Source organism: Aeromonas sp. 2692-1, assembly GCF_013085505.1.
Lineage (GTDB): Bacteria > Pseudomonadota > Gammaproteobacteria > Enterobacterales > Aeromonadaceae > Aeromonas > Aeromonas hydrophila.
Genome location: NZ_CP038513.1, coordinates 3,583,792 through 3,639,962, shown reverse-complemented (window position 1 = coordinate 3,639,962; position 56,171 = coordinate 3,583,792). Strand labels below are relative to the sequence as shown.

48 protein-coding genes, 5 tRNA genes, 1 other RNA gene and 4 pseudogenes (2 of these 58 only partly in view) are annotated in these 56,171 nt (G+C 63.2%); 27 read left to right on the top strand and 31 right to left on the bottom strand.

What is annotated here, in order from left to right; translation table 11 throughout:
- Positions 1–189, top strand: the 3' portion of a protein-coding gene (locus tag E5E97_RS17135) for a crotonase/enoyl-CoA hydratase family protein (RefSeq protein WP_101150064.1). Its footprint begins 618 nt before the window's first position; only the last 189 of its 807 coding nucleotides appear in the window; the start codon falls outside the window, past its left edge; it ends in the stop codon at positions 187–189.
- Positions 190–252: 63 nt separating this feature from the next.
- Here E5E97_RS17135 and E5E97_RS17130 read toward each other — a convergent pair whose 3' ends face one another.
- A complete protein-coding gene (locus tag E5E97_RS17130; RefSeq protein ID WP_171280620.1) occupies positions 253–1,752 on the bottom strand; it encodes a sodium:alanine symporter family protein in 1,500 nt (499 codons plus the stop codon).
- Between the two features lie 314 nt (positions 1,753–2,066).
- Here E5E97_RS17130 and E5E97_RS17125 point away from each other — a divergent pair, with 314 nt between their 5' ends.
- The gene (locus E5E97_RS17125; RefSeq protein ID WP_171280619.1) at positions 2,067–2,504 is read left to right on the top strand and encodes a GNAT family N-acetyltransferase; all 438 of its coding nucleotides are present in this window, start codon (positions 2,067–2,069) and stop codon (positions 2,502–2,504) included.
- Between the two features lie 18 nt (positions 2,505–2,522).
- On the top strand, positions 2,523–3,332 hold the full coding sequence (locus E5E97_RS17120) for a zinc-dependent peptidase (protein WP_171280618.1): 810 nt from the start codon (positions 2,523–2,525) through the stop codon (positions 3,330–3,332).
- A gap of 82 nt (positions 3,333–3,414) precedes the next feature.
- On the opposite strand, the gene E5E97_RS17115 is transcribed toward E5E97_RS17120, so the two are convergent.
- The 9 genes from E5E97_RS17115 to E5E97_RS17075 form a co-directional block, all read right to left on the bottom strand.
- A complete protein-coding gene (locus tag E5E97_RS17115) occupies positions 3,415–4,011 on the bottom strand; it encodes a GPR1/FUN34/YaaH family transporter (RefSeq protein ID WP_011705937.1) in 597 nt (198 codons plus the stop codon).
- Between the two features lie 592 nt (positions 4,012–4,603).
- Positions 4,604–7,504, bottom strand: a complete 2,901-nt coding sequence (locus E5E97_RS17110; RefSeq protein WP_171280617.1) for a DUF748 domain-containing protein — start codon at positions 7,502–7,504, stop codon at positions 4,604–4,606.
- 48 nt (positions 7,505–7,552) lie between these two features.
- Positions 7,553–8,314, bottom strand: coding sequence for an ABC transporter substrate-binding protein (locus E5E97_RS17105; RefSeq protein ID WP_118881129.1), 762 nt, complete (start codon positions 8,312–8,314; stop codon positions 7,553–7,555).
- Between the two features lie 37 nt (positions 8,315–8,351).
- Positions 8,352–8,774, bottom strand: coding sequence for a MerR family DNA-binding transcriptional regulator (locus E5E97_RS17100; protein ID WP_118881130.1), 423 nt, complete (start codon positions 8,772–8,774; stop codon positions 8,352–8,354).
- Positions 8,775–8,785: 11 nt separating this feature from the next.
- Positions 8,786–9,742 (bottom strand): hydroxymethylglutaryl-CoA lyase, encoded by a 957-nt coding sequence (locus E5E97_RS17095; RefSeq protein WP_060389214.1) that lies wholly within the window; start codon positions 9,740–9,742, stop codon positions 8,786–8,788.
- Entirely contained in the window at positions 9,739–11,703 is a 1,965-nt protein-coding gene (locus E5E97_RS17090) for a biotin carboxylase N-terminal domain-containing protein (protein WP_118881132.1), read from the bottom strand. Before E5E97_RS17090 ends, E5E97_RS17095 begins: the two co-directional genes overlap by 4 nt.
- Positions 11,704–11,812: 109 nt before the next feature.
- Positions 11,813–12,652 (bottom strand): enoyl-CoA hydratase-related protein, encoded by an 840-nt coding sequence (locus E5E97_RS17085; RefSeq protein WP_118881133.1) that lies wholly within the window; start codon positions 12,650–12,652, stop codon positions 11,813–11,815.
- A 9-nt stretch (positions 12,653–12,661) separates the two neighbouring features.
- Positions 12,662–14,263, bottom strand: coding sequence for a carboxyl transferase domain-containing protein (locus E5E97_RS17080; RefSeq protein ID WP_118881134.1), 1,602 nt, complete (start codon positions 14,261–14,263; stop codon positions 12,662–12,664).
- Positions 14,260–15,408 carry an isovaleryl-CoA dehydrogenase gene (locus tag E5E97_RS17075; RefSeq protein WP_118881135.1) on the bottom strand — a complete coding sequence of 383 codons (1,149 nt, stop codon included), beginning with the start codon at positions 15,406–15,408 and terminating at the stop codon, positions 14,260–14,262. The genes E5E97_RS17080 and E5E97_RS17075 overlap by 4 nt, the downstream gene beginning before the upstream one ends.
- Before the next feature lie 245 nt (positions 15,409–15,653).
- Here E5E97_RS17075 and E5E97_RS17070 point away from each other — a divergent pair, with 245 nt between their 5' ends.
- The 11 genes and pseudogenes from E5E97_RS17070 (at position 15,654) to E5E97_RS17020 (ending at position 26,267) form a co-directional block, all read left to right on the top strand.
- The gene (locus E5E97_RS17070) at positions 15,654–17,165 is read left to right on the top strand and encodes a CoA-acylating methylmalonate-semialdehyde dehydrogenase (RefSeq protein ID WP_118881136.1); all 1,512 of its coding nucleotides are present in this window, start codon (positions 15,654–15,656) and stop codon (positions 17,163–17,165) included.
- Positions 17,166–17,230: 65 nt separating this feature from the next.
- Complete coding sequence (locus E5E97_RS17065) at positions 17,231–18,388, top strand: acyl-CoA dehydrogenase family protein (RefSeq protein ID WP_162901918.1); 1,158 nt, start codon at positions 17,231–17,233, stop codon at positions 18,386–18,388.
- A 141-nt stretch (positions 18,389–18,529) separates the two neighbouring features.
- Positions 18,530–19,341, top strand: a pseudogene (locus E5E97_RS17060) (enoyl-CoA hydratase).
- Positions 19,342–19,400: 59 nt separating this feature from the next.
- Positions 19,401–20,504: an enoyl-CoA hydratase/isomerase family protein gene (locus tag E5E97_RS17055; protein ID WP_171280616.1), complete on the top strand. Its 1,104-nt coding sequence runs from the start codon at positions 19,401–19,403 to the stop codon at positions 20,502–20,504.
- 27 nt (positions 20,505–20,531) lie between these two features.
- Positions 20,532–21,452 carry a 3-hydroxyisobutyrate dehydrogenase gene (mmsB, locus tag E5E97_RS17050; RefSeq protein ID WP_118881139.1) on the top strand — a complete coding sequence of 307 codons (921 nt, stop codon included), beginning with the start codon at positions 20,532–20,534 and terminating at the stop codon, positions 21,450–21,452.
- Between the two features lie 71 nt (positions 21,453–21,523).
- Positions 21,524–22,285, top strand: a complete 762-nt coding sequence (locus E5E97_RS17045) for an SDR family oxidoreductase (RefSeq protein WP_102988657.1) — start codon at positions 21,524–21,526, stop codon at positions 22,283–22,285.
- Between the two features lie 389 nt (positions 22,286–22,674).
- Complete coding sequence (gene arcD, locus E5E97_RS17040; RefSeq protein ID WP_118881140.1) at positions 22,675–24,111, top strand: arginine-ornithine antiporter; 1,437 nt, start codon at positions 22,675–22,677, stop codon at positions 24,109–24,111.
- A 90-nt stretch (positions 24,112–24,201) separates the two neighbouring features.
- Entirely contained in the window at positions 24,202–24,990 is a 789-nt protein-coding gene (locus E5E97_RS17035; RefSeq protein ID WP_011705953.1) for a sulfite exporter TauE/SafE family protein, read from the top strand.
- A gap of 102 nt (positions 24,991–25,092) precedes the next feature.
- Positions 25,093–25,189, top strand: an RNA gene (ffs, locus tag E5E97_RS17030) — signal recognition particle sRNA small type.
- 135 nt (positions 25,190–25,324) lie between these two features.
- The gene (locus E5E97_RS17025) at positions 25,325–25,972 is read left to right on the top strand and encodes a TnsA endonuclease N-terminal domain-containing protein (protein WP_064336210.1); all 648 of its coding nucleotides are present in this window, start codon (positions 25,325–25,327) and stop codon (positions 25,970–25,972) included.
- Complete coding sequence (locus tag E5E97_RS17020) at positions 25,965–26,267, top strand: hypothetical protein (RefSeq protein ID WP_171280615.1); 303 nt, start codon at positions 25,965–25,967, stop codon at positions 26,265–26,267. Before E5E97_RS17025 ends, E5E97_RS17020 begins: the two co-directional genes overlap by 8 nt.
- On the opposite strand, the gene E5E97_RS17015 is transcribed toward E5E97_RS17020, so the two are convergent.
- Positions 26,231–27,318 (bottom strand): IS3-like element ISKpn10 family transposase gene (locus tag E5E97_RS17015; protein WP_099368947.1). Its coding sequence is split into 2 segments (ribosomal slippage): positions 26,231–27,066 and positions 27,066–27,318, totalling 1,089 coding nucleotides; the frame shifts between segments, so codons are not numbered across the junction. The two genes, E5E97_RS17020 and E5E97_RS17015, sit on opposite strands and share 37 nt — an antisense overlap.
- An 86-nt stretch (positions 27,319–27,404) precedes the next feature.
- On the opposite strand from E5E97_RS17015, the gene E5E97_RS17010 reads away from it, so the two are divergent.
- Positions 27,405–27,809: an EAL domain-containing protein gene (locus E5E97_RS17010; RefSeq protein WP_301270957.1), complete on the top strand. Its 405-nt coding sequence runs from the start codon at positions 27,405–27,407 to the stop codon at positions 27,807–27,809.
- A 4-nt stretch (positions 27,810–27,813) separates the two neighbouring features.
- On the opposite strand, the gene E5E97_RS17005 is transcribed toward E5E97_RS17010, so the two are convergent.
- Complete coding sequence (locus E5E97_RS17005) at positions 27,814–28,689, bottom strand: LysR family transcriptional regulator (RefSeq protein WP_118881143.1); 876 nt, start codon at positions 28,687–28,689, stop codon at positions 27,814–27,816.
- Positions 28,690–28,846: 157 nt separating this feature from the next.
- Between E5E97_RS17005 and E5E97_RS17000 the strand changes: the two genes are divergently transcribed.
- Complete coding sequence (locus E5E97_RS17000; protein ID WP_118881144.1) at positions 28,847–30,280, top strand: glycoside hydrolase family 1 protein; 1,434 nt, start codon at positions 28,847–28,849, stop codon at positions 30,278–30,280.
- 107 nt (positions 30,281–30,387) lie between these two features.
- Here E5E97_RS17000 and E5E97_RS16995 read toward each other — a convergent pair whose 3' ends face one another.
- Both E5E97_RS16995 and E5E97_RS16990 read right to left on the bottom strand, forming a co-directional pair.
- On the bottom strand, positions 30,388–32,313 hold the full coding sequence (locus tag E5E97_RS16995; protein ID WP_171280613.1) for a bifunctional diguanylate cyclase/phosphodiesterase: 1,926 nt from the start codon (positions 32,311–32,313) through the stop codon (positions 30,388–30,390).
- Positions 32,313–32,798 (bottom strand): molybdopterin-dependent oxidoreductase, encoded by a 486-nt coding sequence (locus E5E97_RS16990; protein ID WP_118881145.1) that lies wholly within the window; start codon positions 32,796–32,798, stop codon positions 32,313–32,315. The genes E5E97_RS16995 and E5E97_RS16990 overlap by 1 nt, the downstream gene beginning before the upstream one ends.
- Positions 32,799–33,100: 302 nt before the next feature.
- Between E5E97_RS16990 and E5E97_RS16985 the strand changes: the two genes are divergently transcribed.
- Positions 33,101–34,390, top strand: coding sequence for an HD-GYP domain-containing protein (locus E5E97_RS16985; protein WP_162901923.1), 1,290 nt, complete (start codon positions 33,101–33,103; stop codon positions 34,388–34,390).
- A 45-nt stretch (positions 34,391–34,435) separates the two neighbouring features.
- On the opposite strand, the pseudogene E5E97_RS16980 reads toward E5E97_RS16985, so the two are convergent.
- A pseudogene (locus E5E97_RS16980) lies at positions 34,436–35,190 on the bottom strand (SDR family NAD(P)-dependent oxidoreductase).
- 126 nt (positions 35,191–35,316) lie between these two features.
- Here E5E97_RS16980 and E5E97_RS16975 point away from each other — a divergent pair.
- The 3 genes from E5E97_RS16975 (at position 35,317) to E5E97_RS16965 (ending at position 38,302) form a co-directional block, all read left to right on the top strand.
- Positions 35,317–36,270, top strand: a complete 954-nt coding sequence (locus E5E97_RS16975; protein WP_118881148.1) for a LysR family transcriptional regulator — start codon at positions 35,317–35,319, stop codon at positions 36,268–36,270.
- A gap of 164 nt (positions 36,271–36,434) precedes the next feature.
- Positions 36,435–37,280: a deoxyribonuclease IV gene (gene nfo, locus E5E97_RS16970; RefSeq protein ID WP_118881149.1), complete on the top strand. Its 846-nt coding sequence runs from the start codon at positions 36,435–36,437 to the stop codon at positions 37,278–37,280.
- Between the two features lie 32 nt (positions 37,281–37,312).
- Entirely contained in the window at positions 37,313–38,302 is a 990-nt protein-coding gene (locus E5E97_RS16965; protein WP_118881150.1) for a Gfo/Idh/MocA family protein, read from the top strand.
- Positions 38,303–38,417: 115 nt separating this feature from the next.
- Here the strand turns inward: E5E97_RS16965 and E5E97_RS16960 are convergent, their stop codons facing one another.
- Positions 38,418–39,326 (bottom strand): LysR substrate-binding domain-containing protein, encoded by a 909-nt coding sequence (locus tag E5E97_RS16960; RefSeq protein WP_101614901.1) that lies wholly within the window; start codon positions 39,324–39,326, stop codon positions 38,418–38,420.
- A 99-nt stretch (positions 39,327–39,425) separates the two neighbouring features.
- Here E5E97_RS16960 and E5E97_RS16955 point away from each other — a divergent pair, with 99 nt between their 5' ends.
- The 4 genes from E5E97_RS16955 (at position 39,426) to E5E97_RS16940 (ending at position 43,836) form a co-directional block, all read left to right on the top strand.
- Positions 39,426–40,409: a TDT family transporter gene (locus E5E97_RS16955; protein ID WP_118881151.1), complete on the top strand. Its 984-nt coding sequence runs from the start codon at positions 39,426–39,428 to the stop codon at positions 40,407–40,409.
- Positions 40,410–40,676: 267 nt separating this feature from the next.
- Positions 40,677–41,666 carry a lauroyl-Kdo(2)-lipid IV(A) myristoyltransferase gene (gene lpxM / locus E5E97_RS16950; RefSeq protein WP_029302922.1) on the top strand — a complete coding sequence of 330 codons (990 nt, stop codon included), beginning with the start codon at positions 40,677–40,679 and terminating at the stop codon, positions 41,664–41,666.
- A 172-nt stretch (positions 41,667–41,838) separates the two neighbouring features.
- Positions 41,839–42,834, top strand: coding sequence for a lipid A biosynthesis acyltransferase (locus E5E97_RS16945; RefSeq protein ID WP_043161760.1), 996 nt, complete (start codon positions 41,839–41,841; stop codon positions 42,832–42,834).
- A gap of 141 nt (positions 42,835–42,975) precedes the next feature.
- Positions 42,976–43,836: a PA4780 family RIO1-like protein kinase gene (locus tag E5E97_RS16940; RefSeq protein WP_043161761.1), complete on the top strand. Its 861-nt coding sequence runs from the start codon at positions 42,976–42,978 to the stop codon at positions 43,834–43,836.
- Positions 43,837–43,888: 52 nt separating this feature from the next.
- On the opposite strand, the gene E5E97_RS16935 is transcribed toward E5E97_RS16940, so the two are convergent.
- The 3 genes from E5E97_RS16935 to E5E97_RS16925 form a co-directional block, all read right to left on the bottom strand.
- A complete protein-coding gene (locus E5E97_RS16935; protein ID WP_162901924.1) occupies positions 43,889–44,422 on the bottom strand; it encodes a GNAT family N-acetyltransferase in 534 nt (177 codons plus the stop codon).
- Positions 44,422–45,660: a GGDEF domain-containing protein gene (locus E5E97_RS16930; RefSeq protein WP_162901925.1), complete on the bottom strand. Its 1,239-nt coding sequence runs from the start codon at positions 45,658–45,660 to the stop codon at positions 44,422–44,424. Before E5E97_RS16930 ends, E5E97_RS16935 begins: the two co-directional genes overlap by 1 nt.
- 208 nt (positions 45,661–45,868) lie before the next feature.
- Positions 45,869–46,363 carry a prolyl-tRNA synthetase associated domain-containing protein gene (locus tag E5E97_RS16925; protein ID WP_171280612.1) on the bottom strand — a complete coding sequence of 165 codons (495 nt, stop codon included), beginning with the start codon at positions 46,361–46,363 and terminating at the stop codon, positions 45,869–45,871.
- A gap of 203 nt (positions 46,364–46,566) precedes the next feature.
- Between E5E97_RS16925 and E5E97_RS16920 the strand changes: the two are divergent.
- Positions 46,567–49,004, top strand: a pseudogene (locus E5E97_RS16920) (DNA polymerase II).
- Positions 49,005–49,136: 132 nt separating this feature from the next.
- Here the strand turns inward: E5E97_RS16920 and E5E97_RS16915 are convergent.
- From E5E97_RS16915 to E5E97_RS16885, 7 genes are all read right to left on the bottom strand, one after another.
- Positions 49,137–49,213, bottom strand: a tRNA-Val gene (locus tag E5E97_RS16915).
- A 37-nt stretch (positions 49,214–49,250) separates the two neighbouring features.
- Positions 49,251–49,327: transfer RNA gene (locus E5E97_RS16910), tRNA-Val, on the bottom strand.
- Between the two features lie 121 nt (positions 49,328–49,448).
- Positions 49,449–49,525 (bottom strand) — tRNA-Val (locus tag E5E97_RS16905).
- Between the two features lie 17 nt (positions 49,526–49,542).
- Positions 49,543–49,619, bottom strand: a tRNA-Val gene (locus E5E97_RS16900).
- Positions 49,620–49,631: 12 nt separating this feature from the next.
- A tRNA-Val gene (locus E5E97_RS16895) sits at positions 49,632–49,708 on the bottom strand.
- Positions 49,709–49,867: 159 nt separating this feature from the next.
- Complete coding sequence (locus E5E97_RS16890) at positions 49,868–51,247, bottom strand: MATE family efflux transporter (RefSeq protein ID WP_171280611.1); 1,380 nt, start codon at positions 51,245–51,247, stop codon at positions 49,868–49,870.
- Between the two features lie 146 nt (positions 51,248–51,393).
- A complete protein-coding gene (locus tag E5E97_RS16885; protein ID WP_005301307.1) occupies positions 51,394–51,600 on the bottom strand; it encodes a YaeP family protein in 207 nt (68 codons plus the stop codon).
- 130 nt (positions 51,601–51,730) lie between these two features.
- Between E5E97_RS16885 and E5E97_RS16880 the strand changes: the two genes are divergently transcribed.
- Positions 51,731–52,348, top strand: coding sequence for a riboflavin synthase subunit alpha (locus tag E5E97_RS16880; protein ID WP_171280610.1), 618 nt, complete (start codon positions 51,731–51,733; stop codon positions 52,346–52,348).
- An 89-nt stretch (positions 52,349–52,437) separates the two neighbouring features.
- On the opposite strand, the gene E5E97_RS16875 is transcribed toward E5E97_RS16880, so the two are convergent.
- From E5E97_RS16875 to E5E97_RS16860, 5 genes and pseudogenes are all read right to left on the bottom strand, one after another.
- Positions 52,438–52,641 carry a CPXCG motif-containing cysteine-rich protein gene (locus tag E5E97_RS16875; protein ID WP_005301298.1) on the bottom strand — a complete coding sequence of 68 codons (204 nt, stop codon included), beginning with the start codon at positions 52,639–52,641 and terminating at the stop codon, positions 52,438–52,440.
- A 138-nt stretch (positions 52,642–52,779) separates the two neighbouring features.
- Positions 52,780–52,902 (bottom strand): annotated as a pseudogene (locus tag E5E97_RS23780) (hexitol phosphatase HxpB); the annotation flags it as partial.
- Between the two features lie 8 nt (positions 52,903–52,910).
- Complete coding sequence (hxpB, locus tag E5E97_RS16870; protein ID WP_171280609.1) at positions 52,911–53,570, bottom strand: hexitol phosphatase HxpB; 660 nt, start codon at positions 53,568–53,570, stop codon at positions 52,911–52,913.
- A 128-nt stretch (positions 53,571–53,698) separates the two neighbouring features.
- Entirely contained in the window at positions 53,699–54,877 is a 1,179-nt protein-coding gene (purT, locus tag E5E97_RS16865; RefSeq protein ID WP_171280608.1) for a formate-dependent phosphoribosylglycinamide formyltransferase, read from the bottom strand.
- Positions 54,878–54,962: 85 nt separating this feature from the next.
- Positions 54,963–55,853 carry a DMT family transporter gene (locus E5E97_RS16860; RefSeq protein WP_171281234.1) on the bottom strand — a complete coding sequence of 297 codons (891 nt, stop codon included), beginning with the start codon at positions 55,851–55,853 and terminating at the stop codon, positions 54,963–54,965.
- A 225-nt stretch (positions 55,854–56,078) separates the two neighbouring features.
- Here E5E97_RS16860 and E5E97_RS16855 point away from each other — a divergent pair, with 225 nt between their 5' ends.
- Positions 56,079–56,171: the 5' portion of an FMN-dependent NADH-azoreductase gene (locus tag E5E97_RS16855; RefSeq protein WP_026080124.1), read on the top strand. 495 nt of this gene lie beyond the right edge of the window; 93 of the gene's 588 nt are visible here — the first part of the coding sequence; it begins with the start codon at positions 56,079–56,081; its stop codon lies beyond the right edge, outside the window.

Sequence of the window (56,171 nt, the reverse complement as noted above, 5' to 3'; positions counted from 1 at the left end):
TCGCCGGACGCACTGGCGGGGATCAAGCAGCTCTACAACCAGGCCTGGGCCCGCAGCGACGAGGCGATGCTGAAAGAAGAGACCCGGCTGCAAAAGCAGATCCTGGGGCGTCCCAACCAGTGGCGCGCCACCCTCAACAGCCTGTTCCGCTGGCGTCTGCCGTTCGGGCCGCGCCGCAACGCGCTCTGACAGGCAGGGATAAACAAGAAATGGCAGCCTAGGCTGCCATCTTTGTTGGGGAGTGGTGCGCGATCAGGAGATCTTGCGATCCTGGTCCGGTTCGAAGGAGTGACCGGATTTTTCCTGCTCCAGGTTGTCTTCGGAGCGGTGACCGGCCCAGTAGTCGGCGTTCTTGATGCCGAGTTTCTCCGGGTGGAACACCGGATCCAGCCCCTTGGCTTGCTGCGCTTCATAGTCGCGCAGGCAGGCAAAGGCGGTCTTTTGCAGCAGCAGGATGGCGATGATGTTGAGCCAGGCCATCAGCCCGACGCCTATGTCACCCATGCCCCAGGCGAGCTCGGCGGTTTTCACTGTGCCATAGACGGTGGAGGCCATCAGGGTCAATTTCAGCACGAAGGTCAGCCAGGGACGGTTCACCTTGCGGTTGATGTAGGCGATGTTGGTCTCGGCGATGTAGTAGTAGGCAACGATGGTGGTGAACGCGAAGAAGAACAGCGCGATGGCCACGAACATGCTGCCAAAGCCAGGCATCATGCTCTCCATGGCGGTCTGCACGTAACCCGGGCCCGCGGCCACGCCGGCGATGCCGGTGTAGAGAGCGGCACCGTCCGGACCCTGCACGTTGTAGAGGCCGGTGATGAGCAGCATAAAGCCGGTGGCGGAGCAGACGAACAGGGTATCGATGTAGACGGAGAACGCCTGCACCAGACCCTGTTTGGCCGGGTGGCTTACCGCGGCGGCAGAGGAGGCGTGCGGCCCGGTCCCCTGACCCGCTTCGTTGGAGTAGACCCCGCGCTTGACCCCCCACATGATGGCCAGACCCAGAATGGCGCCGAAGCCGGCATCAAAGCCGAAGGCACTCTTCCAGATCAGCAGGATCACGCCGGGCAGGGCGTGGATATTGAGGGCGATGATGACGCAGGCGACGATGATATAGCCGAGCGCCATGAAGGGCACCACGGTACTGGCGAAGTTGGCGATGCGCTTGACGCCGCCGAAGATGATGAAGCCGAGCAGCAGCGCCAGACCGGCGGCGGTGACGTTCGGATCGATATCAAACGCGGTCTGCAGGCTGGCACCGATGGAGTTGGCCTGTACCCCCGGCAGCAATACGCCGCAGGCAAAGATGGTGGCGATGGCGAACGTCCAGGCGTACCACTTCATGCCGAGCCCTTTCTCGATGTAGAAGGCGGGGCCGCCGCGGTATTCGCCGTTGATCTTCTCCTTGTAGACCTGACCCAGGGTGGACTCCACGAAGGCGGAGCTGGAGCCGAGGAAGGCCACCATCCACATCCAGAACATGGCACCCGGGCCGCCGAAGGTGATGGCGGTGGCGACCCCGGCGATGTTGCCGGTACCCACCCGGCCGGCCAGGGTCATGGCCAGCGCCTGGAAGGAGGAGACGCCCGCATCCGTGCTCTTGCCATCAAACATCAGCCGGATCATCTCCTTGATGTGACGCAGTTGCAAAAAGCGGCTGCGCAGGGAGAAGTAGAGGCCTACCCCCAGACACAGATAGATGAGCGCCGGGCTCCAAATCACACCATTGATGGCATTGACGATCTCATTCATGTACAACAACTCCTTTGTTGTGCTGTCTTGTTGGCGGGGTCTGTGCCCCGCTCCCTCAAATAGGTGGTGACCCTCGGGTCACTCGTTATGGTGTGGGACGGGTCGGTGGATGTTTCCACTGGCCAGTCCGCGGGTTTTAACATATCGATTTGTGTTGGGGCTTCCCAGCGAAATATGTTGTTATCTTGTTAATTTGTGAATTGACATTAACAAATGGCCGGTGCAACTGGACAGAATGCGGTGCCGGCCCGGTATCATCTCCTCTTTCGTCGGCCCTTTGCGGCGGGAGAGGGAGAGCAAAATCAAGGCCAAGGATGAAGATGGAGCAAGAAATCGCGATGATCCGCCCGGCGTGTGCCGAGGATACGGCCGCCATGGCCGACCTGTTCGGCCAGCTGGGTTATCCGGTCAGCCCGCAGGTGCTTGGGGATCGCTGGCTGGCGCCGGATCCGGCCCGCGAGGTGCTGGTGGCCTGCCTGGAGGACGCGATAGCCGGCGTGCTGGTGTGGCACTGGCTCAGCCCGCTGCATGTTGCACCAGCGTGGGGCCTGATCTCGGCGCTGGTTGTCGATGAGGGTGCAAGGGGATGCGGCGTCGGCGCCGCCCTGCTGGCGGCGGCAGAGGAGCGGGCGCGAGCGCAGGGTTGCAGCCAGCTGGAGCTTTCCAGCAGCCTCAAGCGGGAAGGGGCCCATCGCTTCTATCTGGCGCAAGGGTATGTCGAGCGTCCGAAACGGTTTGTGAAAACAGTCTGATCAGCAAGAGGAGTCTGCGTGTTCTGGTCTCGCTTACGAAGTGTGTTTGGTGGTGCGTCCCGGCAAGATGACAATGGGCCTGGTGCGCTGGAGTGGCAGCAGGCCCTGGCTGCGGTGCCCATTTTGCAGGGTTTTTCCCGGGAGGAGGAGCAGACCCTGATCGGGCTGGCGCAGCAGCTGCTGGCCCGCAAGACCTTGACCCAGATCGGGGTGTCGCTCACTCCCCGTCAGCAGGCGGTGCTGGCGTTGCAGGCGGCGCTGCCCATTTTGCATCTGGGGCTCGACTGGTATCGGGGCTTTCACGAGATCATCCTGATCCCCGAGCCGGTGGTGCGCCGCCAGCAGGTGCAGGACGAGTTCGGGCTGGTGAGCGAGGTTGAAGAGGAGAACGCCGGCGAATCCTGGCCGCAGGGGCCGTTGGTGCTGGCCTGGAGCGAGCTGCAGCAGGATGGGGACTGGGACGGCTTCAATCTGGTGATCCACGAGCTGACCCACAAGCTCGACATGCTGGGAGGGGAGGCTGACGGGGCGCCGCCACTGCCGGCGGGCATGGATCCGCGCCAGTGGACCGATGCGCTGCAGGCGGCATTCGATGACATGCAGGGGCAGCTGGATCGCCACGAGCCTACCGCCATCGATCCTTACGCCGCCTCGCACCCGGCCGAATTTTTTGCGGTGTGCAGCGAGTGCTTTTTCACCGATCCACTGCGCCTGCGCGACACCTATCCGGCGGTGTATCAGCAGTTTACCCGCTTCTTCGGTCAGCAACCGGCCGCGCGTTTTCCGGCCACCCGGCTGCTGGCGGGGGAGCCCGAGTATCACGGCTAGCCGGGCGATCCTGGTAAATCGCGCCCAACAAAAAGGCACCCCGCGGGGTGCCTTTTTCGTGACAGCTGTATCGGCCGGGTGCTTAGGCAGCGGCTTTGAGCTGAACGGCGGCGGCTTTCTTGTGATCGCCGATCGGCATCACGGTGCGGCCGAACTGCTCGTTGATCACGGTGGCCATGGCCAGGTAGATGGCGCTGGCGCCACAGATGATGCCTTCGAAACCGGCGATGGTGCCGATCAGGGTGCTGCCGGTGAAGTCACGGGCGGCCAGCAGGAAGAACAGCACGGTCAGGGAGGCGAACACGAACTGCTTCACGCGCGGGTAGTTGACGGTCCCGATCAGCATGAACAGGGTGAACATGCCCCACATCAGCAGGTACCAGCCCATGTAGGCGTGCGGGGTGGCCTCGGCCAGACCCATGGTCGGCATCACCAGCAGGAACACCAGGCTCCACCAGAAGGTGCCGTAGGAGATGAAGGCAGTCACACCGAAGGTGTTGCCGCGCTTGTACTCCATGATACCGGCGATGATCTGGGCCAGACCGCCATAGCACAGGCCCATGGCCAGGATCATGGCGCTGATGGGGAAGAAACCTGCGTTATGGATGTTCAGCAGAATGGTGGTCATACCAAAACCCATCAGACCCAGAGGGGCAGGGTTGGCCAATTTTTCGCTCACGTGGCGTTCTCCAAAAATAGAGGTGGGGGTTGATAAAAGACGCGCGATTTTAGGCAGGCTCTTGGCGCTGGGCAAGGGGGGAAATGGTCGAAACGGTAAAAAAATAACGGGATTTTTTACCTGACTGACCATTCGTGCGATCCAGGTAGATGACAGGTGAATGAATGGTGCCGACAAGGTTGATAAATTGTATTGAGTAGCACGATTCTGAAAGTTTCATACAAATCTGACCGATGGGCTGAGCAGTGCCGTCAACGGGATGCCCATTGCCAAGCCCGAGTACATCGTAGGCTAAAAATTGCTCTCATATGCCATCAGACAAGAGATGTTCATTGCTTGATTAAGGCAAACGGCCAAGCTGTCTGCTCACAGCATCGACAAGGTCGAGCAGGGGCCTTTGTGCCGGACTGGTTCGCTTAGGACGCTGAGGTGTGAAGTGACCGCAGGCTAGGGGGCTGAGTGAGAAAATCTTGGCCGATAAGTGGCTGTGGCTGTGTCACCGCGCGCAGGCGTGGCCGTGCGGTGGCTGAATTGCCGAGAGAGCCAGTGGCTGGTCGAAGCAAGGGGAAGGTGAGGCTGAGGTCAGAGCGGCTTAATCGTCCAGGGTCAGCACCACCTTGGCCTCCTTGTCGGCCTCCTTGACCTGGCTGTCCAGCACGAACAGCCGCTCCGGTGCGATCCCCTGGCGGTCCACCAGAAACTCCTTGGTGTTCTGGGCGCGGCGCATGGCCAGATTGCGCAGGGACTTGGCGGTGATGAGCTGCTGATCCCGCAGCAGGAGAACCGCCTGGGTGCGCAGGGCCGGGCTCTCTTCATCGAGTTTCAGCCGATCGGCCAGATCGCCGAGATCTTCGTTGAAACGGGCCTCATAAGCTTGTGCCAGCGCCGATTGCATGGCGGGGTCCTGCTCCAGCAGTTCGAGGTCCACCGGGCCGCCGGTGATCTTGGCCAGCACTCGCTCCAGCTTCTGGCGCTGCAGGATGGGGCGCTCCTCGTTGAAGTTGACCTTGCCGCGAATGTTCATGCTGAGCTTGGGCCTGTCCTTGAGGGCCTGCGCCAGTTTGGCCAGCTTCTCCTGCTGGGTGGGGGTGAGATCGGGCTCACCGGGCAGGAAGGGCAGCTCATCGAGATCCTCGCTGCCGCCCGCCAGGGAGGCGAGCAGCGAGAAGGGGGAGGTGACGGCCTTGCGCAGGGTGTTGCCGAGCACATCCCAGAAGATGTTGCCGAGGCTGAAGTCCGGCTGATCCAGGTTGCCCTTCACCTTCAGGTTCATCTGGATGACGCCGTTGGCATCGCTCAGAAGGGCGACAGCCAGTCCCAGCGGCAGATCCTTGGCCTGTTCGCTTTTCACCTTTTCCCCCAGCTGCAGTTTCTTGATGGTGATGTCGTTGTCCCCCTCCAGCCGGTTGCCCTGCAACTGGTAGTTGAGCTTCATGGAGAGCTGCCCCTTGTCGATGGCATAGCCGGCGTAGGTGCTGGAGTAGGGGGTGAAGGTGGTGAGCTCCAGGTTGTTGAAGGTGACGGCCACGTCCAGTACCGGCTGCTCGATCAGCAGATTGGTGCCGCCGCGGATGGTCACCGGGGCGTAGCGATCCACCTTGCCGTTGAAGGCCAGCTCGGAGCGCTGGCCGGGGATGTTGCTGATGTGGCGGCTCTGGCCGCTGAGGGCGGCGATGTCCACCACGAATTCCGGGCTCAGGCTGCGATCGGCAAAGCGCAGATTGCCCTGCTCGGTGCGCACCTGGGCGATGCTGACGCGGGGGGCCGGTCCGCTGCTGGCGGGCTTGGCCGTGGCGGGTTGCGGCAACAGCAGTTGCTGCACGTTGGTAACCCTGTCTTCGTTGATCTCGATGCGGGCGAAGGGTTTGCGCAGCAGGATGTCATCGATCTTCACCTGCTGGCTGATGCCGTCGTAGTGCAGGCCGCTCAGCTGCAACTGCTCAATTTGCAGCAGGCGCTGGTTGTCGGCCCGATCCAGCACGTTGAGCCGCTCGATATCGAGCCCGCCGCTCAACTCCAGCTTGCTCAATGCCCCCTTGGCATCGGTGGCCAGCGCCAGCTTGGTGCGGCTGGCAAGCTGGCCGTCGCGCACGCTGATGCGCAGCAGATCCTGCAGATAGGGTTGGGCCCAGCTGAGCGGCAGGCCCTGTTGCTTGATCTCGCCGTTGAGGCTGAAGGGGGTGAGGGCGAGGTCGCCGTCAAAGTCCAGTTTCGCCTGGTTGTTGAGCGCCCCGCTCAAGGTGAGCGGGCTGCTCTGCCCGCTCTGACTGCCCAGCGGACCCATGGTCAGCGTCAGGGCGGAGAGCTCGCGCAGCAGCGGTTTGCCGCTGCTCGATTCGGTCAGATTGAGCTGGCCCTGTTCGATGCGAGTCTGCTTGAGGCTCCAGCGCCAGGGTTGGCCCGGCGCCGCCGGTTTGGCGGCTTTACTGGTGTTGACCGGCGGCTGGGGGAGCAGCAGGGTCGCCAGATCCAGCTGCTGATTGGCATCGAGCACCGCGCTGACGGCCGGCGCCTTGAGCGCCAGCCGGTCTATCTGCAGCGCCTGCTTGTTGCCGTCGAGTGCGATGCCGATCAGCGCCAGCTGCTTGAAGCGGGCAAATTCGCCGCCCTTGCGACGCTGGAGCTGCCAGTCATTGAGGGTCAACTTGCCCTTGGATAGCTGCCAGCTCAGCCCCTGCTTGCCCTCGGCTATCTGGTAGGCAAGCTCGGCGTTGGCCTCGCCCTTGGCCAGCTTGATGTCGAGATAAGGGGCCCAGAGCGGGGCGAAGGGGGCGAGCGCCAGCTTGCCGAGGCTGATCTTCCCCTTGCCGGCGCCGCTCATGATGTCGAGCTCGCCGCTCGCGTTGAGCGGGCTCTGCTGGTTGAGGGTGGCGGCGAGCACGAAGGGGTTGGCGCGGCCAGGGGCGGTGGAGAAGGTCGGCAGTTGCAGGTCGAGTCCGCTCAGGGTCAGGGTGGGCACCCAGCCGGGGCTGCTCTGCTTGCGGCTGTCCTGATAGGCGATGTGACCCTGCTCTGCCGCCAGTTGGTTGATCTGCACCAGCAAGGGGGCACCGCTGTCGGTGGTCGCGGCGTCACTTGGCGCGAGCAGGCTGGCCAGCGCTTCGGTCAGATTGAAGCGAACGGTTTTGCCTTGATCCGCCAGCCGCACCAGGTTGACGGTTGGCTTGACGAGGCGCGCCTCGTCGAGGATCAGGGCATGCTGGCGCCAGCTTTCCCCAATCAAGGGGGTGAGCTGCAGGCGCTCGAAGGCGACGAGGGGCTGCTGCTGGTCATCGAACAGGGTGGTGGGGCCGATGGCGAGGGAGGGGTGGCGCAGGCCGACGTCGATCTCCCCCAGGCTCAGGTGCAGGCCGTAGTGTTTGGCCAGCCAGCTCGGCAGGTGGCGCTGGGTCAGCGTGGGGGCTTGCCATAGCAGAATAAGCAGGGAGAGCAGCAGGGCGGCGCAGAGGTAGAGGGCGTAGCGCAGCAGACGGGCACGCAGAGGCTTGGGCATGAGGGTCTCCAATTGATGCGCATAGGGTAACAAACTTTCAGGGCATGATCATGGTGCCACTTGATGCTGTACGCCGTACTTTGTCCAAAGGCTTGCCAATTTCCCGCTCTCTTTCAGCTGCGTCAGCCACTGTTCCAGCTGCTGTACCGAGATCCCGGCGTCCGGACTGAGCAGGGCGCGCAGCTCATACTGCTGATCCCACCGGTTGGAGCGCAGCAACTGGTCGGCCTGCTCGGGGTACTCCTTGTCGAACTGGTTGAGGTAGGAGAGGTTGAGGATGGCCACCTCGCCGCGCCCTTTGAACAGCCCCTGCAGGGCGCTGATGTTGTCCTTGACCAGGGTGATATTGAAGCGCTGCTTCAGGGTGCTCGCGGTGGCGTCGAAATCGGCGATGCCGTAGTGATAGCCACTGACCCCGATCAGCTGGCGTTGCGCCAGGTTGTCAAAGAAGGATTGATCCCGCCCCGGCGCCTTGAGGGCGACGTAGCGCTCGCCGCCCAGCAGCAGCGGACGGCTGATGCGCACCTGATCGGCATTCCAGTCCCAGCGGATATCTTCGAACAGCATCAGCGAGAAGCGGCCGAGGGCCAGCGCCTTGTAGCGGTGGGGGGCCGAGGTGGGTACGAACACGAAGTGCACATCCTGCTGGATGTCGTTGAGCAGGGCGATGAGATCCAGGGTCAGCCCGCGATAGTGGCCGCTGTCGTCCTTGACGACGAAGGGAGCATAGGGGTAGCCACCGACCCGGATCAGCGGGTGGCCCCATGCCGTACAGCAGAGCAGCAGCAACAACCAGCACCAGCGTTTCATGGGGTCTCCCAGGAGGCAGAGATGATCCCAGATTCGGTTAATCTGCGCTGGTTTTCAAGCTGTTAAGGGAATTAACACAGCGCTGCTCGGCCGCCTCCAGCTCGGCCATCACCATCTGGATATCCTCCAGCTGCTGGTGCAGGGAGTGACGCTTGGCCTCGATGAGCTGGATCATGGAGTTGAGCTGGGTCTTGCTGGAGCGGTCGGTGTCATACATGTCGAACAGCTCGCGGATCTCCGCCAGGCTAAACCCCAGCCGCTTGCCGCGCAGGGTCAGCTTGAGCCGGATCTTGTCCTTGTGGCTGTAGATGCGGGTCTGCCCCTCCCGAGTCGGGGTGATGAGCCCCTCGTCCTCGTAGTAGCGGATGGTGCGCGGCGTGATGTCGAACTCGTGGGCCAGCTCGGAGATGCTGTAGGTCACCTCCTTGCCGGTGAGCCCGTGGGCGAGGGTATTGGACATGGCGGGGCTCCTTATTGCGGGGATGGCTGGCACAGCCGGGTGCGCAGCCGCTCGGCATTGGCGTGCAGGGCCCGGCCGACCCGTGAGCCGTTGGGGCGGCCGAGCTGCTCGCTCACCCACTGGCCGGTGGCAGCCAGCTGGTCGAGATCGACGCCGGTGCTCATGCCAAGGCCGTGCAGCAGGTAGACCACCTCCTCCGAGGCGACGTTGCCGGAGGCGCCGGGGGCATAGGGGCAGCCGCCGAGCCCGGCCACCGAGCTGTCGATGGTGCGGATGCCGCGCTCCAGCGCCGGCAGCAGGTTGGCCAGGCCCTGGCCATAGGTGTCGTGAAAATGGACCGCGAGCCGGCCGGCCGGGATCTCGTGCAGCACCGCATCCAGCATGGGGGCCACCGTGCCCGGGGTGCCGACGCCGATGGTGTCGCCGAGCGATATCTCGTGGCAACCCAGATCCAGCAGTCGCTCGGCCATGGCGGCGACCCGCTTGGGCCGGGTCGGGCCATCGAACGGGCAGGCGATGACGGTGGAGAGGTAGCCGCGCACCTTGATGCCGAGGCTGCGCGCCTCCTGCACCAGCGGGGCGAAGCGCACCAGCGACTCCTCCACGCTGATGCCGATGTTGGCCTGAGTAAAGCCGTCGGAGCAGGCGGTGAAGAGGCCTATCTCGTCGGCGCGGGCGGCAATGGCGGCCTGCAGACCCTGCAGATTGGGCACCAGGGCGCCATAGCGGGTCGGCCCCCTGCGCGGCAGGGCGTTGAACAGTGCGGCGGAATCCGCCATCTGCGGCACCTTCTTGGGCGACACGAAGGCGCCCACCTCGATGCGCTGCAGCCCGCTCTCGGCCAGGCGGGCGATGAGCTCCAGCCGCTGCACCAGCGAGAGGGTGGCGGCTTCATTTTGCAGGCCGTCCCGCGGCCCCATCTCCACCAGGCTGACCTTGTCGTCCCGGCTCTCCTGTGCTCGGCTCATGAGCGCTCCTCCTGCGCGGTATGCTGTTCGGCAAAGCGCACCAGCAGTGCGCCCTGACTCACCTGTTCGCCCTGGCGGCACTGCAGTGCCTCGATCACCCCATCCCGGTCGGCCTTGAGTACGTGCTCCATCTTCATCGCCTCCAGCACCAGCAGGGGTTGCCCCTTGCTGACCGGCTGGCCGGCCTCGACCTGCAACGCCACGACGATGCCGTGCATGGGGGCCAGGATGCCGGGGGCGTCGCCGGTCTGGGGATCATGGTGCAGCTGATGATGCAGATCATCGACCGAGAAGCGGATGCGCCTGCCCGCCAGGTGCAGCAGATAGTCGCCCTCGCCGAGGGCGTGCAGCGGGTAGCGCTGCCAGCTGCCGGCCTGCTGCAGACGGATCTGATCCGCCCCGAGCTCGAACGGGATCTGCTCACCCTGCCAGAGCAGGCTGCCTGCCCGCTCGGCGAGGGTCAGCACGCGGGCCTCCTCGCCGATGCGCACCGCTGCGCTAAAGCTGCGGGTGGGGCCCAGCCGAAAGCCCGCGGCCTGTTGCCAGGGGGAGGCGCCGTGCTCGCGAGTTGCGAGCCAGAGCGCGGCGAGCGGCCAGGCGAGCGCCGGGATGGGCAGAGCGTCGGTGGGAATGGGCCACTGGGTGTGATGGCCCATGGCCAGCACCTCAGGCTCTTCGCACAGACGCAGCAAGAGCGGGCCGTTGTGCACCAAGGGGCCGAGTTCCAGCGCCGCCAGCGCGTCGGCCAGGCTGGCAAAGGCCTCGTTGCGGCTCGGTGCGTGGGCGATCAGCTTGGCGATCATGGGGTCGTAATAGGGGCTCACCGCATCGCCAGCGCCGACGCCGGTGTCGATGCGCACGCCGGTCGGCCAGTGGAGCCAATTGATGGGGCCGCTGGCGGGCAGAAAACCGGCGGCCACGTCTTCGGCGTAGAGGCGCGCCTCCACCGCGTGGCCGCGCAGCACCACGTCCTCCTGGGTGAGCGGCAGCGGCTTGCCTTCGGCCACCGCCAGCTGCCAGGCCACCAGATCCTGGCCGGTGACGGCCTCGGTGACCGGGTGCTCCACCTGCAGCCGGGTGTTCATCTCCATGAAGAAGAACTCCTCCCCGCACAGCAGAAACTCGATGGTGCCGGCTCCCCGATATGTGATGGCCCGGGCAGCGGCGACGGCGGCTTCGCCCATGGCACGGCGCAGTGCCGGTGCGATGTCGGGGGCGGGTGCCTCTTCGATCACCTTCTGATGGCGGCGCTGCAACGAGCAGTCCCGGTCTCCCAGATAGATGGCGTTGCCAAGGGTATCGGCAAACACCTGCACCTCCACGTGGCGGGCGCGGGCGAGATAGCGCTCCAGCAGCACGTGGTCGTCACCGAAGGCGGCGCTTGCCTCCCGCTTGACCGCCGCCAGGGCGTCGTCAAAGTCGGCCAGCTGATCGACCCGACGCATTCCCTTGCCACCGCCGCCGCTGGCCGCCTTGATAAGGAGCGGAAAGCCCACCTGGCTCGCCTGATCGCGCAAAAAGTCGGGGTGCTGATCCGCGCCGTGATAACCGGGCAGCACCGGCACGCCGGCTGCCTGCATCAGCGCCTTGGCGCCCGACTTGTCGCCCATGGCGAGGATGGCGGCGCCGCTTGGCCCGATGAAGCGTAAGCCTCGCTGCTCGCAGGCGGTGGCAAAGTCGCTGTTTTCGGACAGAAAACCGTAGCCCGGGTGGATGGCGTCGGCGTTGGCCTGCTGGGCGATGCGCAGCACCTTGCCGGTGTCGAGGTAGCTCTCCCGGGCGGGGGCCGGCCCCAGATGCCAGGCTTCGTCGGCTTCCCGCACATGCATGGCGCGGGCGTCGGCGTCCGAGTAGAGGGCGATGGTGTGAATGCCGAGGCGCCGAGCGGTCTTGATGATGCGCACGGCGATTTCGCCGCGGTTGGCGATCAGCAGGCGCTTAATTGGAGTGTGATGGGTCATGCTGACTCCCTGTTGTTCAAGGCGTACAAGTGCGAAGCGTGTTGATCCACACGCCAGTTATATTGAGCACAGTTGGCGATCAGCAAGCGCTTGATGGGGTGGTATTGAGTCATGCTTCGTCCTTGAAACGGGGGCGCCAGGCGGGAGGTCGTTTATCGAAGAAGGCTTGCATCCCCTCCTGGGCTTCGAGACCGACCCGTACCCGGGCGATGGTCTCGACGGTTTTCTCTTCGTGCAGGCTGGCGCCGTGGCTCTCGAGGGCGGCCAGCAGCCGCTTGGTCTCTTTCATCGCTTCCGGCCCGTTGCGGCACAGGCGCAGGGCCTGCGCGCGTCCTTCGGCCAGCAGCTGATCCGGCGGGCAGCGCCGGTGTGCCACATTGAGCCGGCAGGCGGTCACCGCATCGAACGGTTCGGCGCAGAGCATCAGGGCGCGGGCCTGGCGCATCCCCATGGCGCGCACCACGTAGGGGCTGATCACTGCGGGCACCAGCCCGAGGCTCACCTCGGAGAGGCAGAAGCGGGCGTCATCGGCGGCCAGCACCAGATCGCAGGCGCAGATGAGGCCGAGCGCTCCGCCGTAGGCGGCGCCCTGTACCAGCGCCACCGTAGGGAAAGGGAGCTCGTCCAGGGTTTGCATCAGCCGGGCCAGCACCCGGGCGTCTTCCCGGTTGTGCTCGAAATCGGCATGAGCCAGGTTGCGCATCCAGTTGAGGTCGGCGCCGGCGCAGAAGTGTTTGCCTTCGGCCCGCAGCAGCAAGGCGTGGGGGCGATCGGCAAGGGTCTGGCCGTGGGTGTGGGCCAGCTCGTCGAGGCAGTCGAGCAGCCCCAGCATGAGGTCGGCGTCAAAGGCGTTGTGGCGGGCCGGGCGGTCGAGCACCAGCTCGGCCAGCGGGCCGTGTCGCTCCAGCCGAAAACCGGGCTGGAGAGCGTGACTGAGTGGATCGGACATGTGAACTCCTTACATCCGGAAGATGCCGTACTGTTCCGGGCCGGTCTCGGCCCCCTGACAGGCCGCCAGCGCCAGCGCCAGCACGGTGCGACTCTGGGCCGGGTCGATGACGCCGTCATCCCACAGGCGAGCGCTGGCGTAGTAGGGGTGACCCTGACGCTCATACTGCTCGATCACCGGGACGCGGATGGCGGTCGCCTCCTGCTCGCTCAATGGTTTGCCCTCGGCCGCCAGCTTGTCCCGGCGCACCTGCACCAGCACCCCGGCCGCCTGCTCGCCCCCCATGACTGAGATGCGGCTGTTGGGCCAGCTGAACAGAAAATCGGGGTCGTAGGCGCGCCCACACATGCCGTAGTTGCCGGCACCAAAGCTGCCGCCGACGATCAGGGTGATCTTGGGCACCCGGCTGCAGGCCACGGCGGTGACCAGTTTGGCGCCATGCTTGGCGATCCCTTCGCGCTCAGCTTGGCTTCCCACCATAAAGCCGGTGATGTTTTGCAAAAAGAGCAGCGGGATGGCGCGCCGGTTGCAAAGCTGGATGAAGTGGGCCCCTTTCTGGGCACTGTCGCTGTGCAGCACGCCATTGTTGGCGAGGATCCCCACCGGCATGCCGCAGATCCGGGCAAAGCCGGTCACCAGTGTGGTGCCGAACAGCGCCTTGAATTCGTCAAAGTCCGAACCATCCACCAGCCGGGCGATCAGCTCCCGTGCGTCATAGGGGCGCTTGAGGCTGGTGCCCACCAGGCCGTAGAGATCTTCGATGGGGTAGCAGGGGGGCTCATAGCCGGGGCTGGTCTCTACCGGTTCGCTCCCCAGGTGGGTCACCAGAGTACGGGCGATGACCAGTGCGTGGCCATCGTCACGGGCCATGTGATCCGCCACCCCGGAGTGGGCGCAGTGCACCTCGGCGCCGCCCAGCGCCTCGGCGCTGATCTCCTCGCCGGTGGCGGCCTTGACCAGCGGCGGCCCCGCCAGAAAGATGGTGGCCTGCTCCCTGACCATGATCGACTCGTCCGCCATGGCGGGCACGTAGGCGCCACCGGCAGTGCAGAGCCCCATCACCACCGCCAGCTGGGGGATGTTCTGGGCCGACATGCGGGCCTGGTTGTAGAAGATGCGGCCAAAGTGATCCCGGTCGGGGAACACCTCGTCCTGCATTGGCAAAAAGGCCCCGCCAGAATCCACCAGATAGAGGCAAGGGAGGCGCAGCCGCTCGGCGATGGCCTGGGCACGCAGGTGCTTTTTCACCGTGAGCGGGTAGTAGGTGCCGCCCTTCACGGTGGCATCGTTCACCACCAGCATGCACAGGCGCCCAGAGACCCGGCCGATGCCGGTGATGATGCCGGCGGCGGGCACCGGCTCGTCATAGACCTGCCAGCCGGCCAGCGCCGAGAGCTCGAGAAACGGGGAGCCCGGGTCCAGCAACTGGTTGATGCGCTCGCGGGGCAGCAGCTTGCCACGGGCCTGATGGCGGGCGTTGTTGGCTGCGCCCCCGCCCAAGGCTATCTCCTCCAGGCGGGCATTGAGATCGTCGACCAGGGCCTGCATGGCGGCCCGATTGGCCTCATAGTCGGGACTGGCGGTGTCGAGGCGGGAGTGGAGCCTGCTCATGCGTTATCTCCCATCAGCTCGCGACCGATGAGCCAGCGGCGGATCTCCGAGGTACCGGCGCCGATCTCGTAGAGCTTGGCGTCCCGCAGCAGGCGGCCGGTGGGGTATTCGTTGATGTAGCCGTTGCCGCCGAGCAGCTGGATGGCATCGAGCGCCATCTGGGTGGCATTTTCGGCGGCAAACAGGATGGCGGCGGCGCAATCCTTGCGGCTGGTGCGGCCCTGATCGCAGGCGCTCGCCACCGAGTAGACCAGCGCCCGGCTGCTGGCGAGGCGGGTATACATATCGGCAAGTTTGCCTTGCACCAGCTGGAACTCGCCGATGGCTTGGCCGAACTGCTTGCGCTCGCGCACATAGGGCAGCACCACGTCCATGCAGGCCTGCATGATGCCAAGGGGGCCGGCCGCCAGCACCACCCGCTCGTAATCCAGCCCGCTCATCAGCACCTTGACCCCGCCGTGCAAGGGGCCCAGCAGGTTCTCCTGCGGCACCCGGCAGTTGTCAAACACCAGCTCGCAGGTGCTGGAGCCGCGCATGCCGAGCTTGTCGAGCTTCTGGGCGGTAGTGAAACCGGGAGTCCCCGCCTCGACGATAAAGGCGGAAATTCCTTTGGGGCCGGCGGCGGGATCGGTCTTGGCATAGATGACGAAGGTGTCGGCATCCGGGCCGTTGGTGATCCACATCTTGTTGCCATTGAGCACGAAGTGATCCCCCTCGCGCACCGCGGTGAGGCGCATGCTCACCACGTCGGAGCCGGCGCCCGGTTCGCTCATGGCGAGCGCCCCCACATGCTCGCCGCTCACCAGCGGGGGCAGGTAGCGCGCTTTCTGCTCCGCCGTGCCGTGGCGGTGGATCTGGTTGATGCAGAGGTTGGAGTGGGCGCCGTAGGAGAGGCCGACCGAGGCGCTGGCGCGGCTCACCTGCTCCATCACCAGCACGTGGGCCAGATAGCCGAGGTTCACCCCGTCATACTCCTCCGCCACCGTGATGCCGTGCAGACCCAGCTCCCCCATGCGGGGCCAGAGATCGCGGGGGAAGACATTGCTCTGATCGATGTCGCCCGCTCGCGGGGCAATCACTTTCTGGCAGAAGGCCTCGACCTGCTCGGTCAGGGCGCACAGGGTCTCGTCCATCACTGCATGCATCCTTGCTCTCCTCATATGAAGGGGGTGACAGCTTGGCGACCGAGCTGAAACAGGGGGCCAAACTGGTCAGTCCATTTGTGATTTAAGTTTACGTTAGCGTAAACGTAAATTGATTGTTAGTCTAAGGTAAATTTGTTGCGCCATGACGGCAAGGGCGATTGCCCGGTCGTGATGGCCCCCGTCACAGGAGTGCTCATGGTCCGTCCGCAAACGGCCCATGATGTGCCAGCAAGGAGAGAGTGCCCATGAACAACCATCAGACCCGGTTCGGCGACGTGCCGCTGCACATCGGCGGGGAGGCGTATCCTTCCGCGAGCGAGCAGTGGATCGAGGTGACCGACCCGGCGGATCAGAGCCTACTGGCGCGGGTGCCGAAGGCCACCTCGGCGGAAATTGAACTGGCGGTGCGCACCGCTCACGACGCCTATCTGCTGTGGCGGGAGGTGCCGGCCTCCGAGCGGGCCCGGGTGATGTTCAACTACCAGCATCTGTTGAAGACGCATCACGACGAGCTGGCGGCCTTGCTGGCCCAGGAGACCGGCAAGAACCTGGCGGATGCCAAGGGGGATGTGTGGCGAGGCATCGAGGTGGTGGAGCAGGCCTGCGCCATCGCCAGCCAGACCCTGGGGGAGACCATGGGCAACGTGGCGCGGCGGGTCGATGGTCACTCCTGGGTGCAGCCGCTCGGGGTCTGCCTTGGCATCACCCCCTTCAACTTTCCGGCCATGATCCCGCTCTGGATGTTCCCGCTGGCGGTGGCCTGCGGCAACGGCTTCGTGCTCAAGCCCTCCGAGCAGGATCCGCTCACCCCCATGCGGCTGGCCGAGCTGTTTGCCGAGGCGGGGGCCCCCAAGGGGATTCTGTCGGTGGTGCACGGCGGCGCCGAGCAGGTGGATGCGCTGCTGGCCCATCCCGACATCAAGGCGGTCAGTTTCGTCGGCTCGGCCCGGGTTGGCGGTCACGTCTATCGCAGCGCCACTTCCCAGCTCAAGCGGGCCCAGTGCTTTGTCGGTGCCAAGAACCACATGGTGGTCATGCCGGATGCCAACAAGGCGCAGGTGCTGAGTAACCTGGTGGGGGCCGGGGTCGGCGCCGCCGGTCAGCGCTGCATGGCCATCAGCGTGGCGGTGTTCGTGGGCAGTGCCCGGGAGTGGATCCCCGAGCTTGCCGCCGAGTTCGCCAAGGTGAAGCCCGGCGTCTGGCACGATCCCGAGGCTGCTTACGGCCCCCTCATCAGCCCGGAGGCCAAAGTCAGGGTGGAGGGGCTCATCGAGGCGGGGATCGCCGAGGGAGCCGAGTGCCTGCTGGACGGCCGTTTTTGCGACGTGCCCGGCTACCCGGTGGGCAACTGGGTGGGGCCGACCCTGTTTCGCGGCGTGACCCCCGAGATGCGCATCTACAAGGAGGAGATCTTCGGGCCCGTGCTGGCCTGTCTCGAGGTGGCGAGCCTCGATGAGGCGCTCGCCCTCATCAACGACAACCCCTACGGCAACGGCACCTCCATCTTCACCAGCTGTGGCGCTGCTGCCCGCAAGTTTCGTCACGAGGTGGCGGTGGGCCAGGTGGGGATCAACGTCCCCATCCCGGTGCCGCTGCCGTTTTTCTCCTTCACCGGCTGGCGTGGCTCCTTCTACGGGGATCTGCACGCCTACGGCAAGCAGGCGGTGCGCTTTTATACCGAGACCAAGACGGTCACCGAACGCTGGTTCGACGAAGACATTCCCAGCGGCCCCAACATGACCATTCAGCTGCGCTGATGGCAGGTTGCCCGGGCGTACCCACTGACAGAAACGGATCGAACAAGTACAAGGAAGCGAACAAGATGGATTTTACGTTGACCCCGGATCAGCAGGCCTATGTGGAGGCCGCCAGCGCTTTTGCCGAGGAGGCGCTCAAGCCCCACGCCGCGCGCTGGGACAAGGAGCATGAATTTCCCATACCTACCATCAAGCAGGCGGCGGCGCTTGGCTTTTGTGGCCTCTACACGCCGGAGCAGTACGGCGGCCTCGGCCTGCCGAGGCTCGATGCCAGCCTCATCTTCGAGCGCCTCGCCATGGGCTGCACCTCCACCACGGCTTATCTGACCATCCACAACATGGTGAGCTGGATGCTGGGCAGCTGGTTGCCTGCCGAGGTGGCCGAGGAGTGGGTACCAAGGCTCGCCAGCGGCGAGCTGCTGGGCTCCTACTGCCTCACCGAGCCGGGCGCCGGATCCGATGCTGCGGCCCTCAAGACCCGCGCGGTGCGCGATGGCGAGGATTACCTTCTCGATGGCAGCAAGGTGTTCATCTCGGGCGCCGGCAGTACCGACGTGCTGGTGGTGATGGCCCGCACCGGTGGTGAGGGGGCGAAGGGGATCTCCGCCTTCATGGTACCGGCGCAGACGCCCGGCGTGAGTTACGGCAAGGCGGAAGAGAAGATGGGCTGGAACAGCCAGCCGACCCGGGAGGTGAACTTCAGCGCCGTGCGCATTCCCGCCAGTTACCGGCTGGGGCAGGAGGGGGAAGGGTTCAAGTTCGCCATGCAGGCGCTCGATGGCGGGCGCATCAACATCGCCACCTGTTCGGTCGGCACAGCTCAGCAGGCCCTCGACGATGCCCTGGCCCATGTGCAGCAGCGCCAGCAATTTGGCCACCCGATCAGCGAATTCCAGAGCGTGCAGTTTCGCCTGGCCGACATGGCCACCGAACTGGCCGCTGCCCGGTTGCTGGTGCGTCAGGCGGCCGCCTGGCTCGATGCCGGAGCGCCGGACAAGAGCGCCTGGTGCGCCATGGCCAAGCGTTTTGCCACCGACGTGGGTCACCGCGTCTGCGACGACGCCCTGCAACTCTTTGGCGGCTATGGTTATATCCGCGAGTACCCGCTCGAGCGCTACCTGCGCGATACCCGGGTCCACCGCATTCTGGAAGGGACGAATGAAGTGATGCGGCTCATCATCGCCCGCCGTCTGCTGGCCGAGCCCGGGCTGGCGCTGGAGTAGCGAGGTGGAGCCGCCGTGCCCGGCAGCCCGCCCTGACGACGGGGCTGGCGTGACGCGTCGTCAGGCTTTGTGAGCCAGCCGCAGGTCGGCTCCATTTCAACCCTGTCATCATGGGGCAGGTTTTTTGACAAGGACAACGCAATGACAAGGATCAGGCTCGAATATCACGGTCACGTGGCCTACATCACCCTCGACCATCCTCCCGCCAACACCTGGACCCTCGCCAGCCTGCAGGCCTTCTTGCAGATGATGGTGGAGCTCGACAGCCGCCCCGACGTGGTGGCGCTGGTGATCCGAGGTGCCGGGGACAAGTTCTTCTGTGCCGGCGCCGATCTCAACATGTTTGCCGATGGCAACCTGGAGCGCGCCCGCGAAGTGGCCGAGGCCTTTGGCCGCGCCTTCGAGGCGCTGGCCCGCTTTCACGGGGTGAGCATCGCCGCCATCAATGGCTACGCCATGGGGGGGGCCTCGAGGTAGCGCTGGCCTGTGACATCCGCATCGCCGAGCAACAGGCCAAGCTGGGCCTGCCGGAGGCCTCGGTGGGGCTCTTGCCCTGCGCCGGCGGCACCCAGCGCCTGACCGAACTGGTGGGGCCGGGCTGGGCCAAGCGGATGATCCTCTGCGGCGAGAAGGTGAGCGCCACCCTGGCCTACGAGATGGGGCTGGTGGAGGAGGTGGTGAAGGAAGGCCACGCCTGGGAGGCGGCGCACCAGATGGCCCAGCTGGTGGAGCGCCAGAGCCCGAGCGCCCTGCGCGCCTGCAAGCAGCTCATCAACCAGGGGCGCAGCAGCCATCGGGACGCGGCACTGCCGCTCGAGCGCAGCCTGTTCCTCACCCTGTTTGACGATGCCAACCAGCGCGAAGGGGTGGCCGCCTTCCTCGAGAAGCGAGCCCCGCGCTGGCACTACGCCCAATCCAAGTCGGTGAAGAGTGAGGGAGTGAAGGATGAATGAGGTAATGATGGCGGCCCGCCATGTCGCAGGGGCTGATACCCGGTCTGCGGGGGCTCGCCATGAGTGAGCCTGTGCGCATCGAGACCCACCCCACGGCGGATGGCCGCCACATCGGCATGTTGACCCTGGACTGCCCCGCCTCCCTCAACGCCCTGAGCCTTGAGATGATCCAGTTGTTGCAGGCGGCGCTGACCCGCTGGGAGCAGGATCCGGCCATCGTCTGCGTGCTGCTGCAGGGGGCCGGCGAGAAGGCGTTTTGCGCCGGTGGCGACATCCGCTCCTTCTACTACCGCAAACAGGAGGCGAGCGAGTCGGCATTGTTTGGCTATGCCCGCGACTTCTTCGAGCAGGAGTACCGGCTCGATTATCACATCCACTGCTACAGCAAGCCCCTCATCTGCGTGGCGGACGGCATCTGCATGGGCGGCGGCATCGGCCTCTTTGCCGGGGCTGGTTTTAGAGTGGTGACAGAAAAAACCCTGTTCGCCATGCCGGAGGTGACCATAGGTCTCTATCCGGATGTGGGGGCCAGCTGGTTTTTGAGCCGGATACCGGGGCGGCTCGGGCTCTGGCTCGGCCTCACCGGAGCCCGCTTCAACGGGGCGGACGCCATCGGCCTGGGTCTGGCGGATCACGCCATGGCGAGCCGTGAGCGGGCGGAGTTGCCGGCGCGCCTCGCCGCCCTCGACTGGTCTGACTCTGCCGATACTGGCGAGCAGATCGAGGGGCTGCTGGCCGGGTTGCAGCGATCCCTTGGCCAGACGCTGCCGGCTCCTGTGCTCTTGCCCCACCAGGCTTGCATCGATGCGCTGTTGGCCGGCCGCTCCCTGCAAGGGGTGTTGGCACACCTTGAGGGGGCCGAGCTGGCTGAACCGGCGCTGGCCCAGGCGCGGGATACCTGCCAGAGCGGCAGCCCCATCAGCCGCGCCATCCTCTGGCGCCAGTTCTGGCAGGCACGGCGCCAGTCGCTGGCCGAGGTGTTTGCCGACGAACTGGCCCTCTCGGTCAACTGTGTGCTCAAAGGGGATTTCGTGGAAGGGGTGCGGGCCCTGCTCATCGACAAGGACAAATCCCCCCGCTGGCAGGCCCCGCAGACGGGTGAGGCCTGGCTGGATGCCTTCTATCGCTGGCCCGAGGGGGACAACCCCTTGCACCCCCGTTGACACGGGATCACACACAAGGAACAGACCATGACAAGGATTGGATTTATCGGGCTTGGCAACATGGGGGGCCCCATGGCCGCCAACTTGGCCAGGGCGGGGCACACGGTGCAGGTGTTTGATCTGGTGGCCGAGAGCCTGACCCGCGCCATCGAGGCTGGCTGCATCGCCGCCGGCGATGCCCGCGAGGCGGTGAGCGGTTGCGAGCTGGTGATCAGCATGCTGCCGGCGGGCGAGCATGTGCGCAGCCTCTGGCTGGGCGAGAGCGCCGGTGAGCGGGGCGGGCAGGATCTGCTGGCAGCCTTGCCGCTCGGCGCCCTGGTCATCGACTGCTCCACCATCGACGTGGCTTCGGCCCGCCAGGTGGGGGCGGCGGCGCAGGCGCGCGGCATCCGTTTTCTCGATGCCCCCGTTTCGGGGGGCGTGGCCGGCGCGGCGGCGGGCACGCTCACCTTCATCGTGGGTGGCGAGCAAGCGGATTTTGAGGCGGCCAAACCCGTGCTCGCCTGCATGGGGCAGAACCTGTTTCACGCCGGTGCGCTCGGCGCCGGCCAGATCGCCAAGATGTGCAACAACATGCTGCTCGCCATCCACATGGCGGGCACCGCCGAGGCGCTGGCGCTCGGGGTCAAGGAGGGGCTGGATCCGGGTGTGCTCTCCACCATCATGGGCAAGAGCTCGGGCAACAACTGGAGTCTCGAGCGCTACAACCCCTGGCCCGGGGTGATGGAAAACGTACCGGCGTCGCGCAACTATCAGGGGGGCTTCATGACCCGGTTGATGGTCAAAGACCTAGGGCTCGCCATGGCCCTGGCCGAGCATGCCCACAGCGCCGTGCCGATGGGGGCACTGGCCCGCAACCTCTTCAACCTGCACGCCAGCAAGGGGCAGGGGGCTCGGGATTTTTCCAGCATCGTCGAACTTTATCTGGACAAGACAGAGCCGGGTTAAGGGCCGCTATCCACCTTTTTACCCGATATTCTTTGACTCGACAGTCACCGGCCATCTCACCAGGAGCATTTATGGATATCACACAGAAAGTCATCGCCATCACGGGGGCGGGCAGGGGGCTGGGCCGCGCCATCGCCCTGAGTCTGGCGGAGCAGGGGGCGCAACTTGCGCTCATCGACGTCAACCGCACCGATCTGGAGGTGACCGAGGCGGAAGTGCGCAGCCGTGATGGCCAGTGCGCCCTGTTCGTCTGCAACGTGGCGAGCGAGCCGGAGGTCGAGGCGACCTTTGCCGCCATCCAGGGGCAGTTCGGTGCCCTGCACGGCCTCATCAACTGTGCCGGCATTCTGCGCGACGGCATGCTGATCAAGGTGAAGGAGGGGGCGCTGACGGAGAAGATGAGCCTTGCCCAGTGGCAGAGCGTCATCGACGTCAACCTCACCGGCACCTTCCTGTGTGGGCGCGAAGGGGCGGCGCTGATGGCCACCGGCGGGGAAGGGGGCGTCATCATCAACATCTCCTCCATCGCTCGCGCCGGCAACATCGGCCAGAGCAACTATGCCGCCAGCAAGGCGGGGGTGGCCTCGCTGGTGGTCACCTGGGGGAAGGAGCTGGCCCGCCACGGCATTCGGGTGATGGGTATCGCTCCCGGGGTGTTTGCCACCGACATGACGGCGGCGATGAAGCCGGAGGCGATGGCCCGCATGCAGCAGGCCATCCCGGTGGGCACCCTCGGGCAGGCGGGGCAGCTGGCCCAGACGGTGCATTTTATTCTCGCCAATGACTATCTGTCTGGGCGGATGATCGAGCTGGACGGCGGTTTGCGCCTCTGAATATCGGCGCTCTTTTGCAGATGCCCCTGGCCCTCGGCGCAGGGGCATTTTTATTGAAACGTTTGTCAGCAGCCGGGTTTACCGACCTCGGCTGCAAGCTGCATTCTCATGCAGGTCTGATCCGTAAAAACGGGGCTCAGGTCATGGAAAAATGTGAAATATCAACGGGTCTTTCTTAATTTGAACCAGCTCACAGGCCCCCGGGGTCAGTGCTGTAAAATTGCGCGCGGTCAAGACGGTGCATGATTGACGGTACGAGGGATTGCGGTCGGAATAGTCATGCAATATAGTTGCCGCCTTTTTCACGGGGTACGGATTTCTAGCCCCTCCCATATTGCGCGCAGTATGAATACGGACGCTCTGCCGCCGCCTAATTAAACAGGATTGAGATGGACAAGAAACTGGGGCTTGGTGCCCTCATCTCGCTGGTGATCGGCTCCATGGTCGGTGCCGGAGTCTTCAGTCTGCCGCAAAACATTGCCGCTCATGCCAGTGCCGGGGCCGTCGCGCTGGGATGGGCCATCACCGGTATCGGCATGATCTGCCTCGCGCTGGTGTATCAGAACCTCTCCATGCGTCGCCCGGACCTCGATGGCGGCATCTTCAGCTATGCCAAGGCCGGTTTCGGCGATTTCATCGGCTTCAACGCCGCCTGGGGCTACTGGCTCTGTCAGCTGTTGGCCAACGTCTCCTACGCCATCGTGGTGTTCAGTGCGCTGAGCTACTTCTTCGACACGCCGGATAAGGTCATCTTCGGTGACGGCAACACGCCGGTGGCCATCACCTTGGCGTCAATCCTGATCTGGTCGGTACACGCCCTGGTGCTGCGCGGCATTCAGGTGGCGGCGCTGGTGAACATCGTCACCACCATCGCCAAGATGGTGCCGCTCATCGTGTTCTGCGTGGCCATCCTGCTCGCCTTCAACATGGATACCTTCACCCTGGATATCTGGGGTCAGGGCACGCCTGAGCTGGGCTCGGTGATGGATCAGGTCAAGTCCACCATGAAGGTGACGCTCTGGGTCTTCATCGGCATCGAGGGGGCCGTGGTGGTCTCCGCCCGTGCCCGCCACCGCAAGGACGTGGGCCGTGCCACCGTGCTGGCGCTGCTGGGTGCCCTGGCGCTCTACGTGATGGTGACCCTGTTCTCGCTGGGGGTCATGAACCAGCCGCAACTGGCGGCCCTCAAGAACCCCTCCACCGCCATGATCCTGGAAGCCGTGGTCGGCCCCTGGGGCGCCTGGCTCATCAACATCGGCCTGGTGATCTCGGTGATGGGGGCCCTGCTGAGCTGGACCGTGCTGGCGGCGGAAGTGCCCTACATCGCGGGCAAGACCGGCGTCTTCCCCGGCTGGTTTGCCAAGGAGAACAAGAATGGCTCGCCGCAGGTGTCGCTCTGGTGCTCCACCTGCCTGGTGCAGACCTTCCTCATCATCATCTACTTCCAGAGCAGCACCTATCTGGCGCTGGTCAACATCGCCACCTCGGCGGCGCTGGTGCCCTACGTCTTCTCCGGTGCCTACGGGCTGAAGCTGGCGCTGAAAGGGGAGACCTACGCAGGCCAGCCCCATCAGCGCAAGCGCGACCTGTTCCTGGCGCTGGTGGCCACCGGCTACGGCTGCTGGCTGGTCTATGCCGCCGGGGTCGAGTACCTGCTGCTGGTGGCGCTGCTCTACAGCCCCGGCATCTTCATCTACTGGAAGGCGCGCCAGTACCACGGGCTGCGCGGCCTCAACCGGCTGGAGCAGGGGATGACTGCGGCCCTGCTCGGTTGCGCGGTGCTGGCCTTCTACAAGGTGATGGACGGTACCATTCCCTTGAGTTAACCGGCACAATAAAGAGATGGCCCAAGGGCCATCTCTTTTTTTATGTGCAGCGCTCCATTTGTTCGCTGCACCGCCTCGGAAGGAATTTTTATGCTGTTTATGGGTTATCTGCTGCTGGGGGCGTTCGCCGGTATGCTGGCGGGATTGTTCGGCATCGGCGGCGGTCTCATCATAGTGCCCGTGCTGGTGCTGAGCTTTCACGCCCAGGGCGTTGCGCCCGACATCATTACCCATCTGGCACTCGGCACCTCGCTGCCCACCATGATCTTCACCGGCTTCAGCTCACTGCGTGCCCACCAGGAGGCCGGTGCGGTCGACTGGGTGATGATCCGCCGGCTCGGCGCCGGCATGCTGGTCGGGGCCTGGCTCGGCGGCATGACCGCCAACCTGCTCAGCGCCAGCACCCTCAACATCATCATCGGCTGCTTCGCCTGGACCATGGCGCTGCAGATGGGGCTCAACCTCAAGCCCAAGGCGGAGCGTCATCTGCCGGGGGCGCTCGGCACCGGCATCGCCGGCACCGTGATCGGCTGGATGTCGGCCCTGTTCGGCATCGGTGGCGGCTCGCTGACCGTGCCTTATCTGAGCTGGAACAGCGTGCCGATGCGCAACGCCGTGGCGGCCTCCGCCGCCTGCAGCATGCCCATCGCCCTGGCGGGCAGCCTCAGTTACCTCTACGCTGGCTGGAACAATCCAGACCTGCCAGAGTGGAGCCTGGGGTTCATCTACTTGCCGGCGCTGCTCGGCATCGTGCTCACCAGTACCCAATTTGCCCGGGTCGGGGCCAAGCTGGCGCACCGGCTCTCTCCCCAGCGGCTCAAGCAGGCGTTCGCCCTGCTGATGCTGCTGGTGGGCGCCAAATTCATGCTGTTTAGCTAAACCCTTGGCCAGATTGTTGAAAAATAAGGCGAACAGCATGAGCGAGGGCAGAAAGCCGTTGCATTGAGAGGCCAGTTTGCCTATTCTCCTCGCCGGTGGTCCTATTGGTCCTCTCGCATTGATAACCCGTCGACCTGGTCAGGACCGGAAGGTAGCAGCCAAGGCGGGGGACTCGAGTGCCGGGATGTGGCTGGTAGGGCCACCACTTGTTTCTGCAATTCATGTCGTCTAAATCATAAGTTGACATATCCAAAGCATAAGCTGACATGATCTTGCATCATAAGCTGACATAGCCTAAACCTGTAGTAAAGTAACAACAGGTTGGTGGTGTGTTATGTACCGTCGGCATCTCAAGCACTCCCGCGTCAAAAACCTCTTCAAGTTCGTCAGCGCTAAAATGAACACTGTATTTACAGTGGAATCAGCTTTGGAGTTCGATACTTGCTTTCATCTTGAGTACTCTCCTTCTGTCAAATTTTATGAGGCCCAGCCAGAAGGCTTCTATTATGAATTCGCTGGAAGGCAATGCCCCTATACTCCAGACTTTCGTTTAGTTGACCAGAATGACAGTGTCAGTTTTCTTGAAATAAAACCTTCAAATAAAGTCGCTGAGCCTGATTTTCTCCATCGATTTCCGCTTAAGCAGCAGAGAGCCATCGAGCTTTCCTCCCCGTTAAAGCTCGTTACAGAAAAGCAGATCAGAATTGACCCTATTTTGGGAAATTTGAAATTGTTGCATCGATACTCCGGTTTTCAGAGTTTTACACCCTTGCACATGCAGCTTCTTGGGCTAGTACAGAAGCTTGGCCGCGTATCATTGCTACGGTTATCTGATTCGATAGATGCGCCACCAGAAGAAGTCCTGGCATCAGCCTTGTCATTGATTGCCAGAGGAATCATGCAGAGTGATCTGACGGTACAGGAAATTGGTATTTCCACTTTAGTGTGGGCTAGCGGTCATTCAGGAATTGACCATGGATGAGCATAATGGATTGTTTGAGGACGAGTTCGTCATTCCTCAACCATCTGCCTCCACTGCCCCCATTGACGCCATTCAAGCTGTTGTACCTGCTACAGTGGATAGTTTTCCTGATGCTCTCAAGGTAGAAGCACTGCATCGACGCGATTATATTCTTTGGGTTGAAAAAAATTTGGCAGGAGGCTGGACAGAGAAAAACCTGGCGCCATTGCTTGCTGACGCGGTAATCCCCCCATTTTTAGGGGCATTCAAAAGTAGAGGTCATGCGGCCTGTGCCAGACGCTGTTTCGGCGTGTAGCCACCCAGCGCCATATTGGGCCGCTCATGGTTATAAACCCACAGCCAGTTCGTGGCAAACTCCTGTAGTTCATTCAGTGACTCAAACAGGTAATGGCCCAGCCAGTCGTAGCGCACCGTGCGGTTAAACCGTTCGATGTAGGCATTCTGCTGCGGATTTCCTGGCTGGATATAGCCCAGGGTTATCCCCTCCTGTTTCGCCCATCGCTTGAGCTCTTCGCTGATGTATTCCGGGCCATTGTCACATCGGATAATGGCGGGCTTACCTCGCCACGTGATCACCTGCTCCAGCGCCCGTTTGACTCGTGAGGCGGGTAAGGAGAAATCCACCTCGATGCACAGCGCTTCACGATTGAAGTCATCGATCACATTAAACAGCCGCACCGAGCGGCCATCGCTGAGCTGGTCATGCATAAAGTCCATCGACCAGCACTGATTAGGCTGGTCGGGAACCGCCAACGGCTCTGGCTTAGCCCGAACCAACCGTTTCCTGGGTTTTATCCGCAGATTGAGCTCCAGCGCCCGATAGATCCGGTATACCCGTTTGTGATTCCAGCCAAAGCCTTGGACGTTGCGCAGGTACAAAAAGCATAACCCGAAGCCCCAGTTGCGCTGGCTGGCCGTGATACGTAGCAGCCAATCGGCAATTTCCTGGTTTTCATCGACCAGCACGGGCTGATAGCGATAGCAGCTTTCACTGACCTTGAAGATCCGGCAAGCCAGACGGATGGATATGGCGTAGTGAGTCACGGCTTTGGTCGCCATCTCCCGGCGGGCAGATGGCGTTACCACTTTTTTGCCATGGCCTCGGTGATGATCTCTGCCTTGAGGCGCTCCTCGGCGTACATCTTCTTGAGGCGGCGGTTTTCGTCCTCCAGCTCCTTGAGTCGAGCCATGAGGGAGGCATCCATCCCCCCGAATTTGGAACGCCACTTGTAGAAGGTGGTCGTGCTGATGCCATGCTCGCGGCAGAGCTCCGGGACGGGAGCTCCAGCCTCAGCTTGTTTGAGGATGGCGATGATCTGGGTATCGCTAAAGCGTGATGTTTTCATGTAGAACCTCCTGCGTTCAAGGTACGGGAAAATTCTACTTATGAGCACCCTGGTTTTTCGGGGGGATTACCGAGCGAGAATCACAATTGCATCACTCGGAGCCGGTACTGATGGGGGCATTCAGATCTCTGCAAGCTTCCGGTGTCTGTTTTGCCGTGGACGATTACGGCACCGGCTACTCGTCCCTAAAGCACATCCATTCGTCTTTTATCGGTGCCATCAAGATAGACAGATTGTTCGTGCAGGATATTGAACGGAGCACGATGGCCTATCAGATCGTGATGAATATCATGGACCTGGCAGATCGTATTGGTGCCAGCGTCATTGCCGAAGGCATTGAGACGCCGGCGCAGGTGGCACTGTTAAGAAAGGCAGGGGTCGATCGCTTTCAGGGGTATCTCTACGGCAAGCCGATGCCGCTAGATACCTTCATCGCTCACTGTCTGCCTGCGCAGCACGACATGCGTCTATCGGGCGGTAGCCGGGGTTAGCCTGCTATGACGCAGGGCCCGGTTCACTCAGATCGGCGACAATTTGCCAGAAGGCGTCGATGAGCGGGCCCTTGCTGTGGGGCGGGCGGATGAGGCCGATGATCCAGCTCGCCTCGGCATCACGCAGCGGCAGGGTCAGTACATCCGGGTGTTCTATGGTGGTGGAGGAGGGCACCAGGGTCCAGGCGATGTCGGCGGCGGCGGTGGCGACGCCGGCGGCGAAGTCGTTGACGTACTGGATATCGCGAAAGCGCAGCCCGCTCTGGGCCAGATAGTTCATCAGGTGATCATAAAACGAGGGGGCCTTGTCCCGGCGCAAGATAGCCAGCGGCTTGTCCACCAGATCCGCCAGTTCGCGCACGCCGGCGTAGCTGGCCGGCAGCACGGCGACAAAGTGTGCCCGCACCACCGGCAGACAGTGCCACCCCTTGGGGGCGGGCAGGCGGCAAAAACCGAAGTCCAGCTTGCCCTCGCTCAAGGCCAGCAACTGGTGGTGAGTAGAGAGATCGTTGAGCTCTATGGTGACCTGTGGGCGTTCGGTGCGAAAACGGGCGATGGCGGCGGGCACCAGGATCTTGGTGGCAACCCCAAAGCCGATGCGCAGGGCGCCGCTGTTGCCCGCCAGCACGTCACGGGCGGTGCGACCGAGTTGCTCGCTGGCCGCCACCAACGCGCTGGCATCCTGGTAAAGGGCCCGCCCCAGTACGGTGAGGCGGGTACTGCTGGCATTGCGCTCGAACAGCTCGCCGCCCAGCTCCTCTTCCAGCCGCCGTATTTGCTTGCTCAGGGCCGACTGGGTGACGTGCTGGCGCACCGCTGCCTGACCGAAGTGCAGCACTTCTCCCAGGGTAACGAAGGCTTTCAGATCTCGTAACTCCATCCCGGCTCCCATGATTCCTGTTTGGAATGTTGAATGGTTTAATTTGTCATTGGACGGAATTTTATAACTGTTCGATGCTTATGCCAATTCCATTGGGCGCCGCCAGTCGGCGCGATAGAGGTGGCCGGTGCCACCGCCGCAGAAGGAGCAACCCCAGATGCATCACCACAAGTTCAACGACTTCCCCGCCGATTTTCTGTGGGGCGCCGCCTCCGCCGCCTACCAGGTGGAAGGGGCCTGGAACGCCGATGGCAAGGGCCCCTCGGTGTGGGATCTGTTCACCAAGTTGCCGGGCAAGACCTTTGAGGGCAGCAACGGCGACGTGGCGGTGGATCACTATCACCGCATGGAGGAGGACGTGGCGCTGATGGCGGAAATGGGGCTCAAGGCCTACCGCTTCTCGGTGAGCTGGCCGCGCATCTACCCGACCGGCCGCGGCGAGGTAAACGAGGCGGGGCTGGCCTTTTACGAGAAACTCATCGATACCCTGCTGGCGCATCAGATAGAGCCGGTGCTCACCCTTTATCACTGGGACTTGCCCCAGGCGCTGCAGGATGAATACGGCGGCTGGGAAGACCGACGCATCATCGAGGATTTCGAGCGCTACTGCGTGACCCTGTATCAGCGTTTTGCCGGCAAGGTGAAGTACTGGGTGTCGCTCAACGAGCAGAACTACAACCTGACCAACGCCTATCAGCTCGGCACTCACCCGCCCGCAGTGCAGGATCGCAAGCGCTTCTTTGCCGCCAACCACATCGCGTTTCTGGCCAACGCCCGGGTCATCAAGGCGTTCCGCCAGCATGTGCCGGGGGGGCTGATCGGCCCAAGCTTTGCCTACTCGCCCGCCTATCCGGCGTCGTGCGATCCCAAAGACATGCTGGCGTTTGAAAACGCCGAGGAGTTCACCAACCTCTGGTGGCTGGATGCCTACTGCTTTGGCCGCTATCCGCAGGCGGCGCTTGCCTACCTGCGGGAGACCGGCGAGGCGCCGGATATCCTGCCCGGCGATCTCGAGCTGCTGCGGGAAGGGATACCCGACTACATCGGTGTCAACTACTACTACACCCTGACCTTCACCGACAATCCGCTCGGCGGCCAGACCCTGCAGCGCATCAACACCACGGGGCAGAAGGGTACCACTCCCTCGAGCGGCATTCCCGGCCTCTACAAGACGGCCCCCAACCCGCACCTTGAGACCAGCAACTGGGACTGGGCCATCGACCCGACCGGGATGCGCATCGCCCTGCGCCGGCTCTCCTCCCGCTACGGTCTGCCGCTGATGATCACCGAGAACGGCCTCGGCGAGTTCGACAAGCTGGCAGCGGGAGATCGGGTACACGACGACTACCGCATCGACTATCTGCGCAGCCACGTCAAGGCGTGCCAGGAGGCGCTGCAGGACGGGGTGGAACTGCTGGGCTATTGTGCCTGGTCGTTCACCGACATTCTGAGCTGGCTCAACGGCTACCAGAAGCGTTACGGCTTCGTCTATGTGGAGCGTGACGAGCAGGGGGGGTCCTTGCGCCGGCTCAAGAAGGACAGCTTCTACTGGTACCAGACGGTAATAAGCTCGGGCGGCAAAACGCTCTAAGCAAATCAGCAGTACTTTGACAGGCTCCGCCCACCGGCGGGGCCTGTTGTTTTTGGTGGGAACGAGACGGTGAGACGAAAGAGGGGGGGCCGCAATGGGATGTGGGGTCAGTGATAGCTGGCGTCCACGCTCTCTTCCGTGTTGTGGGCAAGATGGGTCATGGCATAGATGAAAAATTCGGCTGGGGAGAGCGGTTTGGAGTAGTAGTAGCCCTGGATCTCGTCCACCCCGATATGGGCCAGCTGCTGCAGTTCATGCAGGCTCTCCACCCCCTCGGCCACCACTACCAGCCCCAGCTGATGGGATAGCTTGGTGATGGACTCGACGAACATGAATTGCCGCGGGTCGGTCTCGATGTTGCTGACGAAGGACTTGTCAATCTTGAGCTTGTCAAAGCTCAGGGACATCAGATAGGAGAAGGAGGACCAGCCGGTGCCGAAATCATCCAGTGCGATGCGCACGTGGATGTGTTTGAGCTCCTTGAAGATGCGCTGGCTGAGCGGCAGATCGTCGAGTGCGATGGTTTCGGTCAGCTCCAGAATGAGCTGTTCGGCGCGCAGCGGGCTCTGTTGCAGCATCTCGTTGACCTGGTGGAACAGGGCCGGGGTGAACATGGAGTTGGAGAGGTTGATGGCCAGCTCCAGCTTGTCCACGAAGCTGGCCGGCAGCTGTGACATGTCGTGGTTGACCCGGCTGAAGATCCATTTGCCGAGCAGCTCGCCGAGGCCGTTCTCCTCCGCCATGGCGATGATGTCCAGCGGGTTGATGAAGCCGTATTCGGGGTGATGCCAGCGGATCAGCACCTCGGCCCCCATGTTGTAGGCATTGCCCGGTTTTATCACCGGCTGATAGTGCAGATAGAGGGTGCTGTTGGAGATGATATTCAAATGTTCACGCAGCTCGGCGGCCAGTTTCCGGTTGCGGCTGTAGTGCTCGAACATCCGGTGGTTGAATACCTGCAGGTGGTTCTCCTTGAGCTTTTTGGCATTGGCGAGGGCAATGTCGGCGAACAGGATCAGCTCCTCGATCTTGTGGGCCGTGATGGGGTGCTGGCTTATTCCCATGCTGACGCGCACCCGGTGCGCCGGATCGGCCTGAAAGACGGTGGGCCTCAATTCATCCAGCAGCCGGACAAGGTAGGGAACACGGTGCTCGATGGGCATGGCGCCATAGATGAAGAGGGCAAATTCATCGCCGCCCATGCGGGCGATGAAGGCCTGGTCATGGGCATACTCTCTGATCTGGTTGGCCACCATGGTGAGCAGCTCATCCCCGGCGGCATACCCCAGGCTGTCGTTGACCTCCTTGAAGTTGTTCAACTCGACCAGACAGATGGTCAGGGTACAATCGGCGGGCTGCTTGCCCTTGGCCAGCCGCTCCAGCCGGGTCATGAAGGCAGCCCGGTTGGGCAGCAGGGTCAGTGGGTCATTCCAGGCCAGGAAGTATTGCAGCTTCATCTCGCGGGAGACCACGAACAGGATGAGCAGGCCGATGGCCAGCAGGGCGACCAGTACCAGTACGTGCCCTTCCTTGGACTGCTGCAGCTCCTGACGCTGCTTGATGGCGGAGGGGCCGGTGAAGTTCATCACCATCAGATCCCGGATGGAAAGCAACAGCTTGCTTAGCCTAGTTTCCATCTCGGCCAGCCGGGCTGAATCGGGGGTGGGGTTGACCACGTCCTGCTCATACTCCTTGAGCACCTCAAAGAAGGCGCCGACTCTCTCGCTGGCCTGGTAGCGGGAACGAATAAGGGCGGTCTCCTGTCCGGTCAGGAAGATGTCCAGCCGGTTCCAGGCGATGTCATAAGCTTTGTTCAACTGCCCGGCATCGGTCTGACCGCTGCGATACAGCGACAGCTGCTCGTCAAAACCGTGCAGCTCCAGCTCCAGCTGGGCCAGAGACCAGGCGGAGAGCTGGTTGTATTTGACCATGTCATTGAAGGTGCGATCGTAATTGAAGAGTGACCAGATGGTCACCCCCAGAAAGGAGACCATGATAAAGGCAAGGGAGAGGAACTTGCCCTTGATCATCATTACATCCCTTCAAGCTTGAGCACTTGCCACACCATCAGGCTGTGATATTGCTCGATATTGAGCTCGGGGTGGTCCGACAGGGGGTAGATGACCCAGACTGGGCCCTTGTTGCGCAGGGTCAGTGCCTTGCCATCTTCCTCGATGGCCAGCAGCACGGGGTATTTCTCGACATCTTCCCGCGGGATCACCGCAAAGTAGTCGTTCTGGGCCATCACTTTTATCTTGTCGGCAGTGACGCCGAGGGTATCGAGCACCGTCTTGAGCAAGACGCCGCGATAGACATGGGAGCCCTTGGTCCAGGGAGTGGTAGTGGTGACGCTGGCTTGCGGCAGCGCCTGCAGCTGGGCGCGGCTGTACTCCATCTTGCCGGCGTTGTTGCAGCAACCCTTGGCGGCAACGCTGAGGATCACCTCATCGGCACTGTAGGCCTGACCGCAGAAGAGTAAAGACAAGAGGTAAAACAGGGGTAAGGTTAGCGCTTTCATGGTTGGTTCCTTATAGGCAACTTATTGATATCCAGCCTGTTGAGGCCGTTTCGCTCTAACCATAGACCATTTCCGAATGACTATTGATGATGGTTTTAGGTAACCACAAAGCCTCATTTTATTCACATCTATTACACAACCGGCACGTGCCTTGCCAAATTGATCCAACTCATTTTTTTATCAATTAGATGAGGGGTATCTGGGTGAGGCTACCACCAGAGTTCATATTCTGATTTAAATTCAATGTGTTTACCCGGCCCCAGACACGGGATGTTTCACGTTGGCAGATGTGGACACGCATCATGAACAGCAACTCCCCATACACCCGCAGCGGTGAGCACGTTTCCCAGCAGGTTGATTTGCGCCAGGTGGTATATGCCTTGTCGGCGTCGCTGGATCTGGTCGGCATCGGTGATGTGGCGCACGGCAAGCGGGTCGGCATCATGGCCGCCGAGTGCGGCAAGGCGCTGGGAGCAAATGCCAGCGAGCGAGCCTGTCTGTTCGAACTGGGGGTGCTGCACGACATCGGCGTCTCCTCCACCTTCATTCATTGTCATCTGGTCAGCGAGTTTGACTGGGAGTCCTCCCAGTTCCACTGCGAGGTCGGTCATGACCTGCTCAAGGACTTTCCGCCGCTGGCGCCCCTGGCGGAGCCCATCCGTTATCACCACACCCACTGGCACCGGTTGGTACAAACCCCTGGACTGGCGGCGGGCGTGATGCGCCAGGCCAATCTCATTTTTCTGGTGGACCGGGTGGATGCCCTGGCGGCACCTCATTACGGCGACGGCTCCCTGTTGATGTACACCCACGAGATCCGGCAACGGATCGAGGCGTGCGCCGGCGAGTTTTTCGATCCCGAGCTGGTGACGGCCTTCCTCTTGGCATCCCGCTCGGAGGCGTTCTGGCTGCAACTGGAGGGGCGTGCCATCAGCGACTACATGCACGACATGCTGAGCGAGCGGGAACCCTGTCTCACCAGCAACGGCGAGCTCAAGCAGCTGGCGCGGATCTTCTCGGCCATCGTCGATGCCAAGAGTCCCTTCACCGTGGCCCACTCCCTTGGCGTGGCCAGACTGGCCCGGCTGCTGGCCGAGCTGATGGGCATTGAAGAGGGGCACTGCGAGCAGCTGGAGATTGCCGGGTTGCTGCACGATCTCGGCAAGCTGCGGGTGCCTGACGAAATCCTCGACAAGGCGGGGTCACTCGATGAGCGGGAGCGGGCCATCATCAATACCCACAGTTTCGAGACCTACCAGATCCTGCGCCATATCGACGGCTTCGAGGCCATCGCCCTGTGGGCCTCCTATCACCATGAAGAGCCCAATGGCTGCGGTTACCCCTTCCACCTGACCGCCGAAGCGATGCCGCTGGAGGCGAGGATCCTGCGGGTGGCCGACATCTTCCAGGCCATGGTGCAGAACCGACCCTACCGGGAGGGGTTGAGCGCCGGGCAGGCGCTCGGCTTTTTGCAGCAACTGGCCAGCCAGCGCCGGGTCGATGTGGAAGTGGTTGCGACCCTGGCCGCCCATCTGCCGCAGGCGTTGTGTGCTGCCTGCGGGCAGGCGCCTGACGTCAGCTCAAGTCACTGACGGGCTGCCCCTGCTGGCAGCGCCGCATCCTCTACGGGGACTGGTCTAGAGGAACATGCCGCCCGAGGCTTCGATGCGCTGGGCATTGATCCAGCGGCTGTCAGGGGAGAGCAGGGCGGCAATCACGCCGCCGATGTCTTCCGGCTGGCCCACCCGTCCCAAGGCGGTCTGACTGGCGATGAAGTCGTTGACGGCCTGATTGTCCCGCACCACCCCCCGCCAAAGTCGGTCTCGATGGCCCCCGGTGCCACCACGTTGACGGCGATGCCGCGCGGCCCCAGCTCCTTGGCCAGATAGCGGGTCAGCACTTCGACACCCCCCTTCATGGCCGCATAGGCGGCATAACCGGGCAGCGCAAAGCGGGTGAGTCCGCTCGACAGGTTGAGGATGCGCCCGCCATCGCGGATCAGCGGCAACAGCTGTTGAGTCAGAAAGAAGACCCCCTTCAGGTGAATGTTGAACAGGGTATCGAACTGCTGTTCGGTGGTCTGCTCTATGGTGGCGTGAATGCCGATGCCGGCGTTGTTGACCAGAAAGTCGATCTGCTGGCGCTGCCATGTACCCAGCTGCTCCTGTACCTGGCGGGCGAAGGCGGCAAAGCTGCTGCTGTCGGCCACATCGAGGGGCAAGGCGTGGGCCTGGACGCCGAGTGCGGTCGCTTCGGCCACCACGGCCGCCGCTTCATCGGCCTGACTGCGATAGGTGATGATGAGATCGATGCCGCGCGCGGCGAGGGTCAGCGCCGCCTGTTTGCCAAGGCCGCGGCTGGCGCCGGTGATGAGTGCGATGGGGTGGGCCATGAGGGGACTCCTGTCTGTGGGTAATGCGCTCGGGATGAGCCGGTGTGATCACTCTATTGTCCGTTGTTGATTGGATAAATAAGGTGATAATGAATGCACTGTTCCAATTGGCGAGACAATGGCGGCATGGATCAACTGGATGCGATGAGGATGTTTGTGCGGGTGGCTGAGCTGGAGAGCTTTACCCGCAGTGCCGAACAGTTGAGTGTTCCCAAGGCGACGCTCTCGGCGGCCATTCGGCGGCTGGAGGAGCAGATGGGCACCCGCTTGCTGCAACGCACCACCCGGCGGGTGCAGCTGACCCCGGATGGCAAGCTCTGTTACGCCCGCTGCCAGGATCTGCTGGCGGACATGGAGGAGTTCAACGCGCTGTTTCGCCAGCAGGGGCAGCTGAGCGGCCAGCTGCGGGTGGACATGCCGAGCCGGATGGCCCGTCATCTGGTAATCCCGGCGCTGCCCGCCTGGCTTGCGGCCCACCCCGACCTGCAACTGCTGCTGAGCAGCACGGACCGGCGGGTCGATCTGGTGCGGGAGGGCTTTGACTGCGTGATCCGGGTCGGGGCTCTCGAGTCCTCCAGCCTGGTGGCGCGCCCCCTCGGCCACTACCGCCAGATCAACTGTGCCAGCGTTGGCTACCTGGCCCGCCATGGAACACCGCACAGCCTGAGCGAGCTGAGCAACCATCGGCTGGTGCACTACGGTGGCGGCAGCGGACCCAGGGAGAGCGGTTTCGAGTATATGCAGGGGGATGGCTCGCGCGCCGTGCTGGCGATGAGCGGGGCGCTCACGGTGAACGACAGCGAATCCTATCTGGCGGCGGCGCTGGCCGGGCTTGGCATCATTCAGCTGCCGCGAGTCGGGGTGGAGCCATTGCTGGCCAGCGGCGAGCTGGTGGTCATCCTGCCAAAGTGGCAGGCGCCGCCGCTGCCCATTCACGCCCTCTATGCCCATCGCCGTCAGCTGGCCCCCCGGGTGCAGGCGTTCATCCATTGGCTGAGCGGCATTCTGGTATCAGCCCTGGAGTCTGACGGACTGCGCGATGGCGGGCAGCAAAGCATCGGGAACGACGTGGCCGATTGACTCGTTGACGTTACTCTCACCGGCGGCCGCTGCTGCGGGCCTCTCTATGGTTGCCATCGACAATCCCGGTTTGGCGCCGGCCGGGCAGCTTGGCATAATGTCGCCCCACGTTGGCCGCCTCTTTGCTGCGCGGCCAGACCCAGCAACAGTGCAGAGGAGATGAGATGAAATTTATCGGAGCCCACGTCAGTGCGGCCGGCGGTGTGGAAAATACCATCGCCCGTGCCCAGGCCATCGGCGCCAACGCCTTCGCCCTGTTTACCAAGAATCAGCGCCAGTGGCAGGCGGCGCCGCTCTCCGAGGCCAGCATCCGCGCCTTCAAGCTGGCCTGCGAGAAGGGGGGCTTTCGCCCCGAGCAGATCCTGCCCCACGACAGCTACCTCATCAATCTGGGTCATCCCGACCCCGATGGCCTCGCCAAGTCCCGCGACGCCTTTCTGGACGAAATGAAGCGCTGCGAACAGCTGGGGCTTTGCTATCTCAATTTTCATCCGGGCAGCCACCTGAAGCAGATCCCGGAGGCGGCCAGCCTCAAGCTGGTGAGCGAATCCATCAACTGGGCGCTGGAGCGCAGCCAGGGGGTGACGGCGGTGATCGAAAATACCGCCGGCCAGGGCACCAACCTCGGCTGGTCGTTCGAGCATCTGGCCACCATTATCGACGGGGTGGAAGACAAGAGCCGGGTCGGCATCTGCTTTGACACCTGTCACGCCTTTGCCGCCGGTTACGATCTGCGCACCGCAGACGCTTGCGCCGCCGTCTTTGCCGAGTTCGAGCAGACGGTGGGCTTCCAGTATTTAAAGGGGATGCATATCAACGGTGCCAAGTGCACCTTCGGCAGCCGGGTCGATCGCCACCACAGTCTGCGCGAGGGGAACCTGGGGGAGGCGGTGTTCCATCACATCATGAATGACCATCGCTTCGACGGCATTCCGCTGATCTTGGAGACCATCGACGAGTCCATCTGGGGCGACGAGATCCGCTGGTTGCGCAGCCTGGCGAAGGCATGATGACCGATCGGAGACAGCATAAGGAAACAGGGATGCAACAGAGATCAAGCGACCAGCCGCTGCGCTGGGGGATTGCCGGGGCGGGGGCCATTGCCCGCCGTTTTTGTCAGGATGTGAATGGGCACGCCAGTGGCAGCCGGGTGGTGGCGATCGCCGCCCGTGATCAAGCACGGGCGCAGGCCTTTGCCGACGAGCAGGGGCTGCCCCACGTCCATGGCAGCTATCAGGCGCTGGCGGCCAGCCCCCAGGTGGAGGCGGTCTATGTGGCGGTGATCCACCCGGAGCACGCCGCCCTGATCGAACTCATGCTGCTGGCGGGCAAGCACGTGCTGGTGGAAAAACCGGCGGTGACCCGGGTGGCGGACTGGGATCGGCTGGTGCGGCTCGCCGCCGAGCGGGGCCTGCTGCTGATGGAGGCGATGAAGGTGATGTGCTTCCCCGCCATGCGCGAACTGCTGGGACGGCTTGCCGCCCTGCCGGCCCCCGACAGGCTGCGGGCCGCCTTTGGCTCGGTGCAGACGCGGGACGGCAAGCTGTTCGACCCGGCGCTGGCTGGCGGCGCCGCCTGGGATGTGGGGGTCTATCCGCTCTGGCTCTATGCGGCCCTCTGTCACCAGCTCGGGCTGGCGGCGGGTGAGCCCGAGGTCACGCTGTCTCGCCAGGAGGGCGAGGTGGACGAAGCCGCCCGCTTTGATTTTGCCGGCCCGCTCAAGGCCGAACTTGCCGCCTCCATCGTCGCGGATCTCGACAAGTCGGCCTGGCTGTCCGGGCCCGGCTGGGCGCTGGAGCTGGTGGGCAAGTGGTGGAATCCCCAGCAGATCGTCTGGCGTGGTGGTGACCCTCTACCGGCCTGGCCCGACGACATCGCGCAGCCGGTCGGGGGCGGCGGCATGCAGCACGAGGCGGATCACTTTGCCGCCTGCGTCAGACAAGGATTGAGCGACTCGCCCTGGGTGCCGCAGGCGCTGAGCAGACAAGTACTGGGCTGGGTCGAGCGGGGATTGCAGCCCGCGAAACGCTGAGTCACAAGGCTGAATGACAAAGAGGGAGAGCCTGGGCTCTCCCTCTTCTATCGCTGCCGATACCTCGGCGGCAAGGGCAATGCCGGGCAATATGCTGCCCGATCATCCCATTGGCTCAGGTGCTGCTGGCCTCGCTGGAGAGCACATCCTCCTGGGCGCGGCAAAATTGCAGAAAGCGGCGCAGGGTGGCGGAGTGATACTTCTGCCGGTGCCAGATGAGGGAGAGCTGACGGGGGAAGCGACGGGTCAGGGGCAGGGCCACCAGGCGGCCGGCCTGCAACCGATCCGACACCGCCAGGTGGGAGATGAAGGAGATGCCGAGCCCCTTCTCGACCGCCAGCATCACCGCCTCCAGGGTGTTGAGCTCGAGCCCCGCCTGCCAGCGCGGCAGTTCGGGCTGGATCTGCTGCTCGAACTGCTCGCGGCTGCCGGACTGGGGCTCGCGCAGCACCCAGGTCTCATCGCTCAGTTGGGCGAGGGAGAGACGGCTGCGGCCGGCGAGGGGGTGAGCGGGCTGGGCCACGATCAGCATCTCGTCGTGGAGCCAGGGTTCGCTGACCAGATCCGGGTGGTGGTTCTCCCCCTCGATCAGCGCCAGATCCAGCTCGAAGTTGGCCAGCAGGTGGCAGAGCTGGTGGGTATTGGTGATGGTGACGCGGGGCGGCTGCCCCAGCTCCTGCTTGCTGGTGGCGAGCAGGGCCGGCAGCAGGTAGTTGCCGATGGTCTGGCTGGCGCCCAGACGCAGCTGGCCGCTCGGTTCGGCATCCGGGCTGAACAGGGTTTCGATGTCCTGCATCCGGGTCAGCAGCTCCTCGGCCGCCGGTTGCAGCAGGCGTCCCTCGTTGTTGAGCTGCAATCTGGGGTGAATGCGATCGAACAGCGGAGTGGCGAGCTGGCGCTCCAGCTCCTGCAACGACTGGGAGACTGCGCCCTTGCTCAGGCACAGTTCATTGGCGGCCAGCCCCAGATTGCCGTAACGGGCGATTGTGGCAAAGACCTTGAGTTGTTGCAGGGTCAGCTTCATGTTTGGATATCCTGAACGATTGATTTAATTCATTTAGATATCGTAAACGATACGGGGCCATTATCCTATGCCCATCGTCTCTCATCAGAGGTTTCAGACATGATCGCAAGAACCCGTCAATCCTTAGGCAAAGCCCCGACTCCCATGGCAGGGCTGGCGCTCGGGATCGCCAGTCTCGGTTGGTGCTGGGAAAATGCCGGTCACTTCGATGGCCGCCTGCAGTTGCTGGGGGCTGCCATTGCCGCCGTGCTGCTGGTGATCCTGACCTTCAAGTTTCTGCTGCACCCGCGCCTGCTGTGGCAGGATCTGGCTCACCCCGTGGTCGGCAGCGTGGTGCCCACCTATGCCATGGGCACCATGGTGGTTTCCAAGGCGGTCGGCATGCTCGACGCCGGTCTGGGCGAGGGGCTCTGGTTGTTTGCCGTGCTGCTGCATCTGGCGTTCCTGGCCACTTTCGTCTGGCACCGGGCCAAACAGTTTGAAATCCACCACATGGTGCCGAGCTGGTTCGTGCCGCCGGTGGGGATCATCGTTGCTGACGTTGCCTTCCCGGGCGGCCAGTTTGCGGCGCTGGCCAACGGCCTGCTCTGGTTCGGCATGCTCTGCTACGGTCTGATGCTGCCGCTGATGCTCTATCGCCTCATCTTCAGCCATGAAGTGCCGGATGCCGCCAAGCCGACCATCGCCATCCTGGCGGCCCCCGCCAGCCTGTCACTGGCCGGTTACCTGACCGTGAGCGAGGAACCCTCCTTGCTGCTGGTGGCCGTGCTGCTGGGGATTGCGGTGCTGATGACCGGCATCATCTATCTGGCCTTCATCAAGCTGCTGCGTCTGCCGTTCTCACCGGGCTACGCCGCCTTCACCTTCCCGCTGGTGATCGGCGCCACCGCCCTGTTCAAGGTGAGCCACCTGGTCGAGCAGTGGCCTCAGGCGGCCGAGTATGTCGAGCAGATCCGGTTGCTGGCCCACTTCGAACTGGGCGCCGCCACCCTGATCGTCGGCTATGTGGCCCTGCGCTACCTGATGTTCTTCCTGCCGCTTGACGGCAGCGACGAGGCGACGCACGGCATGGTTCGTCGCTAAGAAGAAGACGGCGAGAGCCGGGATACGGGGCGTTGATGAGCAACCTTGCAGCAGACAGGGGCCATCAACCGGATAATGACCAAGCGCTTCACCCTCGGGTGAAGCGCTTTTTGTACCGGTTCTGGCAGCGAAAGGTGCCATTCATGCCCGTTGGCGCCCCGTTTTTTGCGCCAGCGCCCAGCCTGGGGGGACAATGATGAATTTCACTGGTATTACCTGTCAGGACGAATACAATGCAGCTCCATTTTCTTAGCTTGATCCCCATCCATGTCTTCCCATGATCCCGTGTTTGACACCCGCTTCGAGGCCAGATTCCTGCATCCACGCTATTGGCTGAGCTGGCTGGCGCTTGGCGTACTGATGCTGCTGGCGTTCGTGCCGGTCCGTCTGCGCGACCGTCTCGCCGCCGCCCTGGCACCGCTGGTGTTCCGTATCTCGAAAAAGCAGATCTATATCGCCAGAACCAACCTGGCACTCTGTTTTCCGCAAAAGAGCGAGGCCGAACGCGACGCCATCCTGATGACCTCGATCCGGGTCGGTCTCAAGAGTCTGCTCGGCTTTGGCGAGTTCTCCGTGCGCAGCCCCGCCTATCTGATGAGCCGGATGCAGGTCAGCGGCTGGGAACATATCGAGGCGGAGCAGGCCGCCGGCCGACCGGTGATCCTGGTGGTGCCCCACAGCTGGCCGGTGGATGCGGCCGGTTACTACTTCACCCAGCGCGGGGTGCCCATGTGCACCATGATGAAGCGGGCGCGCAATCCGGTCTTTGACTGGCACCTCAATCGGGCCCGGGCCCGCAACGGCTGCCGGGTCTATGAGCGCAGTGCCGGCATCAAGGCGGTGATCCGTACCATCAAGGGCGGTCGCAGCTTCTTCTATCTGCCGGATCAGGATCATGGCCGTGAGAAGAGCATCTTTGCCCCCTTCTTCGGTCACCCCAAGGCGACGCTGCCGGCGTTGCCACGGCTGGTGCAGGTGAGCGGCGCCAAGGCGGTGCCCTTGCTGGCTTGCTATGACGAAGCCAAGCACTGCTACCGGCTGGAGATCGACGCGCCGTTTGACAACTATCCCACCGAGGACGTGATGGCCGACACCTGCCGGATGAACGACATGGTGCAGCAGCAGCTCTGCCGCGATCCCGGTCAGTACATGTGGTTCCTCAAGATCTTCGATACCCGTGAGGATCAGGTGGGCCTGGATGGCCGCTACGAGGCGGGGATCCAGCGCATCCGCAGTGGCTTGCAGCCGCTGCCCTGAGGCGACACGCCTTTATGTCATATGGCCCTGCGGGGCCATTTTTGTTGGCGATGGTGACCCGTCATGGGGGGAGGACTTCCTTGCCGGCCAGCCCAATGGCCGGGGGGCGTGGCCGCCAAAGTGGAAAAATCTGTCAGGATAATTAAAATAACCGTTTATTTTCTATGACTTGATGGCGGCCATGTCCTCACACGATCCGGTTTTTGACACCTCATTTCATCCCCGTCTGCTGCATCCGCGCTGGTGGGGCAGCTGGCTTGCGCTCGGTCTGCTCTGTCTGCTGGCGCTGGTGCCCCATGGTCTGCGCGACCGGCTCGCCAACCGTCTGGCGCCCACCCTGCTGCGGATTTCTAAGAAGCAGGCCTACATTGCCGAGACCAACCTCAAGATCTGTTTTCCCGAGCTGGACGAGGCAGGCCGTCAGGCCCTGCTGCTCAAATCGATCCGGGTCGGTCTCAAGACCTTCATGGGCTTTGCCGAGCTGACCTTGCGCAGCGCCGCTCATCTGGCCAGCCGCGTCAAGGTGCGTGGCTGGGAGCATATCGAGGCAGAGCGGGCCGCCGGCCGGCCGGTGATCCTGGTGGTGCCCCACACCTGGGCGGTGGACATGATCGGCCGCTACTTCGCCATTCGGGGGCTGACCATGTGCACCATGATGAAGAGCCCGAAGGATCAGGTGTTTGACTGGTACATCAACCGCGAGCGGGCCAAGGGCGGCAAGGTATATGAGCGCAGCGTCGGCATCAAACCGGCCATCAAGGCGATCCGCAGCGGCGCCAGCTTCTTCTACCTGCCGGATCAGGATCACGGCCGCGAGGCCAGCATCTTCGTGCCTTTCTTCGGCCATCCCAAGGCGACCCTGCCGGCCTTGCCCAAACTGGTGAAACTGACCGGCGCCAGGGCGGTGCCCATTCTCGCCTGTTATGACGAGGAGGAGGGCTGCTACCGGCTGGAGATCGAGCCGCCTTTCGACCCCTATCCCGGTGCGGATCTGGTGGCCGATGTCTGTGCCATGAACGGCATGGTGGAGCAGCAGCTGCGCCAGCATCCCGAGCAGTACATGTGGTTTCTCAAGATCTTCGAGACCATGGAGCACCAGCAAGGATCGGATGGGTTCTACGAAGAGGGCATTAAGCGGATCCGTGGCGATCTCCCTCCCGGGGAGTGAGGCCGGCCGACCCGGCGGCGCGGGTTATCGCACCGGGATCATCGCGGTTGCCGGCACGCCGGGCGCCGTCAGGAAACAGGGATAGGCAAGTGGCCCGGGAGGGGCTATCTTCTGATGCGCAAATAGGGTAAAAGGGCGGCCATGAAAATTCCAAATCGAATCCAACCTCTGGTTGATGACGGCCTGGTCGATGACGTCATCAGCCGGCTGATGAGCGGCAAAGAGGCCGACGTCTATGTGGTGCGCTGCGGCGACGAGATCCGCTGCGCCAAAGTCTATAAAGAGGCGTCCAAGCGCAGCTTCAAGCAGGCTGTGGTCTATCAGGAAGGGCGCAAGGTGCGCGGCAGTCGCGATGCCCGCGCCATGGAGAAAGGCTCCAAATACGGTCGCAAGCAGCACGAAGAGGTGTGGCAGAACACCGAAGTGGATGCCCTGTTCAAACTGGCGGCGGCCGGGGTGCGGGTGCCCAGGCCCTATGTCTGCCTCGATGGCGTGCTGCTGATGGAGCTCATCACCGACGAAGAGGGCAATGTCGCTCCCCGTCTCAACGACGTGGCGCTCTCTGCCGAGCAGGCGGTCATTGACCATGGCAAGGTGATCCGTTACGTGGTGCGCATGCTCTGTGCCGGCCTCATCCACGGCGATCTCTCCGAGTTCAACGTGCTGGTGGATGAACAGGGCCCGGTCATCATCGACCTGCCCCAGGTGGTGGACGCCGCCGCCAACAACCAGGCCAGGGCCATGCTGGAGCGCGACGTCAACAATATGCGCAACTACTACGGCATGTATGCCCCTGAGTTGCTCAAGACCCGCTACGCCCGGGAGATGTGGGCCCTGTATGAAGATGGCAAACTGACCCCCGACAGCGAGCTGACCGGCTTGTTCGAGGAGAGCCGCGAGCAGGTGGATCTCGATTCTGTATTGCACGAGATCGAGAGTGCCCAGGAGGAGGCGTTGGCCCGTCAGGCCAGGATGAAGGCCGAAGAGGAAGACAGCTACTGATCTTGCTGGTGGCCGTGGTCAGTGAAAAAAGAGCGCCTTTTGGAGCTCTTTTTTATTGTCTGCCGCTCGGTCCTGGCCCCTTGGCCGGGGCCAGCCGGTAAAACCGGAGCCAGCAACGATCGCCGGCATGATAGCGGCGATCCAGCCATTGCCCACCGGCGGCATCAATGACCTTGAGCGAGGCGGCATTTGCCTCGTCACAGCTGATGAGCACGGGCTCGCTCAGCACATGGCGCTGCAGCCAGCCGAGCAGGGTGCGGGCGACGCCTTCACCCCGGCGGGTGGGACGGGTCTCGTAACCGATGTGGCCGAGCCACTGACAGGTGGCGGGGTTGTCGCCGTGACGCAGGCGCAAGGTGGCGAGGATCTCTTCCCCTTCGAGGGCAAAATAGGTGGTGGTCGGTGGGTAGCCCGGCGGCAGATGCAGCCCATCGGCATGGGCGAGCAACTCCTGCAGCCACTGATCCGGGTCGAATTGCGCCACCTGATAGAGCGGCAACCCGGCGGCGCCACACTCGGCCACGTAGCGGCGGTAAGCGGGGGCGTCGGTCGGCCGAGCGGCCCGGCACTCGATGGGTGGTTGCATCAGGTCTGGGTTGCCAGGGGCCACAGCGGCCTGGGCTCGCTGTGGTGCGGCTCCTGGATGCAGGCGCGCTGGCGGCCAGCCTGCTTGGCGGCATAGAGTGCCCGATCCGCGCGTGGATAGGCCTGCTCGAAGCGCTCGCCCTGCTGCAGCGAAGTCAACCCGATGCTGAGGCTGATGGGGCCGCCAGCCAGCGGCCGGGTGGCGTCAGTGACCCGCTGCTGCAGGGTCTGGCAGCAGGCCGGCAGGGTCTGCGATGTCTCCATCACCAGCAGTGCCAGCTCGTCGCCGCCAAGGCGGCCGGCCAGCCCCGCCGGCGGCAGGCTCTCCCGGATCACCCGGCCCACCGCCCGCAACATGGCGTCGCCGGCGGGGTGACCGTGGCGGTCGTTGATCTGCTTGAAGTTGTCCAGGTCGATCAGCAGCAGTTGCCAGGGGCGGGCACTGCGACAGGCACGCGCCGCCAGCTGCTGCTCGAAATGGTGGCGGCTGTCCAGCCCGGTCAGGGCATCCAGGTTGGCGCGTCGCTCCAGCTCGCGCTGGGTGGCGAGCAGCGCCTGCTGCTGGCGAGTGTGCACCAGGCTCAGCAAAATAAAGCTGCGGGCGATGGTAAAGAGCAGGCTGAGCAGGATCACCGGGCCGAGCAGGGGATCGGTGAGGCTGGAGGCGGCCGACTCCGGCCACCACTGATGCTTGGCCATCCTGACCAGCTGCAGGGCCAGTTGCAGGGCGAGCAGCAGGATGGCGAAGCGCAGCACCCGGTAGGCAGGCGCCAGCCGCTGATAGCGCCAGAGCTGCCACAGCAGCAGGCATATCTGCAGCGAGATGGCCCCGGAGAGCACCACGATCCGGCTGTGTATGTCATCCGGCGGCAGCTGCGTGGCGGTGACGGCAAACAGCAGGAAGCCGGCGAGGGCGAGGAGCGGGCAGAGCCAGCCGAAACGGTCGGCCTCACGCCGAAAGAAGTGGCGCAGCCCCCGCTCATAGAGCAGCGGGGTGGCGATGATCAGCAGATTGGTGAGCAGGATGTTGGCAAGGGAGCTATCCCCCGTGAGGGTTCGCAGCAGCAGGCAGCCAAAGGCGGCGGCGATGGCCAGTTCGCTGGCCGACCAGTAGAGCAGGGAGCGCAGCGGTCGCTGGGTATGCCACAGGTAGGCGAAAATGGCCGCGACCCCGATGTGCGACAGGCTGACGAACAGCACCAGACTCAGCAACTGGGCCGAGGAAAACAGACTCTGCATCAAGGGTGTGGGCTCTTCCTGCCGGGAACGGCGCAGCGACCTCAGGGCCGGGTGACTGGGCCGGATCACAGCATGAATTGCGCCGCTGAGCAATGGTTTAAGTGATCCGGGCACGATCGCGGCAACAACCGCCACAAGAGGGCTGCTGACTCGATTAATCAGGGGCGGGGCATGACGCCGGGGCGTTTATGCTTCCCTCACGCTGAGGTCAGTCGCTCACGACCGGCAGCCGCATGACGGTGGCCTCCCGGCCGAGGTGGGCCAGCAGGCGGCGCACGTCGTCGAGGCGGATGAGCAGGGTAGCGGTATTGACCAGCGGGTGGCACTGTACCCGCTCGGCCTGCCAGATCGTTTCATCCACCACCAGTTCCACCACTTTTTCCCTGTCGCGCACCATGGCGAGCAGGGTGACCGAGCCCGGGGTGAGGCCAAGCACGGCCTCCAGCCGCTCTGGTGAGCCAAAGCTCAGCCGTTTGACCCCAAGGGCGGCAGCCAGCCCTTTGAGATCGACCCGGCTCTCTTCCGGCGTCACCACCAGAAACAGTCGCTCGCTCTTCGGGTCGCGCAGGAAGAGGTTCTTGGTCTTGGCGGCGGGCAGCTTGGGCAGCAGCCGGCTGGCCTCCTCGCAGGTGAAGACGGGGGCGTGATCGATGCGCTGATAGGGAATGGCCAGCTGATCCAGCAGAGAGTAAAGCGCCACCATGACCTCCTGATGTCGGGTGAAGAATGGGGTGTTGGATGAATGGCGCGGCGAATAAAGCCGCCACCGGCAGTGGCTGCCACTCTGGCCGAGCTTACCAGTTTGCGGCGCGACTCGCAGCCTTGCGTGGCCATGGCGGCTGGGCATGCCGATTGCAGCAAAGCACTGTATGAACGTACAATGCTCCCATCTCCATGTTGATCCCGATGACTTGCATGACTGACCATCCGTCCATCCCACCCGTTACTCCGCCACGCGACGGCTTTATTCTGACCCGTCACGGGCGGGATGTGCGTGGTCGCAACGAGCATGGCGAACGCACCGAGATCGTGATGTGGCTCTGGAGCGCGCAGGGGCCGGTGCGACTGGTGGTGCCGGGACAGGAGCCGGTCTTCTTCCTGCCACAGAGCCACATGGAAGAAGCCGCCGAGCTGTTCAAGGGGGCGGGGGTGAGCGGGCGGTTTCGCCGCTTGCCGATGCACACCTTCGATGGCCGCGCCGTGGTGGGCTGCTACTTTGCCACCTTGAGCGCCTTTCACCGCGCTATCGAGCTGCTGCTCATCCGCGGGCTGGAGCATTTCGAGGCGGATATTCGGCTGCCGGAGCGCTATCTGATGGAGCGTTTCATCACCGCCGGCGTGCGCTTTGAGGGGCGCATCCTCAAGAAAGGGGGCAAGCACGGCTACTGGGAGATGAACGAGGCACGCTGCGCACCGCAGGCGGTGACGCCGACCCTCTCCTGGGTGTCGCTGGACGTGGAGTGCGCCATGGACGGGGCGCTCTTCTCGGTGGGGCTCTACAGCGAACAGGATGCGCGGGTCATCATGATCGGTACGCCGGAGGCGGATGCCGACAGCTGGGGTACCCAGGTCGAATGGGTGGCGGACGAGAGCGCCCTGCTGAGTGCGCTGGAGCGCTGGTTTGTGCGGCACGACCCGGATCTGGTGATCGGCTGGAACGTGGTCAACTTCGACTTTCGCCTGCTGCTGCGCCGCGCCGAGCTCAACAAGCGGCGGCTGCGGCTGGGGCGCGGTCACGAGCTCTGCTTCTGGCGATCATCGCGCAACGACCCCCAAAGCGGCAGCGTCATCATTCCCGGGCGCATGGTGCTGGATGGCATCGACACCCTCAAAAGCGCCACCTGGCAGTTCCCGAGCTACAGCCTGGATGCGGTGGCGAGCGAGTTGCTCGGCCGTGGCAAGGATATCGAGGATGTGGCCAACCGGGGGAGAAGATCACCGAGCTGTTCCACTCCGACAAGGAGGCGTTGGCCCGCTACAACCTGGAGGATTGCCGGCTGGTGTGGGAGATCTTCGATTTCTGCCACCTCATCCCCTTTGCCATCGAGCGTGCCTCCCTCACCGGCCTTGAACTGGACAGGGTGGGGGGCTCGGTGGCGGCGTTTACCAACCTCTACCTGCCGCGGCTGCATCGCGGCGGCTACGTGGCGCCCAATCTGCCGGCCGACGGCGGGCTGGCAAGCCCCGGCGGCTATGTGATGGACTCCAAACCCGGCCTCTATCGCCACGTGCTGGTGCTCGATTTCAAGAGCCTCTATCCCAGCATCATCCGCACCTTCTGCATCGATCCCATGGGGCTCATCGAGGGGCTGCAGCATCCCGAACACGCCATTCCGGGCTTTCGCGGCGCCATGTTCTCCCGCGAGCGCCACTTCCTGCCGGATCTCATCGCTACTCTGTGGGCGGCGCGGGATCGGGCCAAGGCCGCCAGCAACAAGGCGCTCTCCCAGGCCATCAAGATCATCATGAACTCCTTCTACGGGGTGCTGGGCTCGGGGGGCTGCCGCTTCTACGACCCGCGGCTTGCCTCCTCCATCACCTTGCGCGGTCACGGCATCATGCAGCAGACCCGGGAGTGGATCGAAGGAGAGGGCTTCGAGGTGATCTATGGCGATACCGACTCCACCTTCGTGCACCTGGGGCGGGATGCCAGTCCCGAGCAGGCGGACGAGATTGGCCGGCGGCTGGCGAAGATGATCAACGACAACTGGGCTGCGCTGATCAAGCGCGAGTTCGATTTGCCGAGCTATCTGGAAATCCAGTACGAGACCCACTATCGCCGCTTCCTGATGCCCACCATTCGCGGGCTGGAGAAGGGGAGCAAGAAGCGCTATGCCGGGCTGGTGGCAGGCCATCAGGCAGGTGAAGAGGAGCAGCTGGTGTTCAAGGGGCTCGAATCGGTGCGCACCGACTGGACGCCCCTTGCCAAGGCGTTTCAGACCCGCCTCTATGAAATGGTGTTTCACGACCAGGATCCCAGCGGCTATGTGCGTACCATGGTGGACGAGACCCGGGCCGGCCAGCACGACGAGCTGCTGGTCTACCGCAAGCGACTGCGCCAGAAACTCGAGGAGTATCAGAAGAACGTGCCACCCCATGTGCGGGCGGCGCGCCTGGCGGACGAGGAGAACCTGCGCCGCGGCCTGCCCCAGCGCTACCAGCACAGAGGCTCCATCGCCTACCTGATGACTCTCAATGGCCCCGAGCCGCTGGAATACCGGCGCAGCGCCATCGACTACGAGCACTACATCGACAAGCAGTTAAGGCCCATTGCTGATGCGATCCTCCCCTTTATTGGCGAGTCGTTCGAGCGGATCTGCGGCCAGCAGCTCGATCTCTTTTAAGCGGTGTGGCGCGAGGAGAGGTTGACCCGCCGGGCATGGTTGAGGGTATGGCGGGTTCAGCCGTGCGGACGCCAGGAGAAGCTGGGAAGGGGAGATGCAAAAAGCCCGCTCGAGGAGCGGGCTTTTCTAATCTGGTGCGTCCTAGTGGATTCGAACCACCGACCCCCACCATGTCAAGGTGATGCTCTAACCAGCTGAGCTAAGGACGCAGGGTGCGCAAGGCGACTTTATCTTATTGCAGGGGAGTGGTGGGTTTAATTGGATTCGAACCAACGACCCCTACCATGTCAAGGTAGTGCTCTAACCAACTGAGCTATAAACCCACATCTGTGTTCAACCGGATTCGAACCAACGACATCGCCTACGCAATGTCAAAGTACTGTTCTAACCGACTGAGCTATAAGCCCATATCAAACTTACATCTGCAATATATTCAAGCTGTTATGGTGCGTCCTAGTGGATTCGAACCACCGACCCCCACCATGTCAAGGTGATGCTCTAACCAGCTGAGCTAAGGACGCATAACAGGTTTCCATGATGGTGCGTCCTAGTGGATTCGAACCACCGACCCCCACCATGTCAAGGTGGTGCTCTAACCAGCTGAGCTAAGGACGCATCATGGAAAAGTGGTGGGTTTAATTGGATTCGAACCAACGACCCCTACCATGTCAAGGTAGTGCTCTAACCAACTGAGCTATAAACCCACTTTGCAAACCGGGTCAGAAACCCGTTTCACCACACCAGCACTGCTGGCGTGGTCGGCATACTACCCATGCCCCCAAGGCTGTCAACAGGCCGCACGCACAAAGCAGACTGTTTGCCCAGTTCTTGCGCAGCCTGTTGATTTTGCAGGCGAGTTTGCCCTATTGCGCCTTGGAGAGGGCGCTGCAGGCCTCCGGGCTGGCAAAGCGGCCATAGATATGACGCAACCGGGCACCCAGCATCAGGGCGGCGCCGGTGAGGCCGACGATGAAACCGATCCAGAAGCCCTGCGGCCCCATGCGTGGCACCAGCCAGTCGGTCAGCCCCAGGATCATGCCGGTGGGCAGCCCCAGTCCCCAGTAGGCGACGATGGTGACGTAGAAGATCGCCTTGGTGTCCTTGTAACCACGCAGGGCGGCTGCGGCCACCACCTGCACCGAGTCGGAGATCTGATAGATGGCGGCGAAGAACAGCAGTATGGCCGCGAGGGTGATCACCTGCAGGTCGTCGGTGTAGATACTGGCGATATGCTCGCGCAGCAGCACGGTGAGGGCGGCGGTACCGGCAGCCACCGCCATGCCCAGCATCAGGCCGGTGCGGGCGGCGACGCGGGCGTGCTCGGGCTGACCCTCGCCGATGCTGTGACCGACCCGGATGGTGACACCCACCCCAATCGACAAGGGCAGCATAAACACCAGGCTGGAGAAGTTGAGAGCTATCTGGTGGCTCGCCACCGTCTCTGCACCGAACGGTGCCAGCATCAGCGCCACCACGGTAAACAGGGTCACCTCGCAGAAGATGGCCATGGCGATGGGAAAGCCCAAGCGGAACAGGCGCCAGATCCGGCTGCCGTTGGGGCGGGCGAGCCGGGAGAAGAGGTTGATCTCCTTGAAGTGGGAGGAGAGCTTCACATAGACGATCATCGCCAGCAACATGGCCCACAGCACGATGGCGGTGGCCACGCCACAACCCACCCCGCCGAGCTTGGGCATGCCGAGGTGGCCGTGGATGAAGACATAGTTGGCGGGAATATTGACCGCCAGCCCCACGAAGCCGATCACCATGGTCGGCATGGTGTGGGAAAGCCCCTCGCTGAAGTTGCGCAGCACCTGGAACAGCACGAAGGCGGGCAGGCCCCACATGATGGCGTGTAAAAAGCCGGTGGTCTTGGCGGCCATGACCGGATCCACCTTCATCAGGTGCAGCGCCAGCGGGCTGAAATAGAGTGCCATCATGGCGATCGGGATCACCATCAGCGCCAGCCAGAAGCCCTGATGCACGGCGGGACGTACCTCGTCCCGCTTGCGGGCCCCGTTGAGCTGGGAGACGATGGGGGTGAGCGCCATGATGATGCCTTGGGTCAGCAAGATGATCGGCAGCCAGAAACTGGAGGCCACCGACACCGCCGCCAGATCCACGGCGCTGACCTGGCCCGCCATCACGGTATCGACGAAGCTCATGGCGACCTGGGCCACCTGGGCCACCAGAATGGGACTGGCTAGACGAACGAGTTGCCTCGCCTCGGACCAATAACGTTGCACTGACACCTCCGAGTGGATCAGATAAAGCGTAAAAAGAGCGGGTAGCGGGAAGAGCCTTTGCACTCCCGAAACGGGAATGCAAAGTGCGGGGGGGTCATTCTAGCCTGAAATTCATCCGGGACGAAACGTTTGGCGCAAGGGCCGGATCAGGCGTCTTCGTGATCGCTGATCAGCAGGTTGGCGGCGGCGTAGGCGGCCTGTTCGCGCAGATCCGCCGGCACCCGCTCGTCCGATGCCACGGCGTTGAGCGCCCTGATGGTGGCGGCAATGGCCTGCGGCACATAACCCTGCTCCCCGGAGCCAATCTGGTTGTAGGCGATGCGAATGGCTTCACAGCATTGATATACCTGCATTTTTATTTCCTTGTCAGCGCTGGTTTGAATGCCGTCACTATAGCGATCGGCCGCCCGCTTGTCAGCCAGCGCGCTTGTCTGGGGCACGGGGCGAGGTTACCCTGCCTTTTTTCGTAGCAGGAGACGAGACATGTTCACCGGCATAGTACAGGGGACCGCCGAACTGGTGGCCATCGACGAGCAGCCCAACTTTCGTACCCACGTGATCCGCATGCCGAGCCCGGCCTGGGGCGAGGGGCTGGCGCTGGGCGCCTCCGTGGCCCACAATGGCTGCTGCCTGACCGTCACCCGGGTCGAGGGGGAACTGGTCAGCTTCGATCTGATGCAGGAGACACTGCGCCTCACCAACCTCGGCCAGCTGCAACCCGGGGACAGGGTCAACGTGGAGAGAGCTGCCCGCTTTGGCGACGAGATTGGTGGCCACGCCATGTCCGGCCACATCATGGGCACCGCGCAGGTCGTCTCGGTCATCGACACTCCCAACAACCGGCAGGTGTGGTATCGCCTCGCCCCCACGCTGATGAAATACGTGCTGACCAAGGGTTACATCGGTATCGACGGCATCAGCCTCACCGTGGGGGAAGTGCGCGGCAGCGAGTTCTGCGTCAATCTCATTCCCGAGACGCTGGCCCGCACCAACCTGGGTTGGGTCAAAGCCGGCTGGCACACCAACATCGAGATTGACCCCCAGACCCAGGCCATCGTCGACACGGTGGAGCGGGTACTGGCGGCCCGTCAGCCGGAGTAAGCTGACCAACGCGCCCTCAGGGGTTTGCCATAGAAAAGGGCCTGCATCATGCAGGCCCTTGGCGATCTTGTGGGTGGGTTCACTCGCAGTCAGAACATCTGTTCGTCGTCTGCGTCCACAAACAGTTGCAGGCAGTCGCGCGCCTCATCCCGGTGCAGTCGCAGATGGATGGGGTTGCAGCAGGCCATGCAATCCTCGTAGAACTCCTGATCCCCCTGGCTGGCATCCAGCTCGACCCGGGTATGATGGCCACAGTGGGGGCAGACGATGCGCTTGCTGGTGTACTCGATCATGATGACCTCCTCGGGCCCGTGGGCCGCCTATCTCCCCTGATTCTAGTTGGTTTGCACTGTCCTGACCGCGAGCAAGCGCACGTTTATGACCGGGATCAAGGGAGGCAGGAGGTCAGTCCGGCAGCACTTGCGTGCTGTTTACTTGACCCAGTTGGCCAGCATCTCGGCATCCAGCTCGGTGAGCGAGCGTAGCTGATGATCGGCAATGGCCAGACGGGGATCGCCCACTCATGCTGGGTGCATGGGAACGATCAGCGCCTGTTTGTTGTTTATTTGGTCCAGCTGGCCAGCATCTCGGCATCCAGCTCGGTGAGCGAGCGTAGCTGATGATCGGCAATGGCCAGACGAGGATCGCCCACCAGCGCGGGGTCGGGTACGATCAGCGCGGTCATGGAGGCCGCCTTGGCCGCCAGCAGGCCGGTGAAGCTGTCCTCGATGGCCAGGCAATGCACCGGCTCCACTCCCAGCTTCTCGGCGGCGTGGATATAAACATCCGGGTGTGGCTTGCCGAAGCGCTCCACCTCGGCGGAGTGAACCGCCAGGAAGCGATCGCGAATGCCGAGCTTGCCGAGCACCGCTTCCACCATGGCGAAGGGGGAGGAGGTCGCCAGACCGATTTTAAGGCCTTGCGCCTCGATGAGATCGAGTGCCTCCAGCACGCCGGCCTTGGCCTGACCTTCGGAGAGGATCAGCGCGTTGACCCGATCCAGGATGCGTTGCACCACCTCTTCCTGGCTGGGGCCGCTCCAGGGGCGCAGGCGATACCAGTGGGCCACCAGCTGATCGATGCGCACGCCGATGGTCGATTCGCAATCTTCCACCGTGTGGGGATGGCCCAGCTCGGAGAACACGGCCATCTGGGCCCGTTGCCAAAAGGGTTCCGAGTCGATCAGAACACCATCCATATCGAAGATCACGGCAGTTAACATCTTGTACTCCTGACATTGGTGAAGGGGGGATTATAAGCGAGGCGCCTCAATGCAAAAGGGGCATTGCCATGCCCCTTGCGCCGGATCACGCAGGCAAACGTTTGTTTGTGCGAGACAAAAAACAGTGGTCAGAAAATCACGTCCACCCTGGCGGCCACGGCTTTGGCCTGCTCGACGGCGGTGGGGTAATCTTCAGCCCGGGCCAGTGCCACGCCGAGTCGGCGGCGGCCGGCGATCTCCGGCTTGCCAAACAGCCGCAACTGGGCACCCGGCACCAGGGCCAGCGCCTCGCTAATCCCCTGATAGCGGATGTTCTGGCTGTGCCCTTCTCGCAGCACCACGGCAGAGGCGCTCGGCCCGTACTGGGTGATGGTGCCGACCGGCAGCCCCAGAATGGCGCGCACGTGCAAGGCGAACTCGGAGAGATCCTGAGAGATGAGGGTCACCATGCCGGTGTCGTGCGGACGTGGCGAGACTTCGCTGAACCACACCTCGTCACCCTTGATGAAGAGCTCGACCCCGAACAGGCCGTAACCACCGAGGGCCTCGACCACCTTGGCGGCGACTTCTTTGGAGCGGGCCAGCGCCAGTTCACTCATCGCTTGTGGCTGCCAGGATTCGCGGTAGTCGCCATCTTCCTGCCGATGGCCGATGGGCTGGCAGAAGTGGATGCCGTCGACGGCGCGTACCGTGAGCAGGGTGATCTCGTACTCGAAGGGGACGAACCCTTCGACGATCACCTTGCCGCGGCCGGCGCGACCGCCCTCCTGGGCATGGGTCCAGCTCTCGTCGAGTTTGGCGAGATCGCGCAGCACGCTCTGGCCCTTGCCGGACGAGCTCATCACCGGCTTCACCACGCAGGGCAGACCGATGGCTTCAACGGCGGCGACAAACTCCTCCTTGCTCTGGGCAAAGCGGTAGGGGGAGGTGGGCAAGCCCAGCGTCTCGGCGGCGAGGCGGCGGATCCCCTCCCGGTTCATGGTGAGCTGGGTGGCGCGGGCGTTCGGCACCACCTTGACCCCTTCTTGCTCCAGGGCGGCTAGGGTATCGGTGGCGATGGCTTCAAGCTCGGGGATGATCAGATCCGGTTTGACCTCGTTGACCAGGGCGCGCAGGGCGGCGCCGTCCAGCATGTCCAGCACATGGGCTCTGTGCGCCACCTGCATGGCGGGGGCATCGGCATAGCGGTCGGCGGCGATCACCTCGATGCCGAAGCGTTGCAGCTCGATGGCGACCTCCTTGCCAAGTTCGCCGGAGCCCAGCAGCAGGGTGCGGGTGGCGCCGGAGCGGGTAGCGGTTCCAAACATGTGATCTCTCCTGATGTCGTGAGTGACGGTTGATGGCCGCTATTGCGCGAATAGCGGGCAAAAAAAGAGGCACGCATGGCGTACCTCAGGAAACGGATTTGTGGGCGCGCTGCTCCAGATGGGTGAGCAGGGTGATGGCGCCGATGATGATGGCGGCCCCGAGCCACAATCGGCCGGGTGGCGCCCAGCCAAACACCAGCCAGCCGGCCAGCACGTTCATGGGCAGCTTGGCAAAATCAAAGGGTTGCACGAACGAAGCCTCGGCCACGCTGTAGGCGCGGGCGATAGACATCTGGGCCAGTGCCGACAGCACGCCGGAGGCGGCTACCAGCAGCCATTGGGTTTCGCTCGGCCACTGCCACTCCGGCAGCGCCAGCATGGCATTGAACGGGGTGCTGAAGATGAGCAGGTAGACGACGATGGTATGGGACGACTCGCTCGCCGCCTGATAGCGCACCAGCAAGGAGTAGCCGGCCCAGAACAGGGCCGCCGCCACCGGCAGCAGGGAGGCCCAACTGAAATCGTCGGTCCAGGGGGCGAGGATCAGCATGGCGCCGATAAAGCCGGCCAGGGTCGCCAGAATGCGGGCCTGGCTCACCTGCTCTTTGAGAAAGAGCGCTGACCCCAGGGTGGCAAACAGCGGAGAGGTCATCAGCAGGGCGATGCCCTGCCAGATGGGAACGGGCACCGCCAGCGCCCACAGCCAGAACTGGATGCCGACCACCGCCAGGGCGACCCGCAGCAGGTGCAGCCGCAGCTGGTTGGTCATCAGCGATTGGCGCAGACCGTGCCGAATGAGCCAGGGCAGCAGGCAGACCAGGGCAATCAGATATTGATGGAAGGCGACCTGGGTCGAAGGAAGGCCGAGCTTGAAGCTGACATACTGGCTCAGGCTGTTGACGGCGGCGAAGCAGAGGCCCGCTACCATCATCCAGACTGCACCGGCAAAAGGAGAGTGCCTGCGCGAGGGTGTCATGGGATCCGGAACGCTGAAAAAAGTGCGGCGGATCATAACGGCAATCGTTTGTTCTGCCAAGCCTTGGCGGGGTGTAGGAACGGTAGCTGGCGAGAGAGTGAGCTAACATCAAATATTTTGAATAAGTTGAGCATCTATTTTCGCTATCTGTATAGAAGCCCAATGTTTAGAGTGACCTCCATCGACAGCACCGCTGTTCAACCGACAACCAAATGGAGTTTCACCATGGCCAATATCCTCGTACTCAAGTCCAGCATCCTGGGCCAATATTCCCAATCCAACGCCCTGATCGACGGCTTCCTGGCGGACCATCCGTCC

Bases quoted from the DNA above. Each gene is read 5' to 3' on its own strand.
- mmsB (WP_118881139.1), top strand. From the start codon at position 20,532: ATGACAAGGATTGGATTTATCGGGCTTGGCAACATGGGGGGCCCCATG.
- E5E97_RS16930 (WP_162901925.1), bottom strand. From the start codon at position 45,660: ATGCAGAGTCTGTTTTCCTCGGCCCAGTTGCTGAGTCTGGTGCTGTTC.
- E5E97_RS17020 (WP_171280615.1), top strand. From the start codon at position 25,965: ATGGATGAGCATAATGGATTGTTTGAGGACGAGTTCGTCATTCCTCAA.
- E5E97_RS16885 (WP_005301307.1), bottom strand. From the start codon at position 51,600: ATGCAGGTATATCAATGCTGTGAAGCCATTCGCATCGCCTACAACCAG.
- E5E97_RS17055 (WP_171280616.1), top strand. From the start codon at position 19,401: ATGAGTGAGCCTGTGCGCATCGAGACCCACCCCACGGCGGATGGCCGC.
- E5E97_RS16940 (WP_043161761.1), top strand. From the start codon at position 42,976: ATGAAAATTCCAAATCGAATCCAACCTCTGGTTGATGACGGCCTGGTC.
- E5E97_RS16860 (WP_171281234.1), bottom strand. From the start codon at position 55,853: ATGACACCCTCGCGCAGGCACTCTCCTTTTGCCGGTGCAGTCTGGATG.
- E5E97_RS17065 (WP_162901918.1), top strand. From the start codon at position 17,231: ATGGATTTTACGTTGACCCCGGATCAGCAGGCCTATGTGGAGGCCGCC.
- E5E97_RS16880 (WP_171280610.1), top strand. From the start codon at position 51,731: ATGTTCACCGGCATAGTACAGGGGACCGCCGAACTGGTGGCCATCGAC.
- E5E97_RS16925 (WP_171280612.1), bottom strand. From the start codon at position 46,363: ATGGTGGCGCTTTACTCTCTGCTGGATCAGCTGGCCATTCCCTATCAG.
- E5E97_RS16965 (WP_118881150.1), top strand. From the start codon at position 37,313: ATGCAACAGAGATCAAGCGACCAGCCGCTGCGCTGGGGGATTGCCGGG.
- E5E97_RS17100 (WP_118881130.1), bottom strand. From the start codon at position 8,774: ATGTCCAATACCCTCGCCCACGGGCTCACCGGCAAGGAGGTGACCTAC.
- E5E97_RS16960 (WP_101614901.1), bottom strand. From the start codon at position 39,326: ATGAAGCTGACCCTGCAACAACTCAAGGTCTTTGCCACAATCGCCCGT.
- lpxM (WP_029302922.1), top strand. From the start codon at position 40,677: ATGTCTTCCCATGATCCCGTGTTTGACACCCGCTTCGAGGCCAGATTC.
- E5E97_RS16955 (WP_118881151.1), top strand. From the start codon at position 39,426: ATGATCGCAAGAACCCGTCAATCCTTAGGCAAAGCCCCGACTCCCATG.
- E5E97_RS17110 (WP_171280617.1), bottom strand. From the start codon at position 7,504: ATGCCCAAGCCTCTGCGTGCCCGTCTGCTGCGCTACGCCCTCTACCTC.
- E5E97_RS17025 (WP_064336210.1), top strand. From the start codon at position 25,325: ATGTACCGTCGGCATCTCAAGCACTCCCGCGTCAAAAACCTCTTCAAG.
- E5E97_RS16935 (WP_162901924.1), bottom strand. From the start codon at position 44,422: ATGCAACCACCCATCGAGTGCCGGGCCGCTCGGCCGACCGACGCCCCC.
- nfo (WP_118881149.1), top strand. From the start codon at position 36,435: ATGAAATTTATCGGAGCCCACGTCAGTGCGGCCGGCGGTGTGGAAAAT.
- E5E97_RS16975 (WP_118881148.1), top strand. From the start codon at position 35,317: ATGGATCAACTGGATGCGATGAGGATGTTTGTGCGGGTGGCTGAGCTG.
- E5E97_RS17005 (WP_118881143.1), bottom strand. From the start codon at position 28,689: ATGGAGTTACGAGATCTGAAAGCCTTCGTTACCCTGGGAGAAGTGCTG.
- E5E97_RS17075 (WP_118881135.1), bottom strand. From the start codon at position 15,408: ATGCATGCAGTGATGGACGAGACCCTGTGCGCCCTGACCGAGCAGGTC.
- E5E97_RS17130 (WP_171280620.1), bottom strand. From the start codon at position 1,752: ATGAATGAGATCGTCAATGCCATCAATGGTGTGATTTGGAGCCCGGCG.
- E5E97_RS17105 (WP_118881129.1), bottom strand. From the start codon at position 8,314: ATGAAACGCTGGTGCTGGTTGTTGCTGCTGCTCTGCTGTACGGCATGG.
- arcD (WP_118881140.1), top strand. From the start codon at position 22,675: ATGGACAAGAAACTGGGGCTTGGTGCCCTCATCTCGCTGGTGATCGGC.
- E5E97_RS17035 (WP_011705953.1), top strand. From the start codon at position 24,202: ATGCTGTTTATGGGTTATCTGCTGCTGGGGGCGTTCGCCGGTATGCTG.
- E5E97_RS17090 (WP_118881132.1), bottom strand. From the start codon at position 11,703: ATGACCCATCACACTCCAATTAAGCGCCTGCTGATCGCCAACCGCGGC.
- E5E97_RS16985 (WP_162901923.1), top strand. From the start codon at position 33,101: ATGAACAGCAACTCCCCATACACCCGCAGCGGTGAGCACGTTTCCCAG.
- E5E97_RS16875 (WP_005301298.1), bottom strand. From the start codon at position 52,641: ATGATCGAGTACACCAGCAAGCGCATCGTCTGCCCCCACTGTGGCCAT.
- E5E97_RS17125 (WP_171280619.1), top strand. From the start codon at position 2,067: ATGAAGATGGAGCAAGAAATCGCGATGATCCGCCCGGCGTGTGCCGAG.
- E5E97_RS16945 (WP_043161760.1), top strand. From the start codon at position 41,839: ATGGCGGCCATGTCCTCACACGATCCGGTTTTTGACACCTCATTTCAT.
- hxpB (WP_171280609.1), bottom strand. From the start codon at position 53,570: ATGTTAACTGCCGTGATCTTCGATATGGATGGTGTTCTGATCGACTCG.
- E5E97_RS17095 (WP_060389214.1), bottom strand. From the start codon at position 9,742: ATGAGCCGAGCACAGGAGAGCCGGGACGACAAGGTCAGCCTGGTGGAG.
- E5E97_RS17000 (WP_118881144.1), top strand. From the start codon at position 28,847: ATGCATCACCACAAGTTCAACGACTTCCCCGCCGATTTTCTGTGGGGC.
- purT (WP_171280608.1), bottom strand. From the start codon at position 54,877: ATGTTTGGAACCGCTACCCGCTCCGGCGCCACCCGCACCCTGCTGCTG.
- E5E97_RS17070 (WP_118881136.1), top strand. From the start codon at position 15,654: ATGAACAACCATCAGACCCGGTTCGGCGACGTGCCGCTGCACATCGGC.
- E5E97_RS17045 (WP_102988657.1), top strand. From the start codon at position 21,524: ATGGATATCACACAGAAAGTCATCGCCATCACGGGGGCGGGCAGGGGG.
- E5E97_RS17085 (WP_118881133.1), bottom strand. From the start codon at position 12,652: ATGTCCGATCCACTCAGTCACGCTCTCCAGCCCGGTTTTCGGCTGGAG.
- E5E97_RS16995 (WP_171280613.1), bottom strand. From the start codon at position 32,313: ATGATGATCAAGGGCAAGTTCCTCTCCCTTGCCTTTATCATGGTCTCC.
- E5E97_RS17080 (WP_118881134.1), bottom strand. From the start codon at position 14,263: ATGAGCAGGCTCCACTCCCGCCTCGACACCGCCAGTCCCGACTATGAG.
- E5E97_RS16990 (WP_118881145.1), bottom strand. From the start codon at position 32,798: ATGAAAGCGCTAACCTTACCCCTGTTTTACCTCTTGTCTTTACTCTTC.